This is a genomic window from Gimesia sp. (genome assembly GCF_040219335.1).
Classification (GTDB): Bacteria; Planctomycetota; Planctomycetia; order Planctomycetales; family Planctomycetaceae; genus Gimesia.
Map to the genome: position 1 here is coordinate 492843 of NZ_JAVJSQ010000005.1, position 57671 is coordinate 550513.

Here is a 57671-nt window from a genome sequence, read left to right on the forward strand (position 1 = left end):
GACGCCGTCATCTCCTGACAGTGCTCCCACTACGGCCGTATCGCCGCTGATCGCCACTGTGAAACCAAAACGGGCGAGAAAGGCGGGGTCGGGAGCGAGCAGGGTGGCCTGGTACTCCCAGGTGTCGTCAGACAGGTCGTCATGGGTTCCCTGCCGATTGCGGACATAAATAAAGGCGGCGCCCTGGTTGGTGACATCTTCCCAGAAAGGCGCACCGACAATCATCGTGTCACCGTCGATGGCCATATCATTTCCCAGGTGATCTCCATCGGAGATGGTGCCTTGTGCCTGGAATTTCGACTTGAACTCGAAGTTGTAGAGCCGATCGTTATCCTGAATCGTGACCGTACCGGTGTTGTCCAGCAGGCTCGCATTAAAACCGGTGCTTTGTAGATTGCTGAGAATGATATCGAATGAATCCTCCAGCTCAGCCAGAGCGTCCTCAATAATATCAACCGTGATGGTCTGAGACTGCTGGCCTGCAGAAAAACTCAGGGTGCCACTGGTGGCGGAATAGTCGGTACCGGCGATGGCCGTTCCCTGACTGGTGGCATAGTCGATGCTCAAATATCCCGGAAGCGGTTGATCGAGAGTGACTGTGACAGTGGCAGTGCCATCGGCTTCATTGACAACGACATCAGAAATCGAAAGGTTGACGGTGTCGTTATCGTTGATTGTGACAGTTGCAGTTCCCTGGGAGAGATCTGAAGCGACCGAAGGATTTGACAGTGTCACAGCGAATGTTTCCGCCAGTTCGACTTTGGTGTCTCCGTTGATCAGAATTGAGATCGTCTGCGACTGGGTGGCCAGGGGGGAGTTTTCATCGAAATACAGCGTGCCTGTCAAAGGCTGATAATCGCTGTCTGCTGTAGTCGCGGAACCGTCTACCGTGCTGAAATCAACCGAGATCGGCTGGTTATACAGTCCGTCCGGAATATCGGTGACGGAAACCGTGAGATTCAAAGTTTGAGTGCCGTTATCATTTTCAGTAATACTGGCATCATCGATGCTGAACGTGGGGGTCTGCTGATTGTAGCTGTAGACTGAGCTGATCGTAGTACTCTCATTATACAGGTTAGCGACTGCCAGACTGTAACTATTCAGAGCAACGACTTCACCCAGTCCGAGATTGCGTAATTCTGAAGAAGATTCGTAGTACAACTTTGATACGTTCAGAGGGTCCCAGCCCGAGAGATTTTCATAGATGTAAGCACTGTATCTGTCCGTACCGACGATGAGAGTATTGTTGTCAAGGTCGATACTGGTTCCAAAGTAATTGTAACTGTTTCCATCGGTAGACGATAAAAACGTTTCCGTGAGGTTGTCCCAACCATTGCGACTGTCGTATAGATATACAGCTCCTTCGTTAGAAGTAGATCCATCGTATTCGGGCGCTGTGATGGCAACAGTACCTTGATCGATGAGGACGATCGTTCCAAATTTGTCACCCGTCTGTAGTCTCGAACCGGTCAGTCTGGTCTCACTCGCAGAACTCCAGCCGGTGATTCCCTGCTGGAAGAGATAGGCGGCTCCACGGTTGTCGGCTTCAGGTGCCCCGACAATGATCCTGTCTCCCTGGATATCAACTCCGCCGCCGAACGCGTCTCCCGTTGTACCATCGGAAGCAGTCAGAATGGTCTCTGTTGGAGCAACGGTCGACCAGTCTGAGCCATTTTGTTCATACACGTAAACGGCACCAGACTGAGTTGCATTCCCCGTGGCATCCTGGTTGCCGATCACGATGGTTTGCTCTTCGATTGCGACGGCAGTCTGGCCATTGAGCGTTCTGCTGACATGAGTCAGCAGGGGAGTTACTGTGGGCGCAACGGTTGTCCAGTCGCTTCCATTTCTTTCGTAAATGTAAACTTCAGCAATTCCCCCTGTGAGGGTAGCGCTGACCAGAAACGTTGATCCATCAATAGCTACGGTGTCTGCAAAACTGACGGTATTGACTGCATCGGGAGCCGTGAAAGACGTTTCGTAGTCCCAGGTGTCATCCACTACAGACGTGGTACCCTGGTCGTTTCTCGCATAAACATATAATACGCCTGCCGGAGCCAGTGTGGAATCCGTACCAGGGGCGACGATCAGCATGTACTGATCGTCCATGGAGATGATCTTTCCAAATTCATCGCCTACATTGTGTGCGGTGTCTGTATCGATCTGGTTAAGTTCACTGGTAATATTCCATGTCCCGGGACTGTCTTCCTGAAAGACAAAGACTTCGCCACTGTTGTTTCCGTCCAGGCTGAGCGTTGGCGCACCTGCGGCAACGGTAGTGCCAGAGCTGGCGACCGATTTACCAAAATTTGAATATTCCGATGTCGATTTTGTCAGTACCGATTCAACCACGGTGCCCGGATCCCAGGTGGCGCCACTTTTGTTGTATACGTAAGCGGCACCAGATTCACCCACTACCAGTTGATCGTTTCGCAGCAGGAGGGATGTCCCAAAGAAATTCCCTTCCTCCTGATTCGTAAATTTGTATTCATCAGGAGCAATGGTCGACCAGTCTGTGCCGTTTTTCTGATAGAGATATACGGTACCAGTACCATCTGTATGCCGGGCACTGCGGGCTGCTATTGCGATTTCAGTTCCGTTGGTTGATACGGAACTACCATAATAGGCGTAAGCAGAGCCATCGGAGGCTGTAATCTTGGTTTCAGTCGGAGCGACGGTGTGCCAGTCGCTACCGTTTCTGGTGTAGATATACGCCGAACCGCTGTATGTACCTGAGGAGTGGGTATCGTTTAAAGCTCCAACCACAAGGAGTTCACCCTTAACGGAAACTGACACACCATAATATTTATTCGATGAGGGATCTGCCGGCAGCAATTGAGTGATTACTGGAGTGGACCAGTCGACGCCGCTCTTTTCAAAAATGTAGGCGGCACCTCCCGAGGAAATGCCTGAGTTGTCGGAACGGGCTCCCACGACAATCGTGTCCTGAGACACTGAGACGGAGGCACCAAACAGGTAGGTGCTGTAGGTACCAGACACATCGAATTTCTCGACCAGGGGAGGCTGGGTCTTCCAGTCGGAACCCACACGTGTGAAGACATAAGCGGCCCCTGTGCCTCCTTCTCTTTGTGAGCCGACTACAATTGTGTCGTCCTCGATATCAACTGAATATCCAAATTCCGTCCCCTGGTAGGAATCGGTCACAATAGAGTCTGTGAATAGAGTGGTTTCCAGTTCCCAGGTATCATCAGTTTCGTCTGCGGGTGTTCCCTGTTGATTCCGTCGGTAGACATAGACGGCCCCTGAACGATCTGCGTGGGCGGAGTTCTTAGGAACTCCCACAACCATGACATCTCCATCCATGGCAATGGCACTGCCAAACTCGTCATAAGTGAAATTAGCATATTCCTCATCTGCAAACAGTTCATTCTGGAAGGAGAGTGCAGAATCATCATTCTGGATCGAGACCGTTGCTTCGAGTGTCGCTAAATTACCTTTCAGGACACTGCCACCAGTCGGATTACTCAGACGAACCTTGAAGGTTTCGGTGGCTTCCTTAAACAGATCGCCGTGAATCGGAATAAATACGCTTTTATACTGTAAGGTCGAGGTCGCACTGGCGGAGAAACTCACAGTCGAATTTACAGATGAATAATCCTCTCCTGCAGTAGCGGTACCATTAATTGTAGAAATATCCACTGTGGTCGCAAAATTTAAATCTCCCGCACTCCCGCCTGTCCGGCCGACTCGAAGTACCAGATTCTTGGAACCATTATCTCCTTCACTTATATAGTGATCATCGAGAATAAAGACCGATCCAGGGAGATGGTCGTCATTGACAATCGTTCCCGTTGCATAATAGTCAGAAATCAACACCGAGCCGGAAAGAGTGCCTCCCTCAATCTGTGGCTCACCGATCAGTACAGAAAATGCCTCATCTGATTCCTGGTTGGCATCATCGTGCACGTAGACAATCACGTCGGTCGATAAATCGCCGGCTTTGATCGTTACCAGTTGATCGCTCAGAAACGTATAGTCACTGTGGTTTGCAGTCCCAGTCTGGGTATTGACGCGAAAGGTGATGTCCGCGCCGGCGACTTCACTCAGGGAGACATTGAAGGTCAACGTTTCATTTTCGGGGGCGGACGCGTCGCTGATGCTGAGAGATGTGGAATCATCGTTGGAGATTGTGATCAGTCCACTGTCATCTGCGATAGTCGATAATGCAGAACTGCTGCCCGTTAATAAGAGCTGGAAGGTTTCGTCTGTTTCCGTCAGCGTATCGCCGTTGATCTGAACGGTAATGACTTGTGTCTGTGTCAGTTCTGTTGGATCCGCCGTGAATGCCAGCGTTCCGCTGCTGGTGAGATAGTCTCCTTCTGTGGCAGTGGCAGTCCCGTCTTGCGTTGTGAAACTGATCAAAGCTATGTGATTGAGATCCCCAGCGCTGCTTCCAGTGCGGGTGACGGTGATGGAGGCTGTGGAGGTGCCACTGTCTCCTTCGACAATCGAAACATCGTCGATCGTGAGCAACGATGTCAGCAGCGTTCGATCCTCGAGTTGCTCGATCGATTGAACTGACCTGGATTTGAGATGCCTGATTCGCTGCGATTCAGGGCGACGGCGAAGACGTTTCGATCGTTGAGATGTGCGATTGGGTGTATAACGGTGAACGAAAGACTGTAACCAGTTTGTGAGTAACATCAGCTGGTGGCCCTTTGCAGTCTGGTTATTGTTTGTATGGTCAGTATCTGATTTTCAAAATGTCGTATGTAAGAACAGGGAATGGCGGGTGAAATGAGGAAGAGGAAACAATTGTTATCCTGGAAAATGTGTACGCAGTTCAGGTGTGTAAACGACGATACCAGTAGATGAGGTCTTTATCCAGTTAAAATTTAGATAATTTAGAAATTGCGAAAACTGGACCATTCAAGAGGTTTAGAGCTTGTGCTGTAGCCGGGCAGGGAGTAGGACGCGCAGCAGAGACCTGTTCATCAGGATTTCTCCTGTTGTGGTCAGGGATTCAGAGGAGATGAGTGGACATTCTCACAATTATCCCGGGAATCTGGGAGAGGCGTCGCGGATAGGCTACGGAGTGATTAAGTCGCTTTAGAGCAGCTCAGGAATCGGTTTGCCGTCGGTCAGGATCGGGATGGGGCGGCCGGTATTGTCGTAGTAGGCCTGGTGCGTATCGATGCCGAACTTTTGATAAATCGTTGCCAGCAGATCATTGCTGTTCATGACACGATCGACGGGATGTTCCCCTTTGGCATTGGTCGCACCGATTGCCTGGCCCATTTTGAGTCCTCCCCCGGCCAGGAAGATGCTCATGGCACGGCACCAGTGGTCGCGGCCGGGACGTTTGCTTTTGTCCTGATTTCGGACCAGCGGGGTGCGACCGAATTCACCACAGAAGATGAACAGGACATTCTGATCCAGTCCTCGGCGCTGCAGGTCATTGATCAGGGCCGGTACCGCCTGGTCGAACACAGGCATACGTTCCCGATATGCCTGGAAGATGTCGGCATTGACCGAATGGTCGTCCCAGTTGCTGGTGCGGCCCGCTTTTTTGGAGAGTCGGAAGCTGGCCTGCAACTGGACCAGCCTGACGCCCGATTCCACCAGACGACGGGCCAGCAGTAAGCCCTGGCCCCAGGTGGTCCGCCCGTATTCATCGCGAAGCGCCTCCGGTTCAGCCGAGAGGTCAAAGGCTTTGCTGGTCCGGTCACTGGTCAGCATGGCCAGCGCCCGATTGTTGAACTTGTCCAGCGCGGACATCGAACCGCTCTTATCCAGTTCACGGCGGAACGTATCGAACTGGCTCAGCAGCTGATTGCGTTTTTTGAGAGCTGCTGCAGCGGAATCGTTGACGGAAAGATTGCCGACCGAAAATTTCGAACTGTTGGGATCACCGCTGAACAGGAACGGACTGTAAGCCGGTCCCAGGTAAGCCGGACCCCCGCCGTAGAATTTGGTATTCGCGATAAACAGGGGAATGTCGCGGACCTGATGTTCGAGTTGGCTGGCAACGACCGATCCCATTTCGGGATACTCCGCATCACCGGGATTGGCCGCGGTAGGTGTATAGCCCGAGAGAAATCGACAGGTGCCGCCTGAGTGTTCATTCCTGTTGTGGTGCAGGCTGCGAACGATCGAAAACTTATCCGCCATTTGGGCCAGATTTGGCAGCAGCTGACAGATCTCCATCCCGGGGACATTAGTTTTGATCGGATTGAATTCCCCCCGGTATTCTGAGGGGGCCAGCGGTTTCATGTCGAAGGTATCGATATGGCTGGGACCGCCGTTGGCCCAGAGCAGGATGACGGAAAAATCCTTGTTGAGCCCGGCTGGACTCTGTTCGCCCGCCAGCAGACGCGTCAGGTTGGGATCCAAGCCGCCGGAGAGCGCGCCCAGGCCCAGTCCGCCAATTTTCAGAAATTCCCGCCGACCCACAGGGCCGGGACAAGGCTGCATCGGTTTGCTGTTCATGGTTCTATCCACAGTTCAAATTGAAGTGTGTCGTGTTGGCTGTTGATTCAATGGACAAACAGAAATTCTTTGGTGTTGACCAGAGTCCAGATCAGATTGCCGAAGGCGGTTTTCTGGTCTTTTTCGCTGGCGATATATTTCAGTGCGTTTTGCATTTCCTGTGGCGTCGGTTCGCGGGAGAGGGTTTTCAGGAACAGTGCCCGGACTTTGCGTTCTACTTCACGCTTGTCTTTCGCCAGATCGACGGCGTAGGGCCCCGTCGCTTTGGAGAGTACAAAACCATTATTCATCACAAACAAGGATTGCGAGAGGCTCGGTTCCGAAACCCGTTCGCATTCGCAGGCACTCTCGCGTTTGGGGCGACCGAAGAGCGTCAGGAACTGATTGGAGTAATCTTCATCGGGCAGTTGCAGGGCTCGCGTGGTTTTGGGGAGGCCACTGAATCGCGTGGGCGAATCGGTGACATCATCAATCGCGTCCAGCAGGACCTCAGCCGAAAGTCGCTGCGGGTAAAAGCGGGCGTAGTTCTGTGTTTCTTCCAGGTTGATCTCGTTGGCCTGTGAACTCAACTGGTAGGTACTGCTCGTGCAGATCAGCTCCACGATATGTCGCATGTCATAGCCGGAGCGGGTGAATTCCTCCGCCAGTTCTGCCAGTAGGGATTCATTAGCGGCGGGATTGGTGACTCGCAGGTCATCGAGGGGATGCACAAGGCCGCGACCGAAGAAATGGGCCCACATCCGGTTCACGAAAGCCCGGGCAAAGTAGGGGTTATCTGGTTGGGTCATCCAGTCAACCAGGTAGTGCCGGGGGTCTTCGAAGGGCGGGATCTCCAGATCCGGTCCACCCAGTCCATGGGGCGGCACGACTTCTCCGGTGACAGGATGTTTGACCTGTCCGGTTTGTTTAACGGAGATCATTTCGTTGGCCCGTCGCTCGGCGACGCCTGTGCCCCCGGTCCGATTGACCCGGCTGAAGAAAGCGGCCAGCCCGTAGTAATCCTGCTGACTATATTTTTCAAATGGATGATGATGGCAGCGGGCACAGCCGATCCGCAGACCGAGAAAGACCTGGGCCATGTCATCCACGTACCGGTCCAGGTAACGGACTTCCGCATACCACTGGGCCGGGGGATTGACTGAAACATCCCCGGTCGCCGTCAAGACGCCGCGCACCATTTCATCGTAGGGGACGTTGGCAGCAATCTTGTTTCGCAGCCAGCGGTGAAAGGCGATCGTCCCGGGTTGACGCGGTTTCTGGCCGCGGCGTTTGTTCCGCAAAAGATCGGACCACTTCTGGGCGAAGTGATCGGCGTAGTCCCCGGAGCGGACCAGCCGTGCGATCAGCTTGTTGCGTTTGTCGGGATCGGTACTGTTCGCATAGGACTCGACTTCATCGGTCGTCGGGATGCGTCCGGCAATCTGCAGCGAAGCCCTGCGGATGAATGTCGCGTCATCGGCCAGCGGGGAAGGGGGTACCTGCAGCACTTTGAGCTTACGCTGAATATGCTCGTCAATGATGTTCGCTATCGGAAAGTCGGGCCAGGACTCTGGTTGCTCGGTCGAGGGGACCAGGATTTTCGCGACGGAGACTTCACCCTGGTAGAGTGCCAGAACCGATGTTTCGCCGGTCCGTTCCAGCGAGGTGACCAGGCCCCGTTCATCGACGGTGCCGACGGAGGTATCATTAGAGCGGAATTCCACCAGCGGCGTCACATCGCGCGTGGAGCCATCCGAATAATGTGCGGTGCCGGTCAGTTGTTGCTGTTCATTGTGTCCCAGGGATTCGAATTCGGGTTCTACGGTCAGCTTGACCAGTTCGGGGGCATCAGAAGGACCATGCGGCGTGTTGGCTTCAATCCAACGGACCAGGCGGGCATATTCCGGGCTGCTTTCTTCGAGTCGCTTACCACCGCCGTGCGGGATTTTCATCGTGGCTTTGCGAAGCAGCAGCGAATCTTCAGGGGAAGCGGGAAAGATCCGCCGACCGCGGATATCGCGGGTGACCCATTCGTAATCCTGTTCAGGCTGGAAGCCGAACAGCGAGAGCTGGAATCCGCCGCGTCCGCCTGATTTGCCGTGACAGCCACCACCGTTACAGCCCTGGCGGGTCAGAATGGGGGCGATGTCGTTGGTGAAATCGAGGGGCAGATAGATTTCTCCCTGTTCAATCTCGATGGGGATAGATTTTGTGTGAGAACCCCATTTAATCTGGAGTTCCGTTTTCCCGGCAGCCCGTGGTGTGAGGACCCCGGCGGCATCGATGGACGCCAGCTGAGGATCTTTGAAATGGAAGTGGACCGCGCGGGTCAGGTCGTGTGTGGTCTCTGCTGCGGTGATGCCTGTGATCAGCAGCTGCTGGCGACTGTCGCGTCCCCGCAGGTGGATGCGTTCCGGCCAGACTTTCATCCGGACGGTGGCTGCGGGAGTGATTTTGACCGGTTTGAATTCCGTTTCCGCAGACAGCAGCGTCGGTCTGCAGCAACAGATCGTGAGCAGGATCGCACTCAGGCTACTGACGATTCTGGTTCCGGTTGTTTTTGCTTTGAATTTGTTCATCGCATCTTAGATTCTAATTCATGGAGTATCACAGGAAAATGCCGATTGGCAGGACTGTGTATACGAGTCGGATGACTATTTCTGCTTTGGTTTTTTCGGGTTCTGTTCTGGTTCCACTTTGAGCGTGATGACGTTGGTCACAATCGAGACGGGAACCGGTTTTGCTTTTTTCTGTTTCTGATCAGCGGCAGGTGAGAACTCCACTTTGGTGGTGGCGGACAACCAGAGGAGATACTCTCCCGGCTGCAGTTTATCTGACAGGGTGGCTGTCAGTTTACTCTTGGTTTGAGTGGGGGGGATCGATTTCGTGGGCTTGGATAAGGGGACGTTCTTATTCTTGGCATCGACCATTGCCGTGTGCCACTTCAATTCGATGGAGGATGAAATCGATGATTCGCCGCTTTCCAGCTTCGCTGCCAGTTCCAGTTCACCACCCACGGTCAGCGGTTGTTGCGGTGGTGCGATCGTCAACACAACAGGGGCTGGCTCAGCGATACCTGCTGCGAGTGTATTGACCTGTGTGAAGGTGCTGGCATCAGTGACTGTCAGAGGCTGGACTTCACGGATGAGCTGCTGATCCTCGGACGTTGCCTGCAGTTTCAGGTTGAGAATATCTGGTGTCAGACTGCGGTCCGTCCGAATCGAAAGCACGGCTGCTGACTGGTGTTTGGGGATGATGATATCGTCAGCAGTCAGCCCCTCGGGGAGCTCGACGGCGTGAATGCGGACGGGTTTGTCAAATCCATGCTGTCGGTCGACGTAGAGTGCGACGTGCGTGTGTCCCCCTGGATGTATCGTGATTCCGTGCTTCCGTTCCAGCTCACCCGGGAAAGCGAAGACACCAAAGTCCGGCGTTCTGTTTGTGATACGCACCCGGTACTGTCGCTCAAAGCCGCCCAGGCTCACGCCATACAGATCGCGTACCAGCAGATAGAATGTACCCGTCTGGGGGGCTTTCCAGGTTCCTTCCGGATCCAGAGAGGCTGCCGAGACAGGAGTGGCGTCACCCTTGGCCTGTTTCTGGTCATTGAGTTTCAGTAACAGCTTGCCTTTGTCATCAAAGAGGGAGAGTTCGAGATCCATGCGTTGTCCCAGCCGTTCCCCGAAAGCGACGAGACTCAACTGTTGACCCTTCTCAGCGGTGAACCGGTACCAGTCCAGATCGCGCGGTTGGGGAAACTGGCCGGCGATGTCACAGGGAATCTGGATCTCTTGCGCCGTTGTCTGCGAGTGATTCTCCGGATCCTGATCGACGACGATCGGCGTGTCGGTCGTCATCAGCCGCATGGATCCTGCTGTATGGGGGAGGTGCAGCCAGAAGCCTTGCGCGAGGGGACTTGTGGCGGTGTATGAAACTGACAGTGCTACATCCGTGTCTGTAACAGGATCAACGGTGATGATTTTCTGCTGCAGGAGTTGTGTGGAATTCTTTGCCACGCCGGGCAGGTCGAGGCCCTGAATGCGGAGCTGGCTTGGTTTGTTGGCGGGGATCAATGCGGGAAATGCGGCCAACAGGCGTGGTCCGGTGTTGACCGAAAGATGGTAGGCACTGTTCGCATCGCTGCGGTAAGCGCGTTCGAAGACCTTGATGCGGTAGGTGCCTGACTCGGGCAGTTTCAGATGCAGGGCTGGTTCCAGATCTGCTGCGGATGCGAACGCGATCTCTTCTCCACTGGGGGCACTGAGTGTGAACAGCGGTTCGGCTGAGCCTCCCAGCGATCGGGAGCGACAGCGAATCGTCACGGTCTGACCGGCTGTGCCGGCGAATGCGTACCAGTCGATGTCTCCGGTGTGATCGAAACGAGCGTCGACTCCCCCGGGTAATTTTAACGTCTCAGCGGAATCCGGGGGGTCGGCCTGTTCGTCTGCGGTGGTCGTGGGCCAGGCGGTAATCTGCATAACGTGAGGCTGGCTCAGACCCTGGCCGGTCAACACGCGCAGGTCGTAATCGCCGGGTGGTGTTTCTGCGGGAACGGTGATCTGCAGGCTCTGGTCGTTGATGACTTTGATCGAGACACCGGGGGCGGTCAGTTGTGCGAGGCGGATGTCTTTGAGCTGCTTACCCTTCAGTTTGACGTCCGTGGTAGCACCGACGGGGCAACTGAGCGGGAAAATGCTCACCAGGTCTGGGGGCGCGGCGTTGACGGTCAGCGGGACGCACGCCATCCAGAGCAGGACGGTTCCTCTCATCAAGATTCTGCAGGCAGATTGTCGCAGGTTGGTTTCTAACATGGTAAACGCGGAGCTATCTATAAAAATCAGGCAGGAACATGATGTCTTCAGGTTGCACTTAAGCGATGATCTCTTTGATCGGTTCGCCAAAGTCGATTTCGAGGCGTTTGTGGCCGGGGACTTCCAGGCTGTGGTGATTGAGTCCCAGCTGATGCAGGATGGTGGCGTGCAGGTCGGTGACGTAGTGGCGGTGTTCGACCGCGTGGAAGCCGATTTCGTCGGTGGCGCCGTGTGTGACACCTTGTTTGATGCCACCACCGGCCATCCAGATGGAGAAGCCGTAGGGATGATGATCGCGTCCGTCTGACCGTTCGGAGCCGGGGGTGCGACCGAACTCAGTGGCCCAGACGACCAGGGTTTCATCGAGCAGTCCCCGTTGTTTCAGGTCTTTGAGCAGGCCGGCGATTGGTTTGTCGACCTGGCCGATCCGCTGGCTGTGGTTCTGCTTGAGTTTGGAATGTGCGTCCCAGCCGCCGTCGTAGATCTGCACAAAACGGACGCCCCGTTCTACCAGTCGGCGGGCAATCAGCGACTGCTGGCCGACGCGTTTGGTTTCTTGATTATCGAGGCCATACAGGTTCTGTGTGGCGGCGGTTTCCTCGCTGATGTTGACGACTTCGGGGACGGCCATCTGCATGCGAAAGGCGAGTTCGTAGGATTTGATGCGGGCCCGCATTTCGGCATCGTCAGGATAGGCGGCACCGGCGAGCGTGTTCAGTTCGCTTAAGAGTTCCAGCTGACCGCGGCGTTCTTCGCGGGAGACTTTGCTGCCCGGAGTGCCGAAGGGGAGTGGATTGCTCGGATTGACGGACATCTTCACCCCGGAATGTTCCGGGCCCAGGTAGCTGCCATCATGGGCGCCGGTTCCGCCGCAACAGTCGCCGGGGGGCGTACCCATCACCACGAACTGGGGCAGATTATCATTCAGTGATCCCAGCCCGTAGTGCACCCACGAACCGATGGAAGGGAAGAAGCCGTCAAAGATGTGGCGGCCCGTGTGAAACTGGAGCTGGGCCGCGTGATCGTTGTCGGTGGTCCACATCGAGCGGACGACGGCCAGGTCATCGGCACAACTTCCGACATGCTCCCACCAGTCGCTGATTTCGATGCCGCTCTCGCCCCGTTTGCGATAGCCGACCTGCAGGGGATAGAGCTGGGCCATCAGCTTGCGGGGCTTGCCGCCGAAGTCGCGCACGTTTTTGCGATAGTAGGGGGAGTTGGTGACCAGGTCGTTATATTCGGTATCGCCGATCGTCTTGCCCGCATGCTTGTTGAGGGCGGGCTTGGGGTCGAAGCTCTCCATGTGGCTTGTGCCCCCCAGCATGAAATACCAGATCACCGATTTGGCTTTAGGGGCGAAGTGCGGCTGTCCGTTGATGATGGCCGATTCCGCTGCCTGCAGTGCGTTACCAGACGAACTTTCACGTTGCAGCAGGTCCGTCAGGGCGATGCCCGTCAGTCCCAGGCTGGCATTGTTCAGAAACGAACGGCGCGAGACGCGGCCGCAGGAGTTGAACCAGTTGGAGGGGGTTTGGTCAGACATGGCTGAGTTCCTGAATGTGATTCGTTTCGCTGTGAGTTTCGGGATTAACGGACGGTGACAAAATCGTTATGGCTATAGAGGACGTGGACCAGGTTCTCGCGGGCCCGTTGTCGGGCATCGGCGGCGGGTGGACGTTTCGATGTCCCTCCGCCGGGAAACTGCTGCTGCCCCTGTTGCTGGAGCAGGCTGGTATGTCGTTCTAAAAACTTCGTGCAGGCAGTGATCTCCGCGGCCGTCGCGGGACGGGAGAGAATCTGTTTGAAGGCCGCCTGGATAAACGCGGCATCGGTTTTCGTTGTTTTCTCGAGTTGTTCTGCCAGCAGGCGGGCCTGATCGAGTGACAGGGAGCTGTTGGTCAAAGCGAGTGCCTGCTGTGGCACGACGCTGACGAGCCGTTCGTAGCAGGCGTTCGGACTGGCCAGATCGAACAGCTCCAGGAATTCCATTTTTTCGTTGGGAGTGTTGCGGAAGTAGAGACTGCGGCGGTGAATGGTCTCTCCCTGCTTTTCATCGAGTTCTGGTCCGCCCCGGGTTTCATCGAGTGTCCCCGCGGTGGCGAGCAGGCAGTCGCGCACCATTTCCGCTTCCATGCGGCGGGAGTTCATCCGCCAGAGATAACGGTTGTTGGGGTCAGTGGCCCGGTTTGATTCAGATTCACCGGGAGCCGAACTCATACGGTAGGCACTGGAGAGTACTATCTGGCGATGCAGGGGTTTCATCTGCCAGCCCTGTTCCATAAATGTGACCGCGAGCCAGTCGAGCAGTTCCGGATGCGTAGGCAGCCGTCCGTTCAAGCCGAAGTTGGCGACGGAGGGAACCAGGGCCTGGTTGAAATGACGCAGCCAGATGTGATTCACGGCCACCCGTGCGGTGCGCGGGTTCTGTTCATCGGCAATCCAGCGGGCCAGGGCCAGGCGGCGGCCGGTACTGGTGCGGGGGAATATTTCTCCCAGGGGCGTGTATTTTGTGTCATCTTTTTTCACATCTGCCTGAGCAGCTTGCAGTTTCTTCTCTGCGGTGGCGACTTTCTGTTCGGCCGCGGTCCGTTTTTTGTCGGGCTGGTCTCCTCTGGATGCGGGCAGAGTTGCCAGATCCCGCTGCGCCTGTTTGACAGTGAGAGAGGCCTGAACGGCTGCGGCTTCCCGTTCAAGGCGGCTGGCCGTTTTGGCGAGCGATTCATAATCAGCGGCCTCTTTGACCTTGGCCTGTTCGGCGGCGATCCGTGCTCGGAGCGATTTCAGCTCGGCCTGTTGCAGTTGCACGTTCAATTCGGCGCTCACGCGTGCTGCCTGAGCGAGGGAGAGATCCTGCTGCAGATTGGCTTTCGAGGGGGCCGCGAAGGGGGAACGCCGGTCTTCTTTCACGGACTGGGCGAGTTGAAAACCGGGGGCCAGCGGTTCGATGCGCAGTTCATAAAATTCTGAGTGGGCCGAGTGATTCCAGAGGGCGAACTTACCCGCCTGACGAGGGACGGGCATCGTGTAAGCCAGTTTCAGTTTGCCATCGAGCCAGACGTTGAGCTGCTGGCCTTCCACGACGAAATCGAGGACGACCTCTTTATTGAGTTCAATTTCACAGGGGAAGATGCCGGCCCGGGGATACGACTCGCGGCCTGCTGTGCGGTGGAAGGCCTGCACGGTCGGTTTGTTGTTACTGATCGCGGTGTAGATGGCCTGGGCATCACGGAGGTCGACGGCATCAAAGAAGAGACCGACCGAATGGATCTGGCCTGGTTCCAGGGTTTTGTAACGCAGCCGCCCCTGGAAATTCAGCGGCAGATCGATCTGGGAAACCATGGTCCGAAAGGCGCCGGTATTGGTCTGTCGCAGACAGCCGTCGATGTACTCCCATTTTCCCGAAACGGTCTGCCAGAGTTCGGGGTTCGGCTGCTGGAAGCGTTCGTTGATGATCGCGGGACGCGCGTCGGTCTCTGGTGAAATTCCCTGTTGCAGGTCTGCCAGCTGTTGATTGATCTGCTGGATGGTGGTGTCAGACTTGTGCAGCGTCTCTTTTGCAGAATTGATTTCCTGCTCGGCCTGCTGCACTTTTTCTTCGAGGATTTCGGGACGCAACGCCGGGTAGTAGCTGGACAGGGGGAGTTCGACCGGCTTGATGGTTACCGGTTCCTTAGTGAGGTTCACCGGGACCGCGGGGGTGAGGGGATGCTCTTTGTCAGGCTGGCGATCGTCGCCGCGCTGGAAGAGATAGGTGGGCTGTTCCAGTTCCTTGTCGAACACGCGTGCAAGACCGTCTTTGAGGACCATGCCCAGTGTGGCATCTTTTTCTTTGTCGACCGTGCCTGAGAGGGCATCGGTACGGACATTGTGCGGCTCGAAGAATGCGCGGAAGCGGTAGTATTCGACCTGATCCAGAGGATCGTATTTGTGATCGTGGCAGCGGGCGCATTTCATCGTCAGTCCCAGGAAGGCGACGGACGTGTGCTCGACGGTATCAAACATCCAGACATTGCGATCGAACTTGTACCAGTTGCGACCCAGGAAGCCGGTGGCCCGGACGACATCGGGATTGTCCGGTTCGAGTTCATCGCCGGCCAGCATCTCGACGATCATCCGGTCGTAGGGCTTGTCAGCGTTGACCGATTCGACGATCCAGTCCCGCCAGCGCCAGATGTGCCGCTGGCTGTAACGGATCTCGTTGATTCCGCGGGAGCCGTACCAGTCGCTGTATCGCCAGACGTCCATCCAGTGCCGTCCCCAGCGTTCCCCGTAGCGGGGGCTGGCGAGCAGCTTGTCGACTGTTTTGACATAAGCTTCTTCAGAAGGATCAGCGAGGAAGGCTTCCAGTTCTGCCGTGGTGGGGGGGAGACCAGTGAGGTCGAGGTACAAGCGTCGAATCAGGACCGCCGGTTCTGCGGGAGGGCGGGGGACCAGATTGTGTTGTTCGTGCTCCGCGGCGAGGAAGGCGTCAATTTCGTTACGCACCCAGGCTTTGTTTTTGACTTCGGGGACCTTTGGTTTGACCGGCGTCTGGTAAGACCAGAACTGCCGCGGATCCTGTTCGGGAACTTCATTTTCCGGAGCGGGGGCACCAGCGTTGATCCACTGGCGAAACAGGGCCAGTTCATCCGGGGTGAGCGGTTTGCCCGCTCCTTCCGGGGGCATCTTGAAGCCGGCGTCACCGGTCAGTACGCCCAGCAGCAGACTGTCGTCCGCCTTGCCTGGTTCGAAGCCGGGACCGGAGTCGCCCCCTTTACGGATGAACTCAGCGGTGTCAACGCGAAAGCTGGAATTCTGTTTTAAGGCGCCATGGCAAGACTGACATTTCGTGCGGAGCAGCGGCTTGATCTGCTTGAGATAATCGACCGAATCCGCTGCAGAGAGGGGAGCGGTTCCGCAGAGGCTCAGTGCCAGCAGTACAATGCAATCCGTGAGTCGGTTGGCAGTCATGTGGCGGGCTCCGTATGTGTCGGTGAAAATCGCAGGAGAAACTGATTTTCACGTAAGGCAGGCACAATATATTAAGATTCTTAATATAACAGAATCATGGTGATGATTCAATATATTTAAATCTGTCGATGCGTGTGCGCGGAGATTTCAGAGTTTTTTCGGAGGCGGTCCCTGCAGGTAGGCGAACAGATCCTGGAGTTCCTGCTCGCTGAGTTGTTTGAGGATTTTTTCCGGCATCAGTGAGACGGGGGAATCGTGGATCTCTTCGATGTCATCCCGGCGGATGGTGGTCAGTTCGTTTTTGTTGTTGGCGATGCGGATCTGTGCGGGTTCATCTGATTTAATGATGCCGGTGATGACGCGTCCGTCGCGGGTGATGACGATTGAGGCCACATACTCTTTGCGGACAAATCGATTGGGGTCGATTATGCTCTCCAGCAGATAATTCAAATCACCCCGGTTGGCGGTCGTAAGGTCGGGCCCCAGCTTGTTGCCGGTGCCATGCAGTTGATGACAGGTGCCGCACTGTTTCTGGAACAGCTGGCTGCCGCGCTGGGCGTTACCCGGATGCTTCAACAGAAAACGGACGCGGCGGATCTCGGTGATCTTGTGCTGCGAATCGCTTTGGTTGATCTGTCCCCAGTGCTTCGCGGTGAGTTCGCTGATGGTTTTGTTTCCCAGACTGTTGAGTGTTGTCAGTTCCTGCAGATCGAGATCGCCTGCCGGCAGCTTTCCCTCATCGACCTGTCTAAGAAACGCGAGTGCCCAGGGCTGACGGGTGAAGAGGACGCGACGGGCCTGGGTTCGTGAGGAGGCATCGTAGTCGGGATATGATTTGAGCAGCGCCTGGCTGATGCGGTCATCGGCATAGCGGGACAGAACGAGCATGGCTTGTTGCCTGAGTGTTGCGGATTGAACGGGCTGAAGCAGTGGGAGCAGGGGGGCGATGACTGTTTCGTTCCCAAACTGTTGCAGGAATTTGAGCATTGTGGTGCGTTGGGCAAGTGGTTGTTTTTCATCAATGACAATTTCGAGTGCCTGCTGCAGGACGGCGGGATTGCCGAGCCGGGCGTTGAGTCGCATGAGCACGAGGTCTTCGGGATGGGCCTGCCATTGCGTGGCGAGTTGCTCCGCGAGTTCGCCTGGTACCTGGTCTGGTTTGAGTTGTCCCTGTCCTGAGAGTGCCAGTCCGGCGTCGAGGGCCTGCAGCAGTTCAGCCTGTTGTGACTCCGGAGCAGTCGCCAGCAACCGTTGACAGACCTGGAGAGTGCGCGGTGTGGCAGCGGCAGCGTAGCGTTTCATCATGCGTGGTTGAATGACCTGACTGACAAAGGGCTGCTGCCAGGCTGCGGATGTCACAAAACGTTGTTCGATTTCATCGATGGCGGTGAGGGCCTGTTTTTCAATGGCCCACCAGAGCAGTAACGGAATGTAGGGATCGGCCTGATCGAGGTTCCGGTTCAGAATGTGCGTTGCGATGGCCAGCGCGGGATCAGCGGGGAACCGGGCGGCGGTGGAAGCGAGCTGGCTGCGGACCTGGGGACTGGCGTCGGTTTGGGCGCGCTGAATCAAGCGTTGGGCCATGTCGGGAGAGACAGTGCGTCGATCGCCCAGCAGCCGAATGGTCCAGCTGCGGACTGAGGGGTTCTTATGCTGAAGCATTTGGACCGCGGTTGTTTCATCGAGTGCGTCGAGAGACGCGAGCGTCCAGAGCAGTTGCAGTGCCTGGTGGTCGCTGCGTTTTTCTGTCAGCAGTCTTTTGAGCGTGTCTGGAACCTGGGGATCTTTGCGGGTCATCAGTTCACGGCGGGCGGCGCGGACGTACCATTCATTGGGCTGTTGTAAAAGTTCGATCAGGCGCTCGTTGCTTAAATCATGGACCTGGAGTGTCGGTTCGAGTTTACTGCCATGGGGTTTGAGGCGGTAGATGCGTCCGTTACTGCGATCCCAGTCAGCGTCGGGATTGGGATGGGCAGTGCGTTTGTCGTGCCAGTCTGTGAAGTAGACTGCTCCCGCGGGGCCGACGGTCATATCGGTGGGCGCGAACCAGCTGTCGTTGGCCTGGACCAGCGTGTCTCCGTGCTCAGTACGAAACGTGGTGCCGTCGGGGATCAGACTGTGATACTGGATTTCATGGCCCAGCAGATTGCCGCTGATGTACTTGCCGTGCAGTGCTTCGGGAAACAGGAGCCCCTGATAGATGGTGCCTCCCACGGTAACGTGTCCGCCCTTGAAATTCTTATGAGGGGCATGATCGAAATAACCGAACGTATACGGATTCCGTAACGGGCCGTGCTTGGAGAACTGTTTCCAGTAGTAGCCTTCCTGGACGATGTGCAGCAGGACGAAGCCGCCCAGGTTGGTACTGGCCAGTAGATTGCCCTGACGATCGAAGTCGAGCCCCCACATGTTGCCGCCCCCTTCGGCGAAGAGCTCGAATACTTTCGTGCGGGGGTGATAGCGCCAGATCGCCTGCACGAATTTGACGCCGCGAATCCGGGCGGTGACGGTGCTCCCCTGGCAGCCGTAGAGCCAGCCGTCCGGTCCCCAGGTCAGTGAATTCGCGACGGCGCTCGCGTCATCCATACCGAAGCCTTTGAGCAGCACTTCGGGATTTCCATCAGGCTTGTCATCGCGGTTGCGGTCCGGGTAGAAGAGCAGGTAGGGCGCCTGCAATACGTAGACGCCGCCATTCCCGAGAGCAAACCCGGAGGCGAGATTCAGACCGTCTACAAAGTCGTGTGCCTGGTCGAAGCGTCCGTCGTGATCGGTGTCTTCCAGGATCGTCAGTCGGTCGGCGCCCCGAGGGCCATGTGGCGGAGGCTCGGGAACCCGGTCGTATTGAGAGCGGGTGTGTTGATCGACCTTGACCCGTTTCAGACCTGCGGGGTTGGGGTACTGCAGATACTGAATGACCCAGAGACGGCCCCGGTCATCAAAGTCAATGGAGACCGGCTGTCTTACCAGTGGTTCAGAGGCGACCAGTTCCACTTCATATCCTGCGGCGACCGTCATCTGTTTTACTGCTTCTGAGGGTGCGAAGCCCTGGGCGAAGAGACCGACGGTGCTCAAACTGGCCAGTAATAGAGCGAAGATGTGGTAACAAAGCCGGGAAACGCAACGGGATCTCTCCGGAAGCAGCTGATGCATCTCTGAGTCTCCAGAAATGTTAAGGACTGGTCACAAGATCGCTTTGTGGTGTTACTTATCCTGCACAATGCCGCAGGGCATTACAAGAGCGGAGCTCAAACGAAGAACAGAAGATCATGGATGCGCCTGCAGAGGAGACTGTTTTTTGCATGGAAATTCTGATTTCGGGGGTCGGCAATTCGCGGGCTGGGACTAAAGTAGAATATCAACAACTGTTCCGGGGAGAAAAACCGTGTTGAAGATTCTATTTCTGCTGCAACTGGTATCGACGTTTTACATGGTGGGCCTGATCTGGTTCGTGCAGGTGGCCCATTACCCTGTGTTTGCGCTCGTGGGGCGGAATGAATTCATCACTTTCCAGACAGCGCATCAGCTGCGCACCACTCTGGTGGTGGGACCGATGATGCTGATTGAAGCCTTCAGTACGATTGCCCTGGTTTACTGGGCACCCATCGGCTTCACTCCGTTGGAAGCCTGGAGCGGAGTCGGGCTGCTGTTCGTGGTCTGGTTCTCGACCGCCCTGCTGCAGGTTCCCCGGCATCATAAGCTAATCCAGGGATATGACAGTCACCAGATCCGACTGCTGGTTGCGACGAACTGGGTCCGCACGCTGGCCTGGACGGGGCGCGGCGTCCTGCTGGCCGGCTATCTGCTGCGGGTGCTTCCGGGACAGATGGCCGGTTAAGTTCATCAATTCGGCAACATGGGTGAGAACGAACTTACCGTCGCCGAGCCCCCTGAAACAGTGAGCAGCGCCGACTCGGGGACCTCTTCCCAGTGACTGGTCAATTCGTCCAAAGGTTCGGAAACGACGATCGTGGCGTCGTCGGGCAGGGGGGCGTAAGTTCCGTCGATCTCGTGCAGGGCATGTAGATGCGAACTGTGATAGAGCGTCCGCGACTGATGATTGCTGGAATAGCGGATCGCCCAGAGCTGTTCGCCATTCGTCGCGCAGGCACTGACGAAGAGTGGAACTTCGATCCCCGCAGCTTTGCGGACTTGTTCCACATGACCGATCGCCCGTGCCAGGGCTGCGGGAGGATCGTCACGCAGGCCGAATGTCAGCGCGAGGAAGAACAGCGTTTCGGAATCGGTGGAACCTTCAATGAACGGGAACAGTTCAGGGTCGACATCGAACAGCAGTTGTCGTTTGAGAGAGCGGAACGCGGGGATTGAACCGTTGTGCTGAAAGAGCCAGTTATCGAAACTGAAGGGATGCGAGTTCGTATTCTGGACTGCGGTGCCGGTCGAGGCGCGGACGTGTGCGAGAAAGAGCCGCGAGCGGATGTGATCGGCCAGGTGGCGGAAGTTGGCGTCGTTCCAGGCGGGATGCGTATCGCGGTAGAGACCCGGTGTGGGATCGTCACCATACCAGCCGACCCCGAAGCCGTCGCCGTTGAGGGCTTCGACGTTTTGTGTCGCGTGCCGACTCTGGTCGATGAGTGAATGATTGGGGCGGGTGAGCAGGGCACTTAGTTGCAGAGGCGATCCGGTGTAAGCCAGCCAGCGACACATGGGCGACGACTCCTATTCAGAGATCAGGAACGGTTTTTGTTCTGACAATTATTGTAACGGATGGTGACTGCCGCCAGTAGTAGCTTCGAATCACTTTGCAGCAGTGGAGTGATCTTAGTGATTTCGGAGGAACGCATTTGATTTCATTTTGGGCCGCGGTATACTGACCTGTGGCACGCGGGTTGAAAAGCCGGTCTCTTGGGATCGGATGTTAACCTGATTGGGAAGACCGACGGTCTTCACTCAAATTTGTTAACCGCTGATCTGACTCGAGGAGCCTCTCATGCGAGTGCGTGCGTCCCTGCTGTGCCTGTGTTTTCTTATGCTTCTGTCCGGTATTCTCTCTGCGGAGGAACCGGCTCACATTGGTTCGCGGCGCGAACTGTTCATTGACGACTGGATGATCGGCAGTCTCGACGGTGCCCGCCAGGAACTGCATCACCCGGTGCCCCGGGAGATCGCGATCACCTACGATGCTCCGGCTGAAGGGAACATCAGTTATTATGTCCGCATCCTGAAAGATGGCGACCTGTACCGCATGTATTATCGCGGCGCGCATCACGACTGGAGCAAAGGCAAGGTCACGCATGAGGTCGTCTGCTATGCCGAGAGTGACGATGCAATCCACTGGCGGAAGCCTGACCTGGGGCTGTTTGAATTCAACGGTTCGAAGCAGAATAACATCGTCTGGATGGGGATCGGTGCGCACAATTTCTCCCCGTTCCTGGATACGAATCCCGCGTGCAAGGCCGATGAGAAGTATAAGTCCCTGGGACGGGGTAAGGGGGGCCTGTATGCGTTCGCCTCCGCTGACGGGATTCACTGGCGATTGCTGAAAGACAAGCCGGTGATTACGAAGGGGGCCTTTGATTCACAGAACCTGGCGTTCTGGGATGAGCACCGTCAGGAGTATGTCGATTTTCATCGCGGCTTTACCAATAAGGTGCGGGCGATTATGACCTGCACCTCAGATGATTTTGTGAACTGGACGCCGCCTAAGTTCATCGACATCAAAAATTCGCCGCCGCAGCATCTCTATACGAATGCGACGATCGCCTATCCCCGGGCACCGCACCTGTTCCTGGCGTTTCCCAAACGGTTCGTACCCAGTCGCAAGGCGGCCTGGCACCCGGATCCGAAAAACAATCACCCCGGCGTGAGTGATGGCGTGTTAATGACGAGCCGGGACGGCATGCACTGGAACCGCTGGGATGAAGCGTTCCTCCGTCCCGGGCAGAATCGGGAACGCTGGTGGCAGCGTAATAACCACATCGCCTGGGGCATTACCACGACGCCGAGCCCGCTGCCGGGTCACGTGCCGGAACTGTCGCTGTATGCGATTGAGAATTATTACGTCGGCCCCTGCCGACTGCGACGGTTCACTTTACGTCAGGACGGTTTCGTGTCGATCAACGCTCCGTTTACCGGCGGCGAAATGACCACGCGACTTATTACATTCGATGGCCCCCAGGGAAAAGAAAAAACGCCGGTCGAACTGGAGTTGAACCTGTCTACCTCAGCGGCCGGCAGTGTGAAATGTGAACTGCTGGATGCAGAAGGGCAGCCACTTCCCGGGTTCAGTATAAAGGAGAGCGAAGAATTCTACGGCGACGAACTGGACCACGTGATGACCTGGAAAGGGAAGAGCGATTTGAGCCAGTTTGCCGGAAAGCCGATCCGGGTGCGGTTTGTGTTGAAAGATGCGGATTTGTATTCGCTGCGGTTTCGGAATGGGGAGTGATAAGGATCAAAGTAAGTATACCTAGGCTGTTGAATCATTTTGATGATCTGGCATCCACGTTCAGGGGAGCTGTCCTCAGATGTTTCAGACAAAACTTTCATGTGACAACTGCGATTATGCTACTGCTCCGTTTGTCAGTTCGTATATTCCAGCATCGGATACTCTGGACGTTGTGTTTCAAGATCAGCACTCACAACAGATTCGTGTTCTGAAGTTAAGTGGTATTACTGAGAGGATTTCTTCTTCGCCAACTGAAGAACAAGTGAATGAAAGAATTAGTCAGTTGTGCGAGTTGAATCGACATCAACATGAAAGGCAAATTGATACCTGGTGTGTACCAGATGAATTCGAACCGATCGAGTGTCCCTGCTGCGGAAAACAGCTGGTTCGACTGCAGATTATTTCCATTGTTTAAGGCATTGTTACACTTAGCCGATTATCTGTTAAGAATGATATATTCAATGAGTCATGTTTTATTTCTGATGAGATTTACTCTTTAGAATCTCTTCAGTCTGGAGTAATTCCTATGCGATTTCTCCTCATCACCGCATTACTATTCGCCTTTCTCAACCTGTCGGCTGCCGGTGCGGAGCTTGAGCTCGTGTTCCGCCATGTTGTGGCGATCAAAGATCCTGAAGCGAAGTGGCCGGCGCGGATCGACTATGCGTCATGGGTTGATGACGAGCGTATCGTCTGCTGGTCCCAGGACGACGTGCTATGTGTATCCACAAAGACGGGGAAGGTCGCATGGGCTGTGCGCGATGTTGGCAGGCTGACCGACTGGAGCGTTTCGCGCGATACGAAACGGCTGGCCATTCTCGGGGATGACTTCACGACTTCGGTCATTGACTGCACCAGTGGCAAGATTATCTTCAAGGCAGATCCTGGGCTTAAGATTCACAGTTCTGACCCGCCTCGCCTTTGTTCCCAATGACGGACGGCTGCTGGTTGGCACTTATTCTGAATTCTACAGTCGCAATGCTTATCTTCTCGATTCTGAATACAACAAACCTCTCAAATCGTTCGAGATGGACGTTTCGCCCACTGAGATAACGGCATCACCCGAGGGGAACCGTGTGGCGGTGATTGCCGATGAAGAGGTGTTGTGTGTGCGGGACCTGGGTTCGAATCGCGACGTTTTCTTTCGCGGCAAACGCATCAGGGAGAAACCAGATAAGACGGTCTCTGTGATCGACGCTCCTTTCTTCAGTCACATTCGCGACAGTGGAGCGGACATGTTGATCTATACCAGAGACAACAGTTGGGCTACGGGAAAGGTGTTCGTTCATAATCTGAAGACAAAACAGACCAACTCTTTTGATGCACGTAACGGACACATTGAACTGGATGTCTCCTTTCCCAAACGTCAAATGGTCGTAACCGGCACATCGACCGACCTGACCGTGTTTGATTTTGAGGGCCAGGTGATTGCCCACAAGAAAAAAGCGACCAGGGAACGCAACATCGCTGTGGAGTATTCGCCTGCAGGTGATCGAATCCTGGTGGGATGCTGGGACAACAGCCTCTATGTATTCTCGCTCAAAGAAAATGGCGAATAAAAAACTTGCAACCAGAATTGCGTCGAGAATGGTAGCAATATTACCTGAAGAAGAGGGGCTCAATTAAATATCGGACGGGCAGAAAAGTGAGCAGGAACAGTTGCTGTCACACATCTACCAGTTAATTTCTCACTGCACGCTTATAGACCGCCATTGTTCCCGAGTAGGAGACGAGTTCCCAGCCGTTGGCTCCCTGTTGGTTTAAGAACTGTTCGAGCGCGGCTTTGATGCGTGCATTCGTGATCTCGCCGGCTGTTTCCAACTCCCCTAATTTCACGCTGGCATCCGCGATTTTATATTCCCAGGCTGGTGCAGCGTGCATAGCTGCTGCCTGTGCGACGGGGGGAGGAGTTTGTGAAAAGAGAATCGCAGCGCAGATGATGAGTGCAAGTGCTGTGAAGAGTATGCGGTGAGTCGTCATTGGAATATCTCCTGAATACAAAGTGAACGCTGATCGTGACTGAAGGACAAAATACGGAATTTCTTTCTGTCTTACACTAGCATTGTTTTGTATAGTGTCAACCAGGCGCTGAAACCGGTTGGCCTGGCAGGCCGACTCAGGGGAGAGATATCGAAGACATTCTGTGTCGGTAGCACACATACTTAATGACCGGGTCAGGGGGAAACGCGATGGGACTGTTTGATTTTCTGAAACGCGAACCGGAACCGACGCCCGACGATGAAGGTCCCTCGCCGCACTATGTGTTTGCGCATTATGCCTTGCGACAGATTGCGCTGGCGGAACCGCTGCAGTTGCTGGCGATCGCAGCTTCGCCCGATACCGGTTCCTTTATGGAGGCTTTACTGAAGGATGTGGTCGAGCAGTGTGGACGTGAGGCGGGGTTTGAAGCTGCGGAAATCAAATTGCATCCGCTTCGGTTGAACGACTATCCCTGCGTGGTGATTGAGATGCCGGAACCTCAGGAAGCCGCGGAAGCGTACATGATGGCCGTGCTGGTGACCATCGATCTGGCTGCAGACCCGCCCCCCGATCCGGATCAGGTGACGGCGCATTATTATACGCTGGAAAAAAGCGTCTCCCTGCCTGACGGTCCCCGGACCGTGCTGGCGGGATGGGACAAACAGCGTCATATGAACTTTGGTGAAGGCCCCGAACCCACGGTGGAAGCCTTTGTAGAAGCACTCAGCGAGCGGGACTGAGGTGAGCTGAATTCAGGCGGAGCGGGGATCTTTTCGTCTTCTGAAATTAATCGCAGGAGAGAGCCCCGGTCTATCCTTGTGCTTATTGAAGAGTCAGCAGTGCCTGTTGCAGTTCGCTGGTTTTCTGAAAGCGGTTTTGAGGCGTTGGGGAGAGACAGCGTTTGACGATATGGGCTACGGGGGCCTGTTGCTGCTTTACACCGGTCAGCTTGAATGGGGATGCGGGTAGCGTGCCGGTGATCAGAGTCCAGAGCAGCACACCCAGGCTGAAAATGTCGGTTGTGGGGGCGGGCAGACTCTGGCGATTGAGGATTTCCGGTGCGAGATATCCTGCGGTACCGCCGATGCTGTTGACTGGTGTGGTGCTGCCTGCAATCAGATAGGCGAAGCCGAAATCCGTTACTCGAATGTTGTCCCGTTGATCACGCAGGATGTTCGCCGGTTTGAGGTCACAATGAATGATGCCCTGGTCGTGTGCATAACCGATGGCGTCTGAGACGTGAAGAATGATGCTGACCGCTTCTGGGGTGGTAAAAGGTCCGGTTTGCAGTTGCGACTGCAAATCGACGCCGTCAATATAGTCCATCACCATGAAGTAGCCCCCGTGGGGGAATCGTCCCAGACCCTCGACGCGTACGAGATGCGGGTGCTGTAACTTTGTGAGAACCTGTGCCTCATTGACGAACTGCGAGACGGCACGCCTGTCGGACTGGCGTTTTTTATGCAGTGCCTTGATGGCGACTTTCTGTTGTGTCCCTTTCACTCTGGCACGAAATACCTTGCCCATGCCACCTGATCCGAGTAACTGTTCGAGCACGTAATCTTCATAGCGCAAGGGAGCAGCGTATTCCTCTGCGGGGAGCTGAAAGTCAGCCTCGGGCGTGTTGTGATGCAACAAGCGTTGTTCCAGCTTATTGCGGGCATTTGCCAGCAGACGCCGGACGGTTCTCTCTGATTTCCCGATGGTGCTAGAGATCTCTGCATTCTCCTGCCCCTGGAGGCTGGCCGTGAGGACGAGTCGTTCCTCCGAAGGCAGGTCCTGGATGAGCAGGCTTAATTCTTCGATGATCGCGACGACCTCTGACGGCGCAGGTTCGGGAACGGTTGCAGTCGCGAGAATGGTGTCTGGAGGTGCTTCACGATCAATGCTTCTCTTTCCCGCCGTGTGCTTTTCAATCTGACCGTAGAGCTTATGCAGCGTGATGCCTGCCAGTAGACGCCAGAGGTCCCCCGTCTTTTGCAACTGGTACTCTCCGACCCGGGCATGCACGAAAAAACTGCGATAAGCAGACTGGATAACGTCCTCGGGATCGATTCGACGACGGAGCCTGGCCCCGATACGGCTCCGCGCCAGGGCGATGAGCCGTGCGACATAACGGTCAAACAGGACCGTCGCTGCTTCGTTCTCGCCTGCCTGGTACATCTCCAGCAGTTGTTGTGAATTCAATTTCGGCACTCTGGAATACGCCTTCACTCTGTTCAGATACGTTGCAGGGGGACATGGGAAAAATTTTTTATATTCTGGCAGATTCTTTGACCAATCTTACCGGTAAATCGGATGCACCCCCAGAGGAGAGATGCCTGACTGTATCTCTAAGTTCGGAATTTTATTTTGAAAGGACCTGAAATGGCGTTCGTTGTGACCGCTCCCTGTGTGGGATGCAAAGATACAAGCTGCGTTCTCGCTTGCCCTTGCGACTGCTTTCACGAGGGGGAGCAGATGCTCTACATCGATCCGGAGGAGTGCATTGACTGCGATGCGTGCCGGGCGGAATGCCCCGTGGAGGCGATTTTTTATGAAGATGATGTCCCGGAGGAGTGGCAGAGTTTTATTCAGCTCAATGCCGAGATGGTAACTCAGACTCCTGCGATCACGGAGAAAAAAACGCCTTTAAAGTGAAGGGGGGAGAGTTGCTGTTTAACAGCGTCTTTAGATCAACAGTCGAGCTATTCTCAACTATGTGTTTTACCTGTTCAGAGAAGGATCCCGGGAATCAGAATGACAGAGATTACTCCCGTTTCAGAGGCGCAACAAAAGCGTTATCGGGGGTCTGGTTTTCCGGCGGTGCGCTGCCAATAAAGCCTGGTCGTGAGGGGGCAGGAGAGACATTGGGTGGTTTTGCGAATGAATCGACGTTGCCGATTTCCAGCAGCCAACTGTCATTACCTCGGCTCACGTTTAATGAGTATTCATGCAGATGACCGTCAACTGCTGTGCCATACCAACTGATTGAGTCAAAGCCCGTCGGTACATTTTCGTAGAGCGTTCCCTTCCAGGTTTCCCCGACGTCGGTGACCAGGTTTTGATACATCGGATTGTGGCGGCGTTCTGGAATACAAAATGTTTTGATGTCATCCAGCGACCAGCGGGCTTCCAGTGCAGAGGTGACTTCCGCGGGGGAGGTCAATTTCGGCTGCGTCCCCGTTGTCACAGCGGAGGTCTCATTGGTGGGTGGTTCAGGAGACGCCGGTCTGCAGCCCCAGACCAGTATTGCCAGGTTCAGCATAAGCTGGCACATGTTTCGATCACGGAACATCGGATTGCTTTCTGAATTCGCTTCTTAAAAGCTGCTTCCAGCTCAAACTGGCTGATAAATCCCAGTTGAAAACTGATGGAAACCTTGGAAAGTCTGCCTGCTTCATTTAGGATGGGGACTGTATTTCTGTTTATTTTTACACAGGCGTTCTATTATCACAATCGATCGGATTCAGAAATGTTCTCTTCCATCAATCGTCATATTCTCATACCAGCTTGCGTGATTGCCTGGTTGACCCTGATATCTGCAGGTGGGATTCCGGTTCTGCAGGCATTTCCTCCTGCGGAGAACCTTGATTTTTCTGAGAAGTACAAGCAGCTGTTACTGCAGGCAAAAGCAGCGCCTTCTCCGGGAACTCTGAAAGAGGTGGCGTTCGAAGCGATCAACGCCAGTCAGGCTGCGATTCAGGCGGGCGATTATACTGCTGCAGTGAAGATTGCGACGCTCGCATTTAAAATCGGGAGATCGGCGGGGAACAATCATGCCTCCAGCCTGGCAACCAGTTTAAAACAACGGTCTGCGATCCTGGCGCGCGAATATCGCGATGTAGAAAAGTATCATCAGATTCTGCAACAGGACCCCGACGATGCGCATGCGGCATTCTTATATGGCCAGTTTGTCGCCTTAAAGTTGAACAACAGGAAAGAGGGGCTGGCATGGCTTGCCCGGGGAGATGATGCCGGCTATCGCGCTCTGGCGAAACAGGAACTGGCGAACTCGAACAATGCTGGTGCGCTGCTGGCGGTCGCTGATGGCTGGTATCAGCTGGCAGACCAGGAAAAAGGGAATACCAGGCAGGAACTGGAACAGCACGCGTATGATTTACTTGGCCGCGTCTGGACTGACTCGCCCGCTACAGACCGCGATCTGCTGAATGACAAGTTAAGCGCGATGCCTCTCAGGTACCTGAATCACATGCCGGAAGAAGATGTTGTGCCTGGTCCGAAGCCCTTTGGTAAAAACGGAGAGAGTGGATATCTGGATGGATTGTTTACTGTCAACCTGGTTGAGTATGCCAATGGTCTCAGTCTGCATCCGCCGGCTAATGGTTTTGCACGCGTTCGATATCAGCTGAATGGTCAATACAAGACCTTCGTGACCGGCGTCGGTTTGCTTGATCATCCGACTGAGGTTCGCTCGAAAGTCATCTTTTACGTGATCGGAGATGACAGAGTTCTCTGGAAATCGCCACCCATTCAAGGCCGAGGTGATGTGGTCTTTTGTAAGGTTTCTGTCAGGAACATCAACCGACTGGAAATTCGCACCGAATGTCCGGGCGGTGCCTACGGTGCGAATGCCGTCTGGCTCGATCCGCACGTGCTGAAATAAAACATATAGACGCGTCTTAAAATAATTACCCGATATCGACAGCAGGCGTAACCCAGATTGGATTGAATCATGTTCGCTTTCAAAAGTCAGTTTCTCTTCCCGATGTGTGTCGCTGTGTTTTGTCTCCTGGCTGTTTCAGGCGGGAGTCAAGTTGCACTGGCATTTCCCCCTGCGTCGAACATTGATTTCTCTGAGAAATACAGGCAGCTGTTACTGCAGGCAAAAGCAGCGCCTTCCAAAATGGCTCTGAAAGATATGGCGTTTGAGGCGATCAACGCCAGTCAGTCAGCGATTCAGGCGGGCGATTATACTGCTGCGGTGAAGATTGCGACGCTGGCTGTCAAAATTGGAAAATCAGCGGGCAGTAACCACGCTTTTACTCTGGCGAACAGTTTGAGACAACGCAGTGTGATGCTGTCACGTGAGTATATTGATGTGGAAAAATATCATCAAAAACTGAAAGAGGATCCGAACGACGCGAGTGCGGCTTTTTTATATGGGAAGTTTGTCGCACTCAAGTTGAACAACTGGAAAGAGGGACTGTTCTGGCTGTCCCGGGGAGATGATGCCGCCTATCGCACTCTGGCGAAGCAGGAAATTGCGGTTGCCGATAATGTGGAAAAGCTGCCGGCGGTCGCCGATGGCTGGTATCAGTTAGCACAGCAGGAGAAGGGATTGACCGTACAGGAACTGGAACGACATGCCTATGACCTGTATAGCAGCGCCTGGACCAGGATGATCGGGGCAGATCAAATCGCAATCGGGAACAAGCTCAGCGAGATGCCCCTGCGATACCTGACTCACATGCAGGAAAAAGATGTCGTGCACGGCGGATGGCCTTTCGGAAAGAATGGAGACCCGGGAAATGGGGGGATGATTACCGTCAATCAGATTGAGTTCCCTAGAGGCCTGGGGATGGTACCACCCAGTCGAGGTTCCGCGAGTGTGTCTTACCAGCTGGATGGACAATACAAGACGTTTGTGTCCGGCATCGCCTTTTTCGATGATGACTACCCTTTCGGCGGAAACGTCACATTTACGGTGCTGGGAGATAATCGGGTTCTCTGGAAATCGCCCCTGAAAGATCAAAAGGACGTATTGTTCTGTAAGGTTTCAGTCAGGAACGTAAAACGACTGGAAATTCGAACTGAAACGAGCGGAATTAATCGGGGCGCACACACAGGCTGGCTGGATCCCCATGTGCTGAAATAGGGAGAAGTAAAGGTGCCAGTAATCAAAACTGGATTGCTGGCATGGACGTTGAAATCTTTTACCGGTCTTCCAGACACAATTTGGTTCGCTGAATTGGTTTCTGCTGGACGATCGTGTTTCAAGGATGGTACAGTTTATTTACTGAAACTGACTGTAGCCGGAAAGCGTGTTGTTTTCAGTCCCTGCATAGACTTCTTCAATCACTTCAGACGAGGTCGCCGCTATGAAGAGTTTGGAGACTTCATCGACCGATTACCTGCAGAGGCCTGTTTCCGACTGGCCAGTGATGAAATCGCGACTGGGGCTGCCTCATGCGTGGGCCCGGGGGATCATCGCGGTGATGGCCCTGGTGCTGGGGATCGGCTGGCTGGTGGCGGCGAACGCGCAGAATGTCAATCCGATATTCACCATCGGCTGCGGGCTGGGCTTTGTTTTCTTCGCGTTTCTCGTGCTGCTGTTGCTTCCTTATCAACTGGCGAACCGGCGATTCCTGCACGCGACTGAAGCGGTGCTGCCTGAGGTTCCCCTTACGCCGCTCTTGATTGCCAGTCCCTACGCCAACGGCGCGATCACCCATGAACTGGAGCAGACACCGTCGGGTATTGTGCTCAAGCCGCGCGACAATCCGTATGGCAGGATGCTCTGGTTTGGCTGTTTGTGGCCCCTGTTTACGGGAGTGGTGATGATTGCACTGGTCTGGACGCATGCCACGTTCGCGGATCTGGCGCTGTTCTGGAAGGCGTTCATTACCCTGGACCTGTGCCTGACTGTTGCGATCTATGTGTGGTTTGTCCGTCGCGCGTTTCGTGATCCGCCGCAAGGACTGGCCACGGTTGAAATCAATCAACTGGAAAAGACCTGTGTCATTACGAGTGCTGACGAATCGATTTCGCTTGATGTGGATCAGATGATTGCCGTGCAGCTCTGTGCCGCCTGGCTGAAGATCGAGGATCTCGATCATCAGGGCGAGGACTACGACAATAAACATGGGCGGGCGGAAATCGAACTCAACCTGGTCTGGCGGGAGCGGCCGGTTACCGCATCAGGTATTGAGCGCACCAACCTGCTGCACCTGGCAGGGGAATTTCAGAAACTGGTTCCAGTGGCGCGCCTGCTCGCGGATGTTTTGGGGGTGCCGTTACTCAATCATGCGACGTTCTCACACTGGCGGGCCGAACGTCTGCGGTCAAAAGAACGGCCTTATATTGCCGTGGGGCGTGCACGGCGATACGTGGTGGGTTGAGGTATCAGGTTCCCTTCGAAATCAAGGTCGTTAATCGAACAGGCATACTGCCTGCTATACCTAACCAGATTTGTTGCACTGTCAATATCCTGCTCGAGGTGCGCCCCGAATTGCACTCGGGGTTATCCGTTATTCTGCAGGTCGTCTTCTGAGTCATCGAAGAGATCTGCGTGCTCTCTTAAAAAGTCTGGATCGATCCAGACTTCTCCCACATCGCCTGGCTCAAGTTTAACATCATCCACGCTGAATGGTTGAAGGTCGGAAAGGAACTTTTCGAAGCTGTCTGACAAATGAATAAACTCAGCTGTTTCATGATCCCAGAATAGTACCGTCTCCCGACCACTCAAATCTAAAATGACGTAGTTTCCGCCTTCAGCAAATGCAAAGGGAAATGCCTGTGGTGAAAGATTCTCGATCAACGCTCTTTCTTTGAGAATCAATTGAGCCGGAATGAATTCATTCACTCCAGAATTGTTGGACTCATTAATCTCAAAAAGATTAGATTCCGGTTCAGCACCATCATATTCTTTTAGAAAATCTCGGAAGCTGTCTGGTAATTTAACACCAAGCGTCTTTTCTAATACGAACAGGTCGTTTGCAGAAGCAGCACGAGTTTTTGCTATTTTGATAACCACGAATTGGGTTCTCCATTTCGTAAGGAATTCATGCGGATAGAAACCTGGATTCTCACTTGTTAAACGATGACGAAATACGTGTCGACTGATACAAGCTGGCAGATCGGGGACCAGAATCAGAGAACAGCCATGATTCTCAGACCCAGCCCCGCGATGATCAAAGGGATGAGTGCAACGACAGTCTGATAGCGATCATTGAGCAGCGAAGGGATCATACATAGCCGACGTGGTTTCGATTCTGTGAATCACAAGTGATTTTCCTGACTGGTCTCAGGTGGTATCTGGAAGAGGATCTCCTTCAATTTAACAAGCTTTGTCTGACAGGGTGAGTTTCACTATCCTGTAATTCCTGTAATTGCGAGTTTGGTTTCTGGATCCGAGGCGCCGCGGAACGTTGTTACGAGGCTGGGTAAATATTTGTTTACAGGTTATTGCGGAGTCGGAGTCTGGGGGATATGATGGGAACAGGCAGGGTAAGACTGGGGGATTGCACAAAGTGGCTGTGCTTTCCGGATGACTGGAGGCTGGTGAAGGCGGTCCCTTTTACTGATGGCAAAACTGTTACCGACTTTGAGTTCCCTTTATTACGACCCATCAGGAGGTCCTCACATGTCTCGTTGTCTGATTATTGTATTTACATTCGCCGCTTTGACTGTCGCCTGTATCGCAGAGGCCCAACAGGGAAATCGGCCTGTCGCGCGTGAGCAATGGCGGGCGATTTATCTCCGGGGCAAAAACGTGGGCTACGTTCACGATGCGGTTGAAACCGTGAACCGGGACGGGAAACAGGTCGTCGTAAATTCGCATACTTCTGTGGTAAGCGCTTCCGGGAATCCTGCCGACGGTCGTGCCAGAGTGACGATACAGACGGATGAAACAGTCGATGGCAAAGTGCTGGGGTATCGTTACCAGGCACAGAATCCGCCGCTGGTCAATGTTCTCAAACAGGGACGTGTGACCGATGGTCAAGTGCGAATTCAGACTGGGACGAATGGCCAGACGGTCTCCAAAGTAAGACAGATTCCAGCTGATGTGAAAGGTCCGGCTTATGCAGACCGGCTGATGTTGGATCAGCCGTTGAAAGCGAATGAATCGAGGGTTATCACCACGTTCGATCCCAGGTCTGCCCAGGTCGACACAATCCGTTTTGAAGCACGTCAATTTGAAAACGTCTTGCTGCAGGATGGTAAAGAGCGACGCCTGTTGCACGTGGTCGTTTCACACAGCATCACTCCCAGCCTTGTCATTCATGAATTCCTCGATGAAGCGGGTGAGTCCTGGAAAACGACGATTCCCGCGCAGGACATGGTCGTCTATACCACGGATCGAGACGCAGCCATCAAATTGTTCGGCGATGTGGAAAATCGCTGAGCGGCCTGTGATCCATTCTTCTCCGAGCCACGCTTTGAACAGCGTGGCTTTGTTTATGCCTGTGTTTTGGCGACAACCTGGCGTATTTCGTGCTCGTTTCCCTGCCTGATTCATCAGTGGAATCGCATTCTTCCATTTTCGCATTGCAATCCAATTCCGCTGCGATACAGTAAACTCGAGTGACGTATACGAATGTATTGACGGTGCGTCTGCAGGATTCGGTTCTGGAAATTAAAGGATGGATACTGATGCAGAGAACATTCTTCTTTCACATGTTGTTTCTGGGTTGCTTAGTCCTGGTTGATCCGACGGCTGGGGTTGCTGCTTCCGCTCCCGGCTGGTCTCCTCTGCAGGCCACGGGGGAACCGAACGCACTTAAGGCCGGTGATCAGAAGACCGCCTGGGCTACACTGGCGCAGGATAAAGGAGCCGAGTGGCTTCAGCTGGAGTACAAGACGCCTGTTGAAGTAAAAGCGGTGCGGATCTATGAGAACTTTAATCCCGGTGCAGTCAGTAAATTGACGGCGATTGACGAGGGGGGAAAAGAAGTCGTGATCTGGGAAGGGCAGGAAACAATCAAGCCGGCGCCGACCGTTTTTGAAGTGAGCGCCGATGCGAAAGTGGTTTCCAGGTCGCTCAAGATCTATCTCGATACCCGACGCGTCAAAGGCTGGAATGAAATTGATGCAGTCCAACTGGTGGGCAGCGATGACAGCAAACAGTGGGCGACGCAGGCATCGGCCAGCAGTTCGTATGCAGAGCGAGGCGGCTCTCAGGAAATTACGTTGGCAGCGCTGCCTCCTTCCGTGGTCAAGACGGTGCCCCAGGCGGGGAGTACCGATGTTGATCCGGGGTTGAAAGAAATAGCGGTTACCTTCAGCAAGGACATGATCACCGAACGGATGTGGGCCGTCGTGCAGATCTCGTCGGAACACTTTCCCAAGGTAGGCAAGGGAATACACTACCTGGATGACAAACGCACGTGCGTGATTCCCGTCGACCTGGAACCGGACAAGACGTACGTGCTATGGTTCAATCGGGGACGCTTTAACAGTTTTCGCGATACCGAAAATAACCCCGCGATTCCTTATCTGCTCGTGTTCAAAACACGATCTGAATGAGCTGAGACTAAGATTCGTTTTATTGAATGGATCAGTCTGATATGTGTGAACTTGGATGAGTCCATGACTCGCTGCTAAAGCGGAGAATGGACTCTCTAATCCAGAACGGGGGAACGAGACAGAAGCAGAAAACAGTCCTCACATTTCATTTTCTGCGCAATTGAGTCTCAACATTGCAGAATATTTTTTTAATGGGGGAATTTCCCCATTAAATCTTTGAAAGAGCAGACAAATACTATGCAGATCATTTCTTGCGAGTAGGGGGCGGAAATCTATCTGCCCCGTATTTCGTAGTCAACGTATCACCATTCATTTCGCTCACAAATTAAACAACTGTCTGTTCTATCCTGATTCATAATGCACCAGATTCAGCTCATTCTACATGGAAATACTGCTCCGGGAAAGAAGCCTCATCTGTTCCCGATACCCGGCGACTATGTGCATTTATTGCGAATCTATCGAGCACATCTGGGAGAACATCTGCAGTCTCTGATCCGGGTTGACCAGCAGGAAACTCCGACCATCGCGGTTTTAAATTCGAACAGCGCGCGGGACCGGGAATTTTTCCAGGCCCTCAGATCGGATTTGATTGAGCTGACGGGGCAGAGGGAGCCGGTACAGTCACCAGACTCTTCATCAGATTCTCAGGTGGCACTGGATCGGTCGAGTTTTAGTAGTGATGATCAAGAGACGCTTCAGCAGTTCATTGAGTGGTGTGAAGAAAATCATCGCACCCTGATCAGGATTCTATTCGATAACGATTTTTTTAATATTACCTGATTATTTTGTTTTATTTTTTATTCAGCGGAGTTTGATTGTGGATCCCCACTTCCAGGTATTAAGACTGCGTACGCAAGTCTATTTTTCTACGTTAAGAGAGTTGCCCGAACAGCAGAAGCAGGAGCCGGTCGATATTGTGACGGCGTCCAATTTCAATCACCTGGTCGATGATCTCTCGTCATTTGCCCCCTCGATTGAGTCAGCCTTACCCGCCAAAATTGACATCAAATCTTTGAAACAGGAGCCGGTCAGTTACCGCGTGTTGGAAGAGCTGGAGAGCGAGATTCTCGAACTGATGCCTGAAATGAGATAAGCGCATGTGGACCTTTTCGGTTACGGAGGAAGTAACGTAAGCCGAAAATCGGACCGTTGTCAGATGGGAGGGGACGGCTATAGTCCTCATACCTAGACACAAAAACCGATTTTCAGGAGCTGGATATGTTTGGCTGGTTGCGACGTGATCCCCGGAAAAAGCTGGAACAGGCTTACGCGAAAAAAATGGAGCAGGCCCGTGATGCGCAGCGGAATGGTGACATTCAGGGGTATGCCAGCCTGGTTGCTGAGTCGGAAGAGATCCTGCAGGAAATTGATCGCCTGACAGCACAGCAGGTCGGTTGACCAGCCACGCGGGGTGACTGGTCAACGTGTGGCTCAAGCGATAATTTCCTGGACCACGTTGCCGTAGATGTTGGTCAGGCGGAAATCGCGGCCGCCGAAGCGGTAGACGAGCTTCTTGTGATCCAGGCCGAGCAGGTGCAGCATGGTCGCGTGCAGATCGTGCAGGTGGACTTCTCCCTCGACCGTTTTATACCCCAGGGCATCGGTGGCACCGTGGGTCAGTCCTCCTTTCGTGCCGCCACCGGCGAGCCAGGCGGTGTAGCCCGTGGAGTTGTGATCGCGGCCCAGGGTCTCTTTGCCGGAAAGGATTTGAGTTTCGGGCTGGCGTCCGAATTCGCCACTCCAGAGGACCAGCGTTTCATCCAGCAGGCCGCGCTGTTTGAGATCGGCCAGCAGGGCGGCGATCGGTTTGTCGATCGTCTCGGCTTTCGATTTGAATTTGTCGAGACCGCTGTGGTGATCCCAGCCGGTGGTGCTGACTTCCACAAAGCGGACGCCGGCTTCACTCAGACGACGGGCCAGCAGGCACTGGCGAGCGAAGTCGTCGGTGGATTTCTCGTCGACGCCGTACATGTCGAGCGTGGCTTTCGACTCGCGGCTGAGGTCCATGACTTCGGGAACGGCATCGCGCATCTGTTCGCTGAGGTTGAGCGAGTCGATCACGCCGCGGACGTCGGCGGTCTGGCCCAGCAGGTCCTCATTCATTTTCTGCGCGAGGGCCAGGGCAGTGCGTTCCGGGTTGGCGGCCAGGCCGTGCTGTGACTGCAGGTTGCTGATGGACGCGGTCTGGATGGATTGACCGGACCAGCCGAGCCGCGTGGCCTGGAAGGTACTGGGGAGAAAGGCGCTGCCGTAATTCGCGGGACCGCCGAAGGTGCGGGTCGGCTTGATGGTGAAGAAGCCGGGCAGGTTCTGGTTTTCGGTGCCCAGTCCGTAGAGCACCCAGGCGCCCATGGAGGGCCGCTGGAATTTGAACTCGCCGGTATGCAGCATGGGGATCGCGATGGGATGGGCGCGACTGGGGCCGGTCATCCCGTTGAGCATGCAGAGTTCGTCGGCCTGTTTTGCCAGATGCGGGAAGGCTTCCGAGATCCACATGCCGCTTTCGCCGTGCTGTGCGAAGTCGTACAGCGGGGCCAGTAGTTTCCCCTTGTTCTGGCCCTTCTTACCGCCGTTGGCTTTGAGCTCGGGCTTGTAATCGAATGATTCAAACTGCGAGGGGCCGCCGTTGATGAACAGGAAGATGACTCGCTTCGCTTTGGGGGGGAAGTGGGCGATGCGGGGAGAGAGCAGACCGGCCTGGCTGGCTTGTGGAGCGAGCCCGGTCAAAGCGAGTCCGCCGACACTGCAGCTGGCCGCTTTGAGCCATTGACGTCGTGACAGTTGTGTATTATCTGTTTCGTGTTTCATCGGAGGTGATCTCCTCAATGTGTTTTCCAGGAAGGAGTGGGGAGGGAGGATTTAACGGGCATCGACCAGGAACCGGAATTCCGCGGTCATGAACAGGGTCTGGAACCAGGCGGCCCAGGCGTCGACTTCAACGGTTTTACTTTGGGGATCGCTGGACTCACGAACCTGCTGTACCAGTTGCAGGGCCCCCGCGCGTTCCTCTGGTGTGGGTGTGCGACCCAGGGCGCGCCGCATGGCCAGGTCGACCCGGGCGGCATCGTCTTTCAGCTGTTTGTCAGCCAGCAGTCTGCGGGCGGCGTGTTGGGCCTGATCGGTGATGAACTGTGAATTCCGCAGGTAGAGGGCCTGTGCGGGGACGTTCGTGACGGCCCGGGTTCCGCTCACCAGACTGGGGGAGGGGAAGTCGAACAGGTCAAACAGTTCGGGGACGTAATCGCGGACGACCGGCAGGTAGACGCTGCGCTGATTGCTGGGTGGTTGCAGTTTTTCCAGGGGAATGCTGCGGGCCAGCTTGTCGCCCAGTGGCGTCACAGTCGAGCCGTGGGGACGGTCAAGGATGAGTTGTCCGCTGACAGTGAGAATCGCATCGCGGATCGCTTCAGCTTCGAGACGACGGGGTGTGGCCCGCCAGAGCAGATGGTTCTCCGGATCGATTTCCAGGTTGGCCGTGTCGGGTGTGCTGCTCAACTGGTAGGTGCGGCTGAGCACGATCTGGCGGATCATGCATTTGGTGGACCAGCCTTCCTGCATGAACTTAAGGGCCAGGTCGTCGAGCAGTTCCGGATGACTGGGTTGTTTGCCAATCAGGCCGAAGTTGTCGACAGTGGGCACCAGACCGCGTCCGAAGAGATGGTACCAGATGCGATTGACCATCACGCGGGCGGTGAGCGGGTTCTGCTCACTGGTGATCCATTGGGCCAGTTCCAGACGTCCGCTATGGCCGGCGGGGATCTGCGGCGTGTTGTCGATCTGGATGGCACTCAGGAAGCCGCGGGGAACGACGTCCCCTTTTTCGCGGAAGTCGCCCCGCACGGCGATGTAAGTGTCGGCGGGTTTCTTGCGGTCCCGGGCGGTCATCGCGTACTGCGGCCGTGGGGCGGGATTCTTTTTGAGTTCGGCGATTTTGGTTTTCAGCTTGGTGACTTCGGTGGTCAGCTGAGTCACCTGCGCGTTGGCTTTCTCGAGTTCCGCTTTTTTCCGATCGACGTCGGCCTGGGATGGTCCCTGGAGGGCATTGGGATTCTTGGGATCGACGACGGTGGTGGCGACCAGTTGTTCGTACTTCTGATGTGCAGACGCGGCCAGTTTCTGGGAGTCCTGTGCTTTTTTCAGGGCTGCCGTCTGTGTGGTCAGTTTCTTTTCCGTTTCCTGCAGCTGTTTCTCATAGGCTTCGGCAGCAGCGTGCAGGGCTGGTCCGTTCTCGCCAAGGGGGAGCAGATCGGTGGGGGTGTTGCTGTATTTCTGCTTGATCGTGCCGTACATCGGTTCGGTGCTGAGGAAGATCCCTGCCAGGGAATAATAGTCGGCGGTGGGAATCGGATCGAACTTGTGATCGTGACAGCGGGCACAGGAGACAGTCAGCGCCAGCGTGGCCCGGCAGACGGTGTTGATCTGATCGTCGACGATATCCATACGGAATTCCGTTCCGCCGGAGTTATGCCGTTTGGGACCGAAAGAGAGGATACTGGGGGCGATGTTGCGGGCTTCGATCGCTTCGGGAGATTCATGGGGTTGGGCCGGCAGCAGGTCTCCGGCGATCTGTTCCCGCAGGAAGACATCGTAGGGTTTATCCTGGTTAAAGGAGTCGATGACGTAGTTGCGGTAGGGCCAGGCATGGGGGTAGGTGAAGTTGAACTCCATGCCGCTCGATTCTGCGAAACGGACGACGTCCAGCCAGTGACGTCCCCAGCGTTCGCCGAACTGGGGGGATGCGAGCAAGTCGTCAACGAGCTTCGCGAGGGCGTTGGGTGATTTGTCCTGCAGGAAGGCGTCGATCTGCTCGGGAGTGGGGGGGAGGCCGATCAGATCAAAGTAGACGCGGCGGACCAGCGTCAGGCGGCTGGCATCTTCGACCGGCTTGACGCCTTTCTGTTCCATGACGGAGAGGGTGAAGCCATCGATGACCGCGTCGCGGGGCCATTCGGTCTGATTGACGGCAGGGGGCGCGACTTTGCGGGGCGGTACGAAGGCCCAGTGATTTTGAGCTTCCTGGTAGCGCTGCTCTTTGAGTGTGGGGCCGGTCTCTTGGCGGGTATCGGGGCAGCCGAGTTTGATCCAGGCTTCGAACGCGTTGATGACCTCGTCCGAGAGTTTTTCTTCGGGGGGCATGCCTGAGACGCCGTCCTCATGACGCAGCATGCGTAACAGAGAACTGTGTTCCCTATCGTGGGGTTTGATCATCGGTCCGGTATCGCCGCCGCGCAGCATGCCGGAAGGGGAATCGAGTTCCAGGCCGCCTTCGATACTCTCGCCTGTTTTGGAATGGCATTCGTAGCAGTACTTGACGAGCACCGGTTCGATTTTGGATTCGAACAGCTGCTGGCCCTTACTAGAGGGCGTGGCTGCCGAGGCCGGAAAAGCAGACACGGCCAGTGTGAGTGTCGAAACGAGACAAATCAACCAACGGTTCATCATCGCCGCCTTTCGTCATGTCTGTGGTGGGCTTGAAGTGGGCTGCCGACATGGAAGCAGACCACTTTTCAGGTGGGATTTCGCATTGTGATGAGGCTGCCGGTCAGCACTTCCGGCAGTCTCACCAATATTTATTATAAATATTTGGATCCAGTTGTCCATAATGTCGTCACGATTTCGAGGGAAAATCGAAAAAATGACCGCGAAAAGGAGTGTTTTCCGCAAAATGGAGGCAAATTAGACTGTTTTTTCTACCACGAAATGCTCGAATGACACGAAAATCATGCTTCAGGAGTCGTTCTTTTGCGAGTCGAATTCCGGGCAGTCTCTGTTTTCCTGGTGGTCCAGTTGGAATGGCTCGTTGCGTGCATTGTCGGGGTTGGAGTCTTCAATGTATTTTCTGTGTTTGACATCAATGATGGTGAAAGGGGCATTGGGACCTGTGCCCCATGTAATGCGGTAGACGCCTTTGTCCTCTATTTCCACGGAGGGTACGGTTTCGACGTTGATGTTGAGCGGACCGAGTGTGCGCGTTTGATAGCTTTGAAAGGGGGCGTCAGCAAAGAGTCCATAGAAATAGGTCTCTTCTGGGGCAGGGCCACCATAGAGACGGAGATAGTAGCGTGAATCCGGAATCTCGATTTCGGGCCCCATGGGTATCGCGGCGTCTCCAAGGATGGGGGGACGAAAGATGAGCAGCGGGAAAAACAGCGCCAGGGCAGTGCCTGCCATCAGCACGGGTAGTGTAAGAACAACAAAGACGATATGAGCAAAGCGGATACGAGCCATGGGCGAATTCCTGACAGCGTCGCTGTGGGAGAACCACGAATTGTATGCAGGTCATGAACAAGTCTGTTTACAGGCACTACTCTTTAGAGAGAGTTGCTGCCCGGTTTATTCCGGGGAAATCAGAATTTCCGCGGTTACTTGTATGACTATGGTGCAAACCAGATGAGGAGATTGACGAATTCGAAATCGTCGAGGTCTTTCAGGCATTTGACGGAGGTGATGGTGATTTCATTCTCGCCAAGACGCAGCCAGTTCGGATTGCAGGGGAGAACCAGTCGGTCGAAGGAGCCGTCGTCGGGAGAGGGTTTCAGTCCTTCGGTCAGCAGGTGACCGTTGATGTGGATCTGAGGTCGGCACTGAATGCCTTTGGCCATGAGGGTGATGGCAGCCCGGGGAATTCCATTCGGATACTGTCGGGCTGAAATTTCGAACCGGACCCGGTAGGTTGCGCCTGCGGTGGGACGCTGGAACTGGCTGTTGACTTTTCCTTCGAATTGATCATCGCCGAGATGATGGACGACGGGGTTCTCTTCGATGGCAATCACGCGCTCCGTTTTGGCACGCAGTGTAAAATCGAGGCGGCGGGGTTTCCCACTCGATCCGGTCACTCTCAGGTTCTGCGACTGGGGCAGGTAACCCGGTCGGGCGGCGCTGACTGCGACATTATCGGGCGTCTCTGAAAGTTTCAGTTCATAGGTGCCTTGCTGGGACGTTCGCGCTACGAGGGATCGGCCATCGGGCAGGTCGACGCGAATCGTCGTGGCTGCCAGCGGTCGTCCTGTCTGGGAATCGCGGACAACCCCGCGGAGGAGGTCATCCGGCTGCATCGCAGCGGGGCGTTCAACCTGGGGCGCGGACATGGGGGCTGGCGTTGATTTGCGCAGGTTCGTCAACGGAGTCCGCGCCGCCAGATGCTTGCCTGCGGGAAGAGTCAGTTTTTCAGAAGCAGAACTGAGATCGGTAATGGAAGGTGAGACCGGTCCGGGCTGACCCTGGTCCGTTTTCATCGAGGGACGCTGCAGTGGTTGTCGTTCCACAGTTCCTGTTGCGGAGAGGGGACGTGGAGACCGAGCGGTCTCTGCCCGAGAAAATGTTTTCGGCCGCGATTCGGGACGGGCCTCTGCGCTGGGAAGATCTTGCGGGGAAGATGAAACGTCGGGTGCGGGAGTCGAGTGCTGCTTGGAAGATTCGGTTTGTGCCCGCTCGGCCTGGGGCAACTTGCTTACTGCCGAGGTGTGCGGAGAGATCGCCATATTATCTGCGAGCAGACTAGTCTCCTGGTCTGGTTCGATCTGTCGGGGGAGCGAGACGGTGTCCGCGGAGAGGCGGTCCCGCTCGGTTCGATTCCGTTCCGGTTTGAGTGGCGTGATGCTTTCCTGCCAGAGTCGGGCATCGTTCAACGTTGATGAATCGGAGGGCGTTGGTTCCGTGTTGTCGTTGCTGATCTGTCGAATCGCGATGGGATCTGATTTAACGATCGGTTCCGGCTGGGCCGGCGAGTTTTCGACCACGGTGACCCAGCCGAGACCCAGGCAGAAGTGGATCAGCAGGGAAAGGTAAAACGACTTGGACATGGAGTGTCGATTACCCCAGCGGGTGCCCCAGAGAGTCAGCCAGTCGATGGTCACGAAGAGAATGCAGAAAATCAGCGCCCCGCGGAGCACTGTCTCGATAATCGAAGCCTGTGGTCCGCCGCTGATCAGATCCAGGATGTACTGCCACCATTGTGCCATGGAGTATCTCATCCGCGTGAATATTTGATGCCAGGCGAGCCGCTTACGGGGATAGCGAAAGCCGCCGACCTGAATTCGACCCACAATCAGAGGCGGCTGCAATTCCGACAGGGGGAAGGGGGGAGTCAGGGATTTCAGTTGGAAACAGAGTTCGTTGTGCAGATCTCCCCGGTGTGGGGGAATTATATCCCTCGAAGCCCTGTTTTTCTATGTTATTCTTGCCTGTACTGTCTGACGTCGGTCTATCCCCTTTTAAATTCCCGGGTTCGTGATGATTGGATGCGAGACAAGTCTGAGGTTGTCAGGTATAATCGAGGTCTCATGGTTATCCGCCTGACCAGCGGTCGTTCTGGTAGAGATCGTCCGTTTTTCCATGCTTACATTGAAAGGGATCCGTCTGTGAAATCATTCCAATTTGCTGCAGCTGTATTTGTCCTGTTCTGTTCTTCGCTGGTCTGGGCCGATGAACGGGGGACGTTGATTTTCGAAGATGATTTCGAACGGAGTGAATCACAGGAGCAGAAAGATGAGATCGGTAAAGGCTGGGGGACGAACAGTCGCAGCCGGGCAAAGGGGAATAAACAGGTCGACCTGCGTGACGGGGCGATGTATATCTACATTCATGAAACAGCCGACCACGCCGTTTCGGTGACGCATCCTGCCGAATTCAAGAATGGTGCGGTTGCCCTGCGGTTCATGCTGGAAGATCCCAAAGACAGCCTGGGACTCAATTTCGCGGATCTCAAATACAAACCGGTACACGCCGGCCATCTGTTTGTGGCTAAGATCAGCCCTAAAAATCTGATGATCACCGACCTCAAGACCGGCAACATGGATCTGAAAATTCGCGATCAGCGGAAAGCGGGCACTCTGTCTGCGGAACATAAGGAACTGCTCAAGACCAAAACCAAACGGTCCCCGCTCAAACTGGAGACCGGCAAGTGGTATGACCTGCTGGTGAATGTGGAAGGGGACAAGCTGACTGTTTCCATCGACGGGAAACAGGTCGGCTCTTTTGCCTCTGAGGGGATGGCCCATCCGACCAAGCGGCTGCTGCGACTGGCAGTGCCTCGCAAGGCAGTGGTGGATGACGTCAAGATTTACTCCCGTGGTGAGAAGTCGTAAGTCAGGCTGGATGAACCGGTTCCGGTGAGAGGGATTCTCGGGGAAAGTCGCCCCTTGTTTTGGGGGCATCCCCGGATTCCGGGCGAGTCCGTTCTTGACCCGCAGTGAATTTCTGACGATAATTAACAAATCAAGCCGCGCTTATGTACGGTTGAAGTTGTGAGTCTCATTCCTGTTATCCCGCGAGTCCCTCCATGAACCAACGATCGTCCCGCAGCATGACCGACTGTTCCGGAATCACACGTCGCAATTTCGTGCAGGCGGGCGCATTGGGAGCAGGCGGTTTGTGCCTGGCGGATCTGCTGAAGCTCAAAGCGGAAGGGGCCGTTTCGTCGAAGCAACAGGACACCAGCGTGATCCTGTTCTGGTTGAGCGGCGGTCCGGGGCATATGGAGACCTGGGATCCCAAGCCCGAAGCACCTGCAGAATACCGGGGACCCTTTCAGCCAATCGCGACCAGTCTGTCGGGAGTGCAGTTCAGCGAACTGATGCCGGGACAGGCGAAACTGGCCGAGCACCTGGCTGTGCTGCGAACCGTGAATCACGGGACCGGCGATCATACCAAGGGAAATCACTGGATGCTGACCGGCTTTGAAGGTCCTGCCTTCAATGCGCCCGACAATCGGGTGCAGCGACGTCCTTCGATTGGCTCCGCGGCTTCGTTCCTGCGTGGTGCCCGGCTGGAAGGCATGCCCCCTTATGTGGGAGTACCTCATCTCCGTGGGGGGACGGATAATCTGTTTCATTATTCCTCGTACATTGGCGGCGGCTTTGATCCGTTTATTGTCAATTCCGATCCGAATACTTCCAGCTTCAGCGTGCAGAACCTGACCCTGGCCCGCGGCCTGACGGTCGATCGATTGAAGAACCGGCAGGAACTGTTGAGTTCGCTCGACCAGCTGCCGCGTCGACACGAGAAGCTGATTCGCGACCTCGACGAACACCAGCAGAAAGCCTTTGATCTGCTGTATTCGAAAGGCGTTCGCTCTGCGTTTGATATTGAAGACGAACCGGCGGCGGTTCGCGACAGCTACGGCCGACATACGTTTGGACAAAGTGCGCTCCTGGCGCGGCGTCTGGTAGAACATGGTTCGACATTTGTGACCGTCAACTGTGTCCCCTGGGATCATCACGGTTCCGCGGGACGTCTTCGCACTGAAGAAGGAGCCCGCAAGCTGATACCGCCTCTGGACGCCGCGATCTCGGGATTGATTCGCGATCTGATCGACCGCGGTCTGTATGAGAAGACACTGGTGGTGGCGATGGGTGAATTTGGACGCACGCCGCGAATTAACCAGCATGCAGGACGCGACCACTGGGGGCGAACCTTCAGTGTAATGATGGGCTGTGGCGGAATGCGGATGGGGCAGATCATCGGCCGTTCCAGCAGCCGCGGTGAAGATGTCGTCGAACGGCCGGTGGGCCCGCAGGATGTTGCGGCGACCATTTATCGGCATCTGGGCATCGATCCCCAGCGTGTTATTCTCCGCGATCGCCTGGATCGCCCGATGCCTCTGCTCGACACCGGGGAACCGGTTTCCGAGCTGTTTGGCTAACCGACGTCCTTCTGAGAGAGCGCTCATGCAAGAATCATCGGGCGGTATAACCCGCATAACTGGACCCCGATTCCCGGCTGAAAATACTCGACATAGCGATAATCGATTATATAATGAACTTATGAATGTCATCCGATGCCGTCCACCAGGTTCCTGCCTGCTCAGCCTTCTGTGCATCCTGTTTTTGATGGGATGCGAATCAAATCAACCAGCCCCCACTAAAAAAGCCGGGGAGACACTACCGGTCTTGAATGTGGAAACACTGACCGTCGCCGAACAGACCTGGCCACGTATTATCCGCAGCCAGGGGAGTCTGTTTCCTGACGAAGAGGCGACGCTGGGGATCAAGGTGGAAGGCCGTGTTTCCGAAGTACACGTTGATCTTGGAGATGTTGTTGAGGTCGGTGATCCATTGATTACGATCGACCAGGAAGATTTCAAACTCCGCGTCAAGCAGGCAGAGGCACAACTGGCGGCGGTTCGTTCGGCAGTCGGGTTAAAACCGGGAGATCCGCTTGAAAAACTGGTGCCTGAAAATTCGCCCCCGGCCCGTGAGAAGAAAGCCGAGTGGGATGAGGCGACCGCGAACCTGGAACGAGCCAAGACGCTGTATAAACAGAATGTGATGGGCCAGGCCGAATTCGATCAGGTCGTGTCGTTCGAACAGGTGGCCCAGGCCCGCTATGCCTCCGCTTTGAACGGGGTCCGCGAGAAAATGGCTAATATCACCGTGCAACAGACGCAACTGGATCTGGCACGGGAAGACTTGAAGAACACCGAACTGAAAGCCACGTACCCGGCTGTCGTGCAGAAACGCCTGGTTGCCCCCGGGAGTTACATTCGCATGGGTGATCCACTGCTGGTGCTGGTACGGATTGATCAGCTCCGCTACCGGGGAACGGTGCCCGAGCGTCTCTCGACCCAGCTTGAAATCGGTCAGCCGATCGAATTGAAAATTGAATCGGTACCACAGCGGACTTCTAAAGTGACCCGCATCAGTCCGTTCCTGGATCAGTTGAGCCGTTCATTACTGTTTGAGTCGCTGGTCGAGAACCCGGATCGGGAATTGCGGGCCGGCCTGTTTGCCGAAGGACGGATCATCGTCGACCCCGATCAGAAAGCGATTGTCGTGCCGGTCTCGTCGGTCGTGCAATTTGCGGGAACGGAAAAAGTCTGGAAGGCCGTGGATGGCACCGTGAAGATGCAGGAAGTCCTGCTGGGAGAACGACGCGGTGATCAGATCCGAATTTTAGAAGGACTGCAGCCGGGTGACGTCATTCTGCGTACCGCGAAGGAAGGGCGTCCCGGAACACTGTCTGCCGTGGAGCCACAACCCTCGGCTGCCGAGCAGACCAAAGCCAAAACATAATTGCCGACGGGTCTGCCTGATCCGTCTTGTGAAGAAAGTCGCCGCAGCCTGATGTAAAGGGAATCGATTTTGTACTGGTTAGCCGAAGTCTGTGTCAAAAGGCCCGTGTTTGCGCTGATGCTGATTACCGCATTAGTGGTCGCCGGTCTTGTGGCCTTTCCGGAGCTGGGCGTCGATCGTTTTCCCAACATGGACATGCCGTCGATTTATATCCGGACGAACTATCCCGGGGCGGCGTCTCAGGAAGTCGAATCGGAAGTCAGCGCGGTGCTGGAAGATGCGGTCGCAACCGTGGCGGGCATCGAGGAACTGCGTTCGATCTCGCGCGACGGTCGCTCGTTTGTGATCATCACCTTCAATCTGAACCGGAACGTCGACGCTGCGACGCAGGACGTGCGGGACGCGGTTTCGGGGGCGATGAATCTGTTGCCTCCCAATATCGATCCGCCAATCGTACAGAAACGGGATCTGGAATCGTCGCCGATCATGACGCTGGCCGTTTCAGGGCCACGCACTTCGCGGGAGCTGTATCTGTTTGCAGATCGCTACGTGAAGAACGTGATTGAATCGTCTCCCGGAGTGGGTGAGGTTCAGATCGCGGGGGCCGCGGATCGGGCGGTGAAGGTGGATATTGACGCAGACCGGCTGGCGGCTTACCAGATGTCGATCCTGCAGATCCGGGATGCACTGGTGCGACAGAATACCGAAGTTCCCGGGGGACGCCTGGACCAGGGCTTCCGCGAGCGGTCCCTGCGGACAATGGGCCGCATTGCCGATGCGAGCAATTTTCCGAATCTGGTGGTCGATACGATCAATGGCACTCCAGTCCGACTGGCCGATTTGGGAACAGTGAGCGACGATACCAAGGAAGTCCGCACGATTGCGCGACTCAATCAGGCGCCGGCAGTCGTGTTGACGATTCAGAAACAGTCGGGAGAAAATACGGTTGCGGTAGTGGAAGGCATTAAAAAGATGCTGCCTCGCAGCCAGGAACTGCTGCCCGATGACGTGACGGTCAGCGTGGTGCAGGATCAGTCCCGCTATATCGTGACGGCACTACACGAGCTGGAAAAGCACCTGGTCTCCGGAAGTATTCTGGCCTGTATTACCGTGCTGTTGTTTATGCGATCCTGGCGTTCTACGGTGATTGCTTCGGTGGCGATTCCCGCTTCGATCATTTCCACGTTTGCCTTCATGAAACTGTTTGGCTTCACCTTAAACAATGTGACCATGCTGGCGCTGGTGCTGATGGTGGGGGTGGTGATTGATGATGCGATTGTGGTGCTGGAGAACGTGTTCCACTGCATCGAAGAGCGGGGGATGACTCCCCATGACGCCGCGATTTACGGAACCAAGGAAATCGGCCTGGCGGTGCTGGCGACTACCATTTCACTAGTGATCGTCTTTCTGCCGGTGTCGTTTCTGTCGAGCGTCACCGGGCGACTGCTGTTCCAGTTCGGATTGACGGCGACGGTGGCGATTCTGGTTTCGATGCTTGTCAGTTTCTCCCTGACACCGATGATGTGCAGCAAGCTGCTCAAGGCAGAGACGCCCAGTCCGAACGGACCGAGTTCCCGTTCGGGATTCTATCACCTGGTGGAAACCTCTTATCTCTGGACGCTGAAACAGTCGTTGCGGTTTCGCTGGCTGGTACTGGCGGTTTCCATCGCGGTGATCTGCAGTAACTATCCGCTGTATCAGCTGGTGAAGCAGGATTATATTCCGCTCAACGTGGATGAGTCCGAGTTTGAAATTCGTCTCGAGGCCCGGCAGGGGGCGACGCTGCAGTCGATGAATGATCTGATTGAGCGGGCCGAGACGATCCTGACCGATACGGAGGGAGTGAAAACGATTCTGCTGACGGTGGGGTCCGGAGGCTTCGGCGATGTGAACCGGGCGAGTTTCTTCGTGCGGCTGACCGACAGCGAGACGCGTACGTTTTCGTTTGATCGTTTCTTCGCCGGACTCATGCACGCCGACCTGACCGCGGCGTTTCGGGGCAATTTCACCCAGCGCGAGAAGATGTCGGAGATCCGCAAGAAACTGAAACAGATTCCCGATACCCGCATCTCGGTGCGAAACCTGACTTCACTCCGACAGGGGGCGCCGGTGGATATCGACTTTTCGATTACCGGACCGGATATCGACGGTCTGCTGGAGTTCAGTAACAAGCTGCGGGAGAAGGTGAAAACGATTCCGGGTATCGTGGACGTCTATTCCACGCTGCAGATCGATAATCCAGAACTGCTGGCCCGCATCGATCGCGAACGGGCGGCTGCTCTGGGCATTGATGTGCGGGAGATTGCCGATACGCTGCGAGTTGCAGTCGGCGGAGATGATCGTGTTTCCCGATACCGCGACCGGAGTGTGGACGACGCTTATGATGTCGAGCTGCGACTGGTCGGACTGGACCGGGGGGATATCCAGTCGGTTTCCCAGTTATATGTGCGGACCAGTCCGCAGGCGACGGGGGACGTTACTTCCTCCTCGGCACAAACCGGATCGCGGCTGGCGCGGATCGATAACGTGGTCAACTTTGAATACAACACGGCTGCTTCGCGTATTGACCGGTTGAACCGTCAGAAGATGGTCGCCGTGCGGGCGAACCTGGCGCCGGGCTATGCCTTGGGCGACGGAATCGAGGCGATGAAAGCGGCTGCGGAAGAGATCGGAATTCCGGATGGCTACAATACGATGGTGCTGGGGGGCGGCCGCGAACTGGAACGCACGCTCTCGGACTTTGGCTGGACGATGGTGCTGTCGTTCGTCTTCATGTATATCGTGCTGGCGGCCCAATTCGAGAACCTGGTGCATCCGATGGTGATTCTGCTTTCGCTGCCATTGGCGGTTCCCTTTGGTCTGTTGAGTCTGCACTGGGGAGGCGAGACGCTGAACCTGTACTCGGCCCTGGGGATTCTGGTGCTGTTCGGCGTGGTGAAAAAGGCGGCGATTCTGCAGATCGATCATACGAATGCACTGCAGGAGCAGGGCTTCCCCCGTTACCAGGCGATCCTGCAGGCGAACCGCGATCGTCTGCGACCGATTCTGATGACGACCCTCTCGTTCGTAGCGGGTCTGATTCCGCTGTTGATTGCCACCGGTCCCGGTGCAGAAGAACGGCGGTCTATCGCAGTGCTGGCGGTAGGGGGGCAGACACTATCACTGCTGCTGACCCTGCTGGCGATTCCCGTGCTGTATACGTTCTTCGATGATCTCTCGGCCCTGTTTATGAAGTGGACCGGCAACGAGAAGAAGAAGCCAGCTGCGCCCGCGCACAGTGTGCCACATGAAGTTCCGCCCGTGCATGTGCTGGCAGCGCATATTCCACCTCCCGAACCCGCACCGACGAGCACAGAGCAGACTTGAAGCGTGGGTGACAGGTCAGCCGTCGCGAGAATCGGACTTACTTATTGACTTCCCGCAGAGATGGCAGTAGCCTAAAAATGCTTAAGTGATGTCTCCCGCCAAAGGAATGGTTTGTGAAGAGGAAACATCGATGTCTCTATCCCGTCCTGTCTGGCAAAGCACGTCTTCCCCGATTTCCCTTAAAGAGCAGGCTCAGGCTGGTTACGACCACTGCAGTCACTCTGGAACAGGAATATGACAACCATGCGCTCTACCATGAATACCGTCGTTGTGTTGTTGTGTCTGGCACTGTTATCTGTTGAAAGCCGTTTGCAGGCTGCTGAGGGTTTGCGGGTGACCCGTGATCTGCAGGTCCTGTACACGTTTGAAGCGGGCCAGGGAGATCTGATTCAGGATCGTTCGGAGGTCGGGGAACCGCTGAATCTGAACATTAAGAATCCGTCAGAGATCAAGTGGCAGGAGGGAGTATTGACCGTCAAGGGGTCGGCCCGGATTCAGTCAGCAGAGCCAGCCGGCAAACTCATCAAAGCACTTCGCCGGGCGAATGCATGCACCGTCGAGGCCTGGTTGAAACCGGCCCACGATCGGCAGAAGGGACCCGCGCGGATTGTTTCACTGTCGCGAGATCCGAATCAGCGTAATCTGACACTGGGTCAGGAGGGCAGACGCTATGATGTGCGTTTACGGACGACGTCCACCAGCGGGAACGGTATGCCTTCCATGACGTCTCCGGATCGACTGGCCCAGCCACGGCTGACGCATGTGGTCTATACCCGCGACCCAGCGGGAAGGGCACTGCTATATGTAAATGGAAAGTTGCAGGCCGAGAAACGAATTCGGGGGAACCTGTCCAACTGGGATCAGTCCTTCTCACTGACACTGGCCAATGAAGCGACCGGCGATCGTCCCTGGCAGGGGGATCTGTTTCTGGTCGCCGTTTACAGTCGGGCGCTGACCAAAGCGGAAGTCGAGCAGAATTATCGCGCGGGAGAAAAGGGGAAACCTTCCGAGCAGGATCTGTTGGCGCTGGCCCAGGCGAAGCAGAGAAAGCTGTTTGAAACGAAAGTCGCACCGCTGCTGGCACAGAACTGCCTCGAATGTCATGACGCCGCCAGCCGGAAAGGGGGACTGGACCTCTCGCACAAAGCGACGGCCTTCGCGGGTGGGGAGAGCGGAAAAATCATCGTGCCGGGGTCAGCGGAGAAAAGTCTGCTGTGGGAACAGATCGTCTCGGGTGATATGCCGCCCGGAAATACGCCCCTCAAGCCGGCTGAGAAAGCGTTGCTCAAAGAATGGTTGAATGGCGGCGCCCACTGGTCAGTGAACATGATCGATCCCGCCATCTATAACGGGAACAGCAGTGCGCAGGAGATCTGGGTGCAGCGGCTGACGATTCCGGAATACATCGAAACAGTCAAAAGCACGGTGGGCGTGGATATCAGCCAGGAGGCCTACGAACTGCTGCCACCTGATTTGCGGGCCGATGGTTTCAGCAATACCGCGTACAATCTGAATGTGGACCTCAAGCATGTGCAGGCGTATGCCCGGCTGGCGGAACTGATTGTGCAGCGGATGGACGTCCTGAAGTTCGCGCGGCAGTTTTCCAGTTCGCGGAGTCTGAATACGGATGCCACGATGCGAAAGTTCGTGGGGGCGATGGGACAGCGGCTGTTCCGCGGTCCGCTGGACGAGCGTGAGATTACGAACTTCAGCGGGATCGCGACGACCGTGGCCAGCGCTGGAGGCACCTATGAAGAGGGAGTCTCTCTGATCCTGGAAGCGATGCTGCAGTCACCTCGGTTTATCTATCGGATTGAATCGCAACGAGGGGACGGGGCGGCGTTTACCGCAGGTAACTTTGAACTGGCATCGCGATTGAGTTATATCATCTGGGGGGGACCTCCCGATGAGGAACTGCTCAAGGCGGCGCAGGCAGGGAAGCTGACCGATGAGGATGTCTGTCGGAAACAGGTGGCGCGGATGCTGAAAGATCCGCGTGCGGTGGATCGCTCGGCTCAGTTTGTTTCGGACTGGCTGAACCTGGATCGGCTGGCCAACATGCGACCCAACGAGTTGCGGTTCCCGGAATGGGATCCGCAACTGGGGCTGGATATGCGTGAGGAGACACTGGCGTTCTTCAAGGAGATTGCCTGGAGGGAGAACCGACCGTTGTCTGATCTGTTCAATGCCCAGGTGACCTTCGCGACGCCTCAACTGGCCCGACATTACGGTTTGACACCGCAGGGCCAGGGGCTGCAGCGGTACGATCTGTCGAAGGTTCCCGCGCGGGGCGGCTTGCTGACGCAGGGGAGTATTCTCACGATGGGTGGGGATGACGCTTCGATGGTGACCCGCGGGCTGTTTGTTTTGAAAGATCTGCTGCGTGGCGTGATCGGTGCACCGCCGCCGGGCGTGGATACCACACCGGTGCCTTCGCGACCGGGACAGTCACAAAGGATGATCGCCGAAAAGCGGATGGCCAACGAGGCGTGTGCGGGCTGTCATACCCGGTTCGAGCCGCTGGCGTTCGGGCTGGAGAAGTATGATGGCATCGGTGCGTTTCACGAGATCGATGAATATAAGAACCGACTGCGGAGCGATGGAGAAATCCTGGTTCCGGGGACGGCGAAACCGGTGGCATTCAGCACGCCCGCGGAGTTGATGGATCTGCTGGCCGAAAGCGAGCGAGTGCGTGAAACGATCACCTGGAAGCTGACGCAGTTTTCGCTGGGGCGCCCGCTGGGTCCTGCGGATGCGTCGACGGTACAAAAAATTCATGAAACGTCCCAGCAGGGGGGCGGTACTTATCCGAGTCTGCTCACCGCGATTGTGATGAGTGATCTGGTGCAGAAAGTGCGTACCGAGGGGCAGAGTGACTAAGCTGGTGGAACTTCTTGTTTGGAAATTACTGGTGTCCTGATCTCAGCCGTTTATCATATTTGCATTATCAACCACAGGCGGGAGACGTTTCTATGAGTCATGTGCTGCTCAATCGTCGGATGTTACTGAAGGGACTGGGGTCGGCTGCGATCGGCTTGCCGCTGCTGGAGGAGATGATTCCGTCCAGCCTGGCCGCTGCGGCGCAGCCACAGGTTCCGGTGCGGGCGTTTAACGTCTTCTTTGGTCTGGGAATTCCCGCCCCGCTGCAGACCGAAGGCTTCGACGATGTACTGGAGCCACTCAAACCGCTGCAGGACAAGCTGTTGATCATGCGGAATGTGGACCAGGTGCGTTGCGATGAAAAGGGGATCAACGCGCATTACGACGGTGCTTCCGGCGCCTTCACGGCTGAGCCGCCCGATGGAGAGGCCAAAGCGGGCGGGCCGTCGATTGACCAGGTGATTCGTCAGACGCACTACCCGAAAGGGCTACCGAGCGGGATGGTGCCCACATTAATGGGGGGGACGTTCTTCCGCCGCAGTCGCGTGGGCCGTTATGTGCATAGCTACAACATGGACGGCACGGTGGCCGCGACGATTCAGGAGAAGCCCCGCGACCTGTTTGAGCGGGTGTTCGGGACGGTCTCTGCCGGAGGTTCGGGGAACGATGCAGCGCAGCGACGGCTGCGCCGGAGCGTGCTGGATACGGTCGTGGAGGATTACCGGTTCTATACGGGCCAGAATTCGCCCCTCGGTTCGGCATCGAAAGCGCGGGTGGCCGACCACCTGGACCGGATTCGCGAATACGAGCGGCGGGCGTTTGCGATGCAGCATAAGAACCGGAATGCACCGGAGCCGCCGCCCCGTTCGAAGATTCCGCATGGCGGTCCGGCTGATCCGGGCGGGCAGGGGATTGACATCACGGTGGATGAACTCACCAGCGAATGGCGACTGCTGGCGGACATTTATGCCCTGGCAATTCAGATGGATCGGGTCCGCTTCGGTTCGCTGACGTTCCTGGCGGCGGGCGAGCGGATTCGTCTGACCGGCGATTACGAGTATAACGGCGAGAAACGCTGGACGTTCGATGATCCGAGCCAGTTGAGGGCGAGTGGCGACAAAGGTTGCAGCCACGAGTGGTGGCATAAGTTCAACGAAAAGAAAAAGAACGAGGCACTGCGGGCACACGCGCATCTGAAGATGCGTGAGGTTTCCTATTTCCTGCAGGCGCTGAACAGTGCCGACGCCCGGGAGGCGAACGGGCGGACGATTCTGGAGAACTCGCTGATCACGATCTCGACCGAATCCGGAGACGGGCGGCACAACGATGTGAAACGCGAGCTTTCAGGTGTCTTCCATTGCATTACCGGTGCCAATGGCCGGTTCAAGACCGGGCAGATCATGGACGTGGGCCAGGAGGGGCTGGACGTGTATAATACTCTGCTGGACGCCTTCGGTGCGAAGTTGAAACTGGGACCGGCGAAACGTGACGCGACAGCTGTGGATGCGATCCGTGCTTGAGGGGCGTGCCAGGCAATTGAATTCCGGTGGGACCTGGAGGAAGTATGGAAGAAGAAATTGCTGAAATTGTCCATAAGTATGGTTGGTACGCCGCAAACGTGAGTGATGCGGAACAGCCATTCCTCTACACGATCGGGCTACTGGAGTCCTGGCAGCATCCCGAGCTGATTATCTTTGGACTGGATGCCGAGAATGCATATGCCCTGTTGTCTGGTCTGATTTCTGACATACAGAATGGGAACTCGTATACGGAGAATGCCGTTCAGATGATTGAACTGGGTGAGGACAGGCACCAGGTGGGCTTTCGTTGTGTCCATTCAACTCAGCATCCAATCTACCTCGGGTTTGCGATGGGCTATCAGCGGCATCTCGGACGGCCCGGCGAGCTGAGTGCAATGCAGGTCTTCTGGCCGGATGAGAAAGGGCGCTTTCCCTTTGATCCCGGTTGTGAACTTGACGTTTACCAGTTGCAGCCTCGGCTCGATATCGGCCTGACTCCCCGCGAGGTTCAAGATTTTGAACGTCGGTGGGAATGAAATGAGAGGGCGAATGGAGTGAACGGTTTTAGTCGAACCTCCCGCGGGCCTCTTTCGCGAAGCGTTTACATCGCCTTATGCTTGAGCTGTGCGAAATGGACTCTGATTGCCGTTCCTGCTTTGCCTGACAGGATACATTTGTTTATTGTAGGGCGATGTCTGGTCAGCAGGCTGGAAACTCGGTTCGAAGACATCTTTCCTGAAAAGGTGATGTCGGTCAATCAGCAGTTGTCTGAAACAGGAGGCAGGGAGTGATGGAAAACGAGCGGCCTGAGAAAATTGCTATTGAACATGATGATTATCATGCCAGGCACATTGGTCGGACCGGCGATGGTCGTCAATTCTTTCTGACGACGCCGTTTGAACCTGCTTACCCGAATACGGAGGGATGCGAGTATATCGCCCTGTTTCTGTTTGACCTGGACGGGAATTTAATCGAATCCCGGGTCGATACCCTGGGCCCGCGGGCGACCCTGGATGCCGATGCCTGTCGCGAGAAGTATGAGTCGCGTCTGAACGAACTGGGAGAAGTAGATTTTCAACGAATCGAAGTCAAGCCGTTCGCGATCAATCACAATGGTGTCGAGATGGGGTTGATTGTCCGCGAGCCCGAAGAGGAAGAGGATGTATGGGCGGTCGAACTTCAGCCGGGAAACTATATGGCTTTTATCGAGCCCTGGGACAGTGGTGTTTATGATACCTGATTTTTTTATTCAGGGTTAACAGAACTGCAGCCTAGCTTGATTCCAGCAAAGGGATTTGTGGAATCTGACTGAGGGGATTTGGAATGCTATACCAGGTCATTCGCCCGACAAACGGTCATGTGATCGCGAAGTTTGAGAAATCCCACGACTATTACTATCGGTTTCCTGATGGTTGCGAAGTCCCTCTGCAGGTCCAGTATGCCTGGTGTCATGGTTGCGAGTTGTTTGTCGAAGCGGAGAAGCTTTTCACAACGCAAGAGATACAGCAGAAAATTGAGAATCTGAGTATCAAGCCGGAAGAATGGCTGCAAGACATTCAGAATAAAATGCCGGAGTTCGCGGAATGGATGCAGACTCAGGAAATCGATGGAAGACCAATGTTGGAAGTTCGAGTTGAAGAACGCAGACGGCGGTGCGAATCGTGGATCTCTGCCCTGAACTGGTTCGAGGGACGGAAGTCGACAGCACGTTGTCTCGAATGTGGCTCGATGACGGCGATCAAGGTACTCCCCTGGCATGAAGTGATCCCCCACCCCTATGGTGAGGGGGTGGTCGAACTCACATTCGATGCTACGATTGTAGACGGACCTTTACCGACATGGACTCCGCCTCCAATTTATTTTGATTTAGAGGGAAACAGGCTGACTGCTGCAGAGGACGATTCTGACAAGGGTTAATCAATCCTTCCCCACGTTATTGCAGACCGGTAAAATGGTTCCTGTCGGCAACTCTTTCCTGATTCTATTAAAGGCGTGGATGCCGCTGATGGAGTGTTTTCTTTTTCTGCTGCGGGTGCTGTGGGCACTGCCGAATACTTTGCTGGGGCTGGCGATCGGCGGGGTGGGGCTCTGCTTTGGTGGACGGGCGCGTGTGCGGGGGCCGGCGATCGAGTTCTATGATGGCGGCGTTAAATGGCTGATTCAGCGGCTGCCGCATGGTCAGTTTACGCTGGCGTTGACGCTGGGGCATACGATCCTGGGACAGACGGATGCGTCACTGGATATTTCGCGGAAGCATGAAGCCGTGCATGTCCGGCAGTACGAGCGCTGGGGGCCGTTCATGCTGCCCGCTTACTTTCTGTCGTCGGTATATATGTGGCTGACTGGCCGTCGGTTTTATCGCGATAATCCGTTTGAGCGCGAAGCTTATGATGCTGACGGTGGGGAGCAGGATGTCTGATTTTCCTCCGTTAAGATTACACAGAAGCGGCATAAGGCGATTGTGGCCTGTCGCTTTGAGTGTTAATCTCATGGCAGGCGCTCACATCTTTATGCCAGGTAGTGGTTCTTATTTCGAACGGTCCATAGCAAAGTCGTTTCAACCGGGGCTAAGGCCCTGCGGCTAATTTGGATATTTCTGTAGATGCAGTCCGACAATCGAGCGTAACAGCATCCCCCTGGACTCGTTGTCGACTGCTTGATAATCACTACCCGGGCGATTCCTGGTCTCTAACGGAAAACGAACGACATGTGGCTGCACGCTTCCTGTAAACTGGACTTTGAAATTCCCGTCGCGACCCCCTTTATTCTGATGCTGCGTCCACGGAGTGGCAGTCAGCAGTGGGTGGCCCGCGAACAATACATGTTAAACCCCGGTACCGAGGCGGTTGAGTTTACCGATCTGTTCGGAAATCTGTGTCAGCGGCTGGTGGCGCCGGCGGGTTCCTTTTCGATTCAGACCGCCTTTGATATCGAAGTGGCCGACAGCTCCGATGTCGCGCCCGGGGCGCCGTTTGTACCAGTGGAACAGCTGCCGGACCCGACGCTGCCGTTCCTGCTGCCCAGCCGGTATTGTGAATCGGATCGTTTCTCACAGATGGCAGCATCGCTGGTGGAAGGGATCAATCCGGGTTACGACCAGTGCGCAAAAATCGTGGAGTACATTCAGAAC

40 protein-coding genes (2 of these 40 cut by a window edge) are annotated in these 57671 nt (G+C 55.4%); 24 read left to right on the forward strand and 16 right to left on the reverse strand.

Annotation, left to right across the window (positions count from 1 at the left end):
• The 7 genes from RID21_RS05930 to RID21_RS05960 form a co-directional block, all read right to left on the reverse strand.
• On the reverse strand, positions 1 to 4665 hold the 5' portion of the coding sequence (locus RID21_RS05930) for a Calx-beta domain-containing protein (protein WP_350187690.1). 13602 nt of this gene lie to the left of the window's left edge; the window shows 4665 of its 18267 coding nt (coding positions 1-4665); its start codon is at positions 4663 to 4665; its stop codon lies beyond the left edge, outside the window.
• Positions 4666 to 5070: 405 nt separating this feature from the next.
• On the reverse strand, positions 5071 to 6450 hold the full coding sequence (locus RID21_RS05935) for a DUF1501 domain-containing protein (protein WP_350187691.1): 1380 nt from the start codon (positions 6448 to 6450) through the stop codon (positions 5071 to 5073).
• A 47-nt stretch (positions 6451 to 6497) separates the two neighbouring features.
• Positions 6498 to 9008 (reverse strand): DUF1549 domain-containing protein, encoded by a 2511-nt coding sequence (locus RID21_RS05940; protein ID WP_350187693.1) that lies wholly within the window; start codon positions 9006 to 9008, stop codon positions 6498 to 6500.
• Positions 9009 to 9083: 75 nt separating this feature from the next.
• Positions 9084 to 11198, reverse strand: coding sequence for a PPC domain-containing protein (locus RID21_RS05945; RefSeq protein WP_350187695.1), 2115 nt, complete (start codon positions 11196 to 11198; stop codon positions 9084 to 9086).
• Positions 11199 to 11298: 100 nt separating this feature from the next.
• The gene (locus tag RID21_RS05950) at positions 11299 to 12783 is read right to left on the reverse strand and encodes a DUF1501 domain-containing protein (protein ID WP_350187696.1); all 1485 of its coding nucleotides are present in this window, start codon (positions 12781 to 12783) and stop codon (positions 11299 to 11301) included.
• A gap of 44 nt (positions 12784 to 12827) precedes the next feature.
• On the reverse strand, positions 12828 to 16190 hold the full coding sequence (locus RID21_RS05955) for a PSD1 and planctomycete cytochrome C domain-containing protein (RefSeq protein ID WP_350187697.1): 3363 nt from the start codon (positions 16188 to 16190) through the stop codon (positions 12828 to 12830).
• Between the two features lie 147 nt (positions 16191 to 16337).
• Positions 16338 to 19340 carry a PVC-type heme-binding CxxCH protein gene (locus tag RID21_RS05960; protein WP_350187699.1) on the reverse strand — a complete coding sequence of 1001 codons (3003 nt, stop codon included), beginning with the start codon at positions 19338 to 19340 and terminating at the stop codon, positions 16338 to 16340.
• A 232-nt stretch (positions 19341 to 19572) separates the two neighbouring features.
• On the opposite strand from RID21_RS05960, the gene RID21_RS05965 reads away from it, so the two are divergent.
• Complete coding sequence (locus RID21_RS05965) at positions 19573 to 20025, forward strand: hypothetical protein (RefSeq protein WP_145038608.1); 453 nt, start codon at positions 19573 to 19575, stop codon at positions 20023 to 20025.
• Between the two features lie 5 nt (positions 20026 to 20030).
• Here the strand turns inward: RID21_RS05965 and RID21_RS05970 are convergent, their stop codons facing one another.
• Entirely contained in the window at positions 20031 to 20855 is an 825-nt protein-coding gene (locus RID21_RS05970) for a class II glutamine amidotransferase (protein WP_350187701.1), read from the reverse strand.
• Positions 20856 to 21138: 283 nt separating this feature from the next.
• Here RID21_RS05970 and RID21_RS05975 point away from each other — a divergent pair, with 283 nt between their 5' ends.
• The 3 genes from RID21_RS05975 to RID21_RS05985 all read left to right on the forward strand — a co-directional run bounded on the left by RID21_RS05975 (position 21139) and on the right by RID21_RS05985 (position 24155).
• Positions 21139 to 22596 (forward strand): glycoside hydrolase family protein, encoded by a 1458-nt coding sequence (locus tag RID21_RS05975; RefSeq protein ID WP_350187703.1) that lies wholly within the window; start codon positions 21139 to 21141, stop codon positions 22594 to 22596.
• Between the two features lie 526 nt (positions 22597 to 23122).
• Complete coding sequence (locus RID21_RS05980) at positions 23123 to 23530, forward strand: hypothetical protein (protein WP_350187705.1); 408 nt, start codon at positions 23123 to 23125, stop codon at positions 23528 to 23530.
• A gap of 94 nt (positions 23531 to 23624) precedes the next feature.
• Complete coding sequence (locus RID21_RS05985) at positions 23625 to 24155, forward strand: WD40 repeat domain-containing protein (protein ID WP_350187707.1); 531 nt, start codon at positions 23625 to 23627, stop codon at positions 24153 to 24155.
• Positions 24156 to 24276: 121 nt separating this feature from the next.
• Here RID21_RS05985 and RID21_RS05990 read toward each other — a convergent pair whose 3' ends face one another.
• Positions 24277 to 24576: a DUF4177 domain-containing protein gene (locus tag RID21_RS05990; protein ID WP_350187709.1), complete on the reverse strand. Its 300-nt coding sequence runs from the start codon at positions 24574 to 24576 to the stop codon at positions 24277 to 24279.
• A gap of 209 nt (positions 24577 to 24785) precedes the next feature.
• On the opposite strand from RID21_RS05990, the gene RID21_RS05995 reads away from it, so the two are divergent.
• Positions 24786 to 25316 (forward strand): hypothetical protein, encoded by a 531-nt coding sequence (locus RID21_RS05995; protein WP_350187711.1) that lies wholly within the window; start codon positions 24786 to 24788, stop codon positions 25314 to 25316.
• A gap of 82 nt (positions 25317 to 25398) precedes the next feature.
• On the opposite strand, the gene RID21_RS06000 is transcribed toward RID21_RS05995, so the two are convergent.
• Positions 25399 to 26763: a sigma-70 family RNA polymerase sigma factor gene (locus RID21_RS06000; protein WP_350187713.1), complete on the reverse strand. Its 1365-nt coding sequence runs from the start codon at positions 26761 to 26763 to the stop codon at positions 25399 to 25401.
• 180 nt (positions 26764 to 26943) lie between these two features.
• On the opposite strand from RID21_RS06000, the gene RID21_RS06005 reads away from it, so the two are divergent.
• Complete coding sequence (locus RID21_RS06005; RefSeq protein WP_350187715.1) at positions 26944 to 27216, forward strand: ferredoxin family protein; 273 nt, start codon at positions 26944 to 26946, stop codon at positions 27214 to 27216.
• Between the two features lie 109 nt (positions 27217 to 27325).
• Here the strand turns inward: RID21_RS06005 and RID21_RS06010 are convergent, their stop codons facing one another.
• Positions 27326 to 27853, reverse strand: coding sequence for a hypothetical protein (locus tag RID21_RS06010; protein ID WP_350187717.1), 528 nt, complete (start codon positions 27851 to 27853; stop codon positions 27326 to 27328).
• Between the two features lie 177 nt (positions 27854 to 28030).
• Between RID21_RS06010 and RID21_RS06015 the strand changes: the two genes are divergently transcribed.
• The 3 genes from RID21_RS06015 (at position 28031) to RID21_RS06025 (ending at position 31637) form a co-directional block, all read left to right on the forward strand.
• On the forward strand, positions 28031 to 29182 hold the full coding sequence (locus tag RID21_RS06015; protein ID WP_350187719.1) for an NPCBM/NEW2 domain-containing protein: 1152 nt from the start codon (positions 28031 to 28033) through the stop codon (positions 29180 to 29182).
• Positions 29183 to 29251: 69 nt separating this feature from the next.
• Positions 29252 to 30394, forward strand: a complete 1143-nt coding sequence (locus RID21_RS06020; protein ID WP_350187721.1) for an NPCBM/NEW2 domain-containing protein — start codon at positions 29252 to 29254, stop codon at positions 30392 to 30394.
• 223 nt (positions 30395 to 30617) lie between these two features.
• The gene (locus RID21_RS06025) at positions 30618 to 31637 is read left to right on the forward strand and encodes a hypothetical protein (RefSeq protein WP_350187723.1); all 1020 of its coding nucleotides are present in this window, start codon (positions 30618 to 30620) and stop codon (positions 31635 to 31637) included.
• A 122-nt stretch (positions 31638 to 31759) separates the two neighbouring features.
• On the opposite strand, the gene RID21_RS06030 is transcribed toward RID21_RS06025, so the two are convergent.
• Positions 31760 to 32272, reverse strand: a complete 513-nt coding sequence (locus RID21_RS06030; protein WP_350187725.1) for an SMI1/KNR4 family protein — start codon at positions 32270 to 32272, stop codon at positions 31760 to 31762.
• 609 nt (positions 32273 to 32881) lie between these two features.
• Here RID21_RS06030 and RID21_RS06035 point away from each other — a divergent pair.
• The 4 genes from RID21_RS06035 to RID21_RS06050 all read left to right on the forward strand — a co-directional run bounded on the left by RID21_RS06035 (position 32882) and on the right by RID21_RS06050 (position 36162).
• A complete protein-coding gene (locus tag RID21_RS06035; protein WP_350187727.1) occupies positions 32882 to 33643 on the forward strand; it encodes a hypothetical protein in 762 nt (253 codons plus the stop codon).
• Between the two features lie 248 nt (positions 33644 to 33891).
• A complete protein-coding gene (locus RID21_RS06040) occupies positions 33892 to 34764 on the forward strand; it encodes an Ig-like domain-containing domain (protein WP_350187729.1) in 873 nt (290 codons plus the stop codon).
• 817 nt (positions 34765 to 35581) lie between these two features.
• The gene (locus RID21_RS06045; RefSeq protein ID WP_149336408.1) at positions 35582 to 35857 is read left to right on the forward strand and encodes a hypothetical protein; all 276 of its coding nucleotides are present in this window, start codon (positions 35582 to 35584) and stop codon (positions 35855 to 35857) included.
• Positions 35858 to 35982: 125 nt separating this feature from the next.
• Positions 35983 to 36162, forward strand: a complete 180-nt coding sequence (locus RID21_RS06050; protein WP_145038646.1) for a DUF6435 family protein — start codon at positions 35983 to 35985, stop codon at positions 36160 to 36162.
• 33 nt (positions 36163 to 36195) lie between these two features.
• On the opposite strand, the gene RID21_RS06055 is transcribed toward RID21_RS06050, so the two are convergent.
• The 4 genes from RID21_RS06055 to RID21_RS06070 all read right to left on the reverse strand — a co-directional run bounded on the left by RID21_RS06055 (position 36196) and on the right by RID21_RS06070 (position 42725).
• A complete protein-coding gene (locus RID21_RS06055; protein ID WP_350187731.1) occupies positions 36196 to 37572 on the reverse strand; it encodes a DUF1501 domain-containing protein in 1377 nt (458 codons plus the stop codon).
• A 51-nt stretch (positions 37573 to 37623) separates the two neighbouring features.
• Positions 37624 to 40203, reverse strand: a complete 2580-nt coding sequence (locus RID21_RS06060; RefSeq protein ID WP_350187733.1) for a DUF1553 domain-containing protein — start codon at positions 40201 to 40203, stop codon at positions 37624 to 37626.
• A 288-nt stretch (positions 40204 to 40491) separates the two neighbouring features.
• The gene (locus tag RID21_RS06065; protein WP_350187735.1) at positions 40492 to 40992 is read right to left on the reverse strand and encodes a hypothetical protein; all 501 of its coding nucleotides are present in this window, start codon (positions 40990 to 40992) and stop codon (positions 40492 to 40494) included.
• A gap of 146 nt (positions 40993 to 41138) precedes the next feature.
• Entirely contained in the window at positions 41139 to 42725 is a 1587-nt protein-coding gene (locus RID21_RS06070) for a carboxypeptidase regulatory-like domain-containing protein (protein WP_350187737.1), read from the reverse strand.
• A gap of 450 nt (positions 42726 to 43175) precedes the next feature.
• Here RID21_RS06070 and RID21_RS06075 point away from each other — a divergent pair, with 450 nt between their 5' ends.
• From RID21_RS06075 to RID21_RS06125, 11 genes are all read left to right on the forward strand, one after another.
• Positions 43176 to 43850: a LamG-like jellyroll fold domain-containing protein gene (locus tag RID21_RS06075; protein ID WP_350187772.1), complete on the forward strand. Its 675-nt coding sequence runs from the start codon at positions 43176 to 43178 to the stop codon at positions 43848 to 43850.
• 194 nt (positions 43851 to 44044) lie between these two features.
• Entirely contained in the window at positions 44045 to 45406 is a 1362-nt protein-coding gene (locus RID21_RS06080) for a DUF1501 domain-containing protein (RefSeq protein ID WP_350187739.1), read from the forward strand.
• 187 nt (positions 45407 to 45593) lie between these two features.
• Positions 45594 to 46775, forward strand: coding sequence for an efflux RND transporter periplasmic adaptor subunit (locus tag RID21_RS06085; RefSeq protein WP_350187741.1), 1182 nt, complete (start codon positions 45594 to 45596; stop codon positions 46773 to 46775).
• A gap of 69 nt (positions 46776 to 46844) precedes the next feature.
• Complete coding sequence (locus tag RID21_RS06090) at positions 46845 to 50141, forward strand: efflux RND transporter permease subunit (RefSeq protein ID WP_350187742.1); 3297 nt, start codon at positions 46845 to 46847, stop codon at positions 50139 to 50141.
• Between the two features lie 243 nt (positions 50142 to 50384).
• Entirely contained in the window at positions 50385 to 53021 is a 2637-nt protein-coding gene (locus RID21_RS06095) for a DUF1592 domain-containing protein (RefSeq protein WP_350187744.1), read from the forward strand.
• A 92-nt stretch (positions 53022 to 53113) separates the two neighbouring features.
• Positions 53114 to 54541: a DUF1552 domain-containing protein gene (locus RID21_RS06100; RefSeq protein WP_350187745.1), complete on the forward strand. Its 1428-nt coding sequence runs from the start codon at positions 53114 to 53116 to the stop codon at positions 54539 to 54541.
• A gap of 44 nt (positions 54542 to 54585) precedes the next feature.
• A complete protein-coding gene (locus RID21_RS06105; protein ID WP_350187747.1) occupies positions 54586 to 55077 on the forward strand; it encodes a DUF4262 domain-containing protein in 492 nt (163 codons plus the stop codon).
• Between the two features lie 254 nt (positions 55078 to 55331).
• Entirely contained in the window at positions 55332 to 55781 is a 450-nt protein-coding gene (locus tag RID21_RS06110; protein ID WP_350187748.1) for a hypothetical protein, read from the forward strand.
• Between the two features lie 83 nt (positions 55782 to 55864).
• Positions 55865 to 56458 carry a hypothetical protein gene (locus RID21_RS06115; protein WP_350187750.1) on the forward strand — a complete coding sequence of 198 codons (594 nt, stop codon included), beginning with the start codon at positions 55865 to 55867 and terminating at the stop codon, positions 56456 to 56458.
• Between the two features lie 88 nt (positions 56459 to 56546).
• On the forward strand, positions 56547 to 56960 hold the full coding sequence (locus RID21_RS06120; protein WP_350187751.1) for a hypothetical protein: 414 nt from the start codon (positions 56547 to 56549) through the stop codon (positions 56958 to 56960).
• Positions 56961 to 57248: 288 nt separating this feature from the next.
• On the forward strand, positions 57249 to 57671 hold the 5' portion of the coding sequence (locus RID21_RS06125) for a transglutaminase domain-containing protein (RefSeq protein ID WP_350187752.1). It continues 375 nt past the right edge of the window; 423 of the gene's 798 nt are visible here — the first part of the coding sequence; it begins with the start codon at positions 57249 to 57251; its stop codon lies beyond the right edge, outside the window.

Bases quoted from the DNA above. Each gene is read 5' to 3' on its own strand.
- RID21_RS05935 (WP_350187691.1), bottom strand. From the start codon at position 6,450: ATGAACAGCAAACCGATGCAGCCTTGTCCCGGCCCTGTGGGTCGGCGG.
- RID21_RS05940 (WP_350187693.1), bottom strand. From the start codon at position 9,008: ATGAACAAATTCAAAGCAAAAACAACCGGAACCAGAATCGTCAGTAGC.
- RID21_RS05945 (WP_350187695.1), bottom strand. From the start codon at position 11,198: ATGAGAGGAACCGTCCTGCTCTGGATGGCGTGCGTCCCGCTGACCGTC.
- RID21_RS05950 (WP_350187696.1), bottom strand. From the start codon at position 12,783: ATGTCTGACCAAACCCCCTCCAACTGGTTCAACTCCTGCGGCCGCGTC.
- RID21_RS05955 (WP_350187697.1), bottom strand. From the start codon at position 16,190: ATGACTGCCAACCGACTCACGGATTGCATTGTACTGCTGGCACTGAGC.
- RID21_RS05960 (WP_350187699.1), bottom strand. From the start codon at position 19,340: ATGCATCAGCTGCTTCCGGAGAGATCCCGTTGCGTTTCCCGGCTTTGT.
- RID21_RS05970 (WP_350187701.1), bottom strand. From the start codon at position 20,855: ATGTGTCGCTGGCTGGCTTACACCGGATCGCCTCTGCAACTAAGTGCC.
- RID21_RS05975 (WP_350187703.1), top strand. From the start codon at position 21,139: ATGCGAGTGCGTGCGTCCCTGCTGTGCCTGTGTTTTCTTATGCTTCTG.
- RID21_RS05980 (WP_350187705.1), top strand. From the start codon at position 23,123: ATGCGATTTCTCCTCATCACCGCATTACTATTCGCCTTTCTCAACCTG.
- RID21_RS05985 (WP_350187707.1), top strand. From the start codon at position 23,625: ATGGACGTTTCGCCCACTGAGATAACGGCATCACCCGAGGGGAACCGT.
- RID21_RS05990 (WP_350187709.1), bottom strand. From the start codon at position 24,576: ATGACGACTCACCGCATACTCTTCACAGCACTTGCACTCATCATCTGC.
- RID21_RS05995 (WP_350187711.1), top strand. From the start codon at position 24,786: ATGGGACTGTTTGATTTTCTGAAACGCGAACCGGAACCGACGCCCGAC.
- RID21_RS06005 (WP_350187715.1), top strand. From the start codon at position 26,944: ATGGCGTTCGTTGTGACCGCTCCCTGTGTGGGATGCAAAGATACAAGC.
- RID21_RS06010 (WP_350187717.1), bottom strand. From the start codon at position 27,853: ATGTTCCGTGATCGAAACATGTGCCAGCTTATGCTGAACCTGGCAATA.
- RID21_RS06015 (WP_350187719.1), top strand. From the start codon at position 28,031: ATGTTCTCTTCCATCAATCGTCATATTCTCATACCAGCTTGCGTGATT.
- RID21_RS06020 (WP_350187721.1), top strand. From the start codon at position 29,252: ATGTTCGCTTTCAAAAGTCAGTTTCTCTTCCCGATGTGTGTCGCTGTG.
- RID21_RS06025 (WP_350187723.1), top strand. From the start codon at position 30,618: ATGAAGAGTTTGGAGACTTCATCGACCGATTACCTGCAGAGGCCTGTT.
- RID21_RS06035 (WP_350187727.1), top strand. From the start codon at position 32,882: ATGTCTCGTTGTCTGATTATTGTATTTACATTCGCCGCTTTGACTGTC.
- RID21_RS06040 (WP_350187729.1), top strand. From the start codon at position 33,892: ATGCAGAGAACATTCTTCTTTCACATGTTGTTTCTGGGTTGCTTAGTC.
- RID21_RS06050 (WP_145038646.1), top strand. From the start codon at position 35,983: ATGTTTGGCTGGTTGCGACGTGATCCCCGGAAAAAGCTGGAACAGGCT.
- RID21_RS06055 (WP_350187731.1), bottom strand. From the start codon at position 37,572: ATGAAACACGAAACAGATAATACACAACTGTCACGACGTCAATGGCTC.
- RID21_RS06060 (WP_350187733.1), bottom strand. From the start codon at position 40,203: ATGAACCGTTGGTTGATTTGTCTCGTTTCGACACTCACACTGGCCGTG.
- RID21_RS06065 (WP_350187735.1), bottom strand. From the start codon at position 40,992: ATGGCTCGTATCCGCTTTGCTCATATCGTCTTTGTTGTTCTTACACTA.
- RID21_RS06070 (WP_350187737.1), bottom strand. From the start codon at position 42,725: ATGGCACAATGGTGGCAGTACATCCTGGATCTGATCAGCGGCGGACCA.
- RID21_RS06080 (WP_350187739.1), top strand. From the start codon at position 44,045: ATGAACCAACGATCGTCCCGCAGCATGACCGACTGTTCCGGAATCACA.
- RID21_RS06085 (WP_350187741.1), top strand. From the start codon at position 45,594: ATGGGATGCGAATCAAATCAACCAGCCCCCACTAAAAAAGCCGGGGAG.
- RID21_RS06095 (WP_350187744.1), top strand. From the start codon at position 50,385: ATGCGCTCTACCATGAATACCGTCGTTGTGTTGTTGTGTCTGGCACTG.
- RID21_RS06100 (WP_350187745.1), top strand. From the start codon at position 53,114: ATGAGTCATGTGCTGCTCAATCGTCGGATGTTACTGAAGGGACTGGGG.
- RID21_RS06105 (WP_350187747.1), top strand. From the start codon at position 54,586: ATGGAAGAAGAAATTGCTGAAATTGTCCATAAGTATGGTTGGTACGCC.
- RID21_RS06110 (WP_350187748.1), top strand. From the start codon at position 55,332: ATGGAAAACGAGCGGCCTGAGAAAATTGCTATTGAACATGATGATTAT.
- RID21_RS06115 (WP_350187750.1), top strand. From the start codon at position 55,865: ATGCTATACCAGGTCATTCGCCCGACAAACGGTCATGTGATCGCGAAG.
- RID21_RS06120 (WP_350187751.1), top strand. From the start codon at position 56,547: ATGGAGTGTTTTCTTTTTCTGCTGCGGGTGCTGTGGGCACTGCCGAAT.